We start from the raw sequence: 55197 nt of genomic DNA, 5'->3' as shown, positions 1-55197 counted from the left end.
CTGGGCGGTGGAGCCCAGCAGGAGGCGCAGGGACTGGGCGCGGCGCAGGTAGAAGCCCGCGTCGTGCTCCCAGGTGAAGCCGATGCCGCCGAGGGTCTGGATGCAGTCCTTGGCGGCGGAGAAGGCGTTCTCCACGCTGGTGGCGCCGGCGACGGCCGCGGCCAGCGAGGCCTCGGCGGCGCTGCCGTCGGCCTGGGCGCGGGCGGCGTCCCAGGCGCAGGCGCGGGCCTGCTCGGCCCTGGCCAGCATCCGGGCGCAGCGGTGCTTGACGCCCTGGAACTGGCCGATGGGGCGGCCGAACTGCTCGCGGACCTTGGCGTACTCGGCGGAGGTGGCCGTCGCCCAGTCCGCCAGGCCCGAGGCCTCGGCGGAGAACAGCACGGCGGCCAGGTCCAGCACGTCCCGGGTGTCCAGGCCGGTGAGGACGGCGTCCTCGGCGACGGCCACGCCCTCGGCCCTGACGGCGGCCAGGCGCCGGGTCGGGTCGTGGCTGGGCAGGTCCGAGGGCTCGACGGCGTCGCGCGGCAGCACGACCCAGACGGTCTCCTCGCCGTCGCGGGCGGGGAGCACGAACAGGTCGGCGACCTGGCCTCCGAGCACCGGCTCGGACTCCCCGTCCAGGGTGATCCCGCCGTCACGGCGGGTCAGCGTCAGACCTCCGGGACGCAGCGCGACCGCGCCGATGGCGCCGCCCTCGGCCAGCGACTCCAGGTGCGCCCCGTGCCCGGCGCGGTGCAGCACCGCGCCCGCCAGCGTCGTGGGCAGGAACGGGCCGGGGGTGAGGGCGCGGCCCAGCTCCTCCAGCACGACGGCCAGCTCGACCAGCCCGTAGCCGGCGCCGCCCGCGCTCTCGGGCAGGTGCAGGCCGAGCAGACCCTGCTCGGCCAGGTCCTTCCAGAACGGGGGGACCTCGTCGCGTTCGGCCTCCACGGCCGCGCGCAGGACCTGCGGGGTCACCTCGCGGGAGGTGAAGGTCCGCACGGCGTCGCGCAGGTCCCGGTGTTCCTCGGTCAGTCCGATGGTCATGGTGGTTCTCAGATCCGTTCGATGATGGTGCCCGTGGCGTGCGCGCCGCCCGCGCACATGGTGATCAGCGCGGTGGACTTGTCGGTCCGCTCCAGCTCGTAGAGGGCCTGGGTGATCAGGCGGGAGCCGGTGGAGCCGACGGCGTGGCCCAGCGCGATCGCGCCGCCGTTGACGTTGACCTTGTCCATGTCGGCGTCGTGGGCCTGCGCCCAGGACAGGACGACGGACGCGAAAGCCTCGTTGATCTCGACGAGGTCGATGTCCGACAGCTTCATCCCGGCCTTGCCCAGCACGTGGCTGGTCGCCTCGATCGGGCCGTCCAGGTGGTAGTACGGGTCGGAGCCGACCATGCCGGAGGCCACGATCCGGGCTCGGGGACGCAGGCCCAGCTCGGCGGCCTTCTCGGCGCTCATCAGCAGCACCGCCGCGGCGCCGTCGCTGATCTGCGAGGAGTTGCCCGCGGTGTGGATGCCGTCGGGGTAGACCGGCTTGAGCTTGGCCAGGCCCTCCATGGTGGTCTCGCGCAGACCCTGGTCACGGGTGACGACGGCGGTCTCGCCGGTCGGCCCCTCCGGGCCGATCACCGGGGCCTCGACCGGCAGGATCTGCCCGGCGAAGCGGTCCTCGGCCCAGGCGCGGGCCGCCTTCTGCTGGGAGGCCAGACCGAGCGCGTCCGCCATCTCGCGGGTGATGCCCTTCTTCTGGGCGATGCGCTCGGCGGCGAGGAACTGGTCGGGCATGTCGATCGTGAAGCTCGCCGGGAACGGGCTGCCGCCCTCGGGGGTGACGGCCGCGCCCAGGAAGACCCGGCTCATGGCCTCCACGCCGCAGCCGATGCCGGCGTCGATGGCGCCGGAGGCGATCAGGCCGGCGATCACGTGCACGGCCTGCTGGCCGGAGCCGCACGCGCAGTCGATGCTGGTGCAGGCGGTCTGGTAGGGCAGGCCGGCGGTCAGCCACGCGTTGCGGGTGATGTTGTTGGCCTGCTCGCCCGCCTGGGTGACGCAGCCGCCGGCGACCTGGCCGATCTGGCGCGGGTCGACGCCGGCCTTCTCCAGCAGACCCTTCTGGGTCAGGCCGAGCAGCTCGGCCGGGTGCAGGCCCGCCAGCACTCCGTTGCGCTTGCCGACCGGGGTGCGGACGGCGTCGACGATGACGGCTTCAGACATGGTGGTTCCTCTTCTCTAGGCTTCGCTGGTCAGGACCTGCTTGGCCCAGCGGTAGTCGGCCTTGCCGCTGGGTGAACGCATGACGGACGGGGTGAACGTGATCAGGGCCGGGACCTTGTAGCCGGCCAGGTGCTCGCGGCAGTGGGTGCGCAGCTCCTCGACGCCGGGTACCGGTGCCTCGGGACGCAGTTCCACGACGGCGGCGACCCGCTCCCCGAACCGTTCGTCGGGGACGCCCGCCACCAGCACGTCCAGCACGGCGGGGTGGGCCTTGAGGGCCTGCTCGACCTCTTCGGGGAAGACCTTCTCACCGCCGGTGTTGATGCAGCCCGAGCCGCGGCCGAGCACGACGATGGTGCCGTCGGCCTCCACCCGGGCCATGTCGCCGAGGATCGCCCAGCGGGTGCCGTCGATGACGGGGAAGGTGCGGGCGGTCTTCTCCGGGTCGTTGTAGTAGCCCAGCGGGACGTGCCCGCCGCGGGCGACGGTGCCGAGCTCGTCCGAGCCGGGCTGGACGGGCTTGAAGCCGGTGTCGATGACGGTGACCTGCGGGCTGGGCGACAGCCTCATCAGGCCGTCCTCGCCGACCTGGATGGCCCCGTCGACGCCCGACTCCGAGGCGCCGAAGCTGTTGTTGATGAAGAGGTTCTCCCCCAGCAACTCCCGGAACTCCGCCTGGATGCTGCGCGAGAGGATCGCCCCGCCCGAGCCCAGCACGAACAACGAGCCGAGGTCGAGTTCCGAGCGGTGCTCGCGCAGCGCGTCGGCCAGCGGCCTGGCGATGGCGTCGCCGACGATGGCGATGATGTTGACCTTCTCCCGGTCGATGAGCCGCAGCGTCTCCAGCGCGTCGAAGCGGCGCGTCAGGACCACCTTGGAACCGGAGAAGAGCGCGGAGAACAGCGTGTAGGACGCGGCTCCGTGCATCAGCGGCGCGGAGATCAGGTAGATCATCCCGGCGCCGTTCTTCACCGCCTCCACCAGCGCCTCGACGGTCAGGTACGGGTCCCCGTAGTGGTTCCCGCCCTTGAGGGCCGCCATGTAGAAGTCCTCGTGCCGCCACATCACGCCCTTGGGCATGCCCGTGGTGCCGCCCGTGTACAGGATGTAGAGGTCGTCGGAGGTGCGCTCGTCGGCCAGGGGCGGCGTCGTCGGCCGTCCCTCGATGAGCTGCTCGTACTCGGTGACGCTCACCTGGGACGGCCAGGCCGGCGGCTCCTCGGGCCCTCCGCCCGAGCGGACCACTACGGCGTGACGAAGCCCGGGGCAGTCGGCCGCCACCCGCGCGGCGGAGGGGAGGAACTCCTCGTCGAGGATGAGCCCCACCAGGTCCGCGTTGGTGTAGAGGTACTGGAGCTCCCGGTCGGTGTACCGGTAGTTGATGTTGATCGGCACCGCCCTGATCTTCAGGCAGGCCAGCAACGCCTCCACGTACTCCACTCCGTTGAGCATGTGGAGCCCCACGTGCTCGCCCGGCCTGATCCCGGCCGCGTGCAGCCCGTGCGCCAGAGCGCCGGCCCGCTCGTCCAGCTCGGCGAAGGTCAGCCTGCGTTCGCCGCAGACCACGGCTTCGCGCTGAGGCACCGCCGCGGCCACCGCCTCGAAGAGGCTCGCCAGATTCAGCGTCGTCATGCGCGAAATCTAGAATTGATTCTCGTTTCAGGGGGAGCGAAGTCCCACTCAGTGGTGATTCCCGTAAAGCGGTCGGCTGCCCGCTCAGCGAGACCGCCCACGGCGAAAAAACTAGAATTCGTACTAGTCTCCTCGAGTCCTTCGACCTGTAGAGCGGGAGCAACCGATGAACGAAGACCTCTCCCTGGCGGGCCGCACCGCCCTCGTCACCGGCGCGGGCGCCGGACTGGGCCGCGCCGAGGCCCTGGCCCTGGCCGCCCAGGGCGCGAACATCGTCGTCAACGACATGGGGCCGGCGGCCGAGGAGGTCGTCGCCGAGATCAAGGCCGGCGGCGGGCAGGCCATCGCGGTCACCGGCGACGTCGGCGACTGGTCGCTGGGCGAGACACTGGTGTCGGCGGCCGTCGACTCGTTCGGCTCGCTGGACATCGTGGTCAACAACGCGGGCGTGCTGCGCGACAAGATGATCTTCAACCTGACCGAGTCCGACTGGGACGACGTCATCCGCGTCCACCTCAAGGGCCACGCGTCCGTCTCCCGCGCCGCCGCCGTGTACTGGCGCAGCGCCAGCAAGGCCGCCGGAGGCCCCGTCTACGGCCGGGTCATCAACACCTCCTCCGAGGCGTTCCTGTTCGGCAGCGCCGGGCAGCCCAACTACTCCGCGGCCAAGGCCGGCATCGTCGCGCTCACCCTGTCCACCGCCCAGGGCCTGGCCCGCTACGGCGTGAAGGCCAACGCCATCTGCCCGCGCGCCCGCACCGCGATGACCGCCGACTCCTTCGCCGAGGGCACCGCCCCCGGCGGCCTGGACGTCATGGCCCCCGAGCGGGTCGGCACCTTCGTCGGCTACCTGGCCTCCCCCGCCTCCGAGGGCATCAGCGGCCAGGTCTTCGTCGTCTACGGCGACATGGTCGCCCTGATGGCCGCCCCGACCGTGGAGAAGAAGTTCACCGCCGCCGACGGCATCTTCTCCGTCGAGGAGATCAGCTCCCAGATCACCCCGCACTTCGAGGGCCGCGACCCCTACCAGACCTACGCCGCCTACAGCGTGGCCTCGCTCGACGACACCGGGACCACCAAGTTCGGCGGCTGAACGAGCCGCGCGAAGCCCGAGGGCCGTCCCTTCCTCCCAGGAAGGGACGGCCCTCGCGTCCGTGCGGCGTCAGAACACCTCGGGGCCCCGCAGGGTCGCCTCGGCTCCGCCGTCCACGTAGATGATCTGCCCCGCCATGTGGGAGTTCTCCGGGGAGACCAGCCAGCACAGCGCCGCGGCGATCACCTCGGGGTCGGCGTACCCGTTCAACGGCATCGGGACCGCCTCGTCCATGACCTTGACCATCGCCTCGTCCGCGAACAGCGCCTCGGTCATCGCGGTGCGCACGACGCCCGGCGCGATCGCGTTGAGGGCGATGCCCTCGCCCGCCCACTGGGGGCCGACCGCCACCCGGCGCATCCACTGGGCCAGCGCCGACTTCGACGACGGGTAGAGCCGCAGGCCCGCACCCTTCTCCATCGCCGCGTCGGCCGCCGCCAGCGCGGCCTCCTCATCGCCGTCCAGGCAGGCCCGCAGGACCGCCTCGTCCAGCGGCTGGGTGCCGGAGATCGAGCCGACCACGGCCACCCGCGGCTTCCCGGCCCGCGCCAGCGCCGGACGCAGCCCCTCCAGCATCGCGACCAGGCCGAAGAAGTTGACCTTCACCGTGAGGGTGGTGGCCCCGGCGACCCCGGCACAGGCCACGACGCCGTCCAGCGTCCCGCCGGAACGTTCCAGCACTCCCTCCACCGCACGGGCGCGGCCCTCGGGAGTGCTCAGGTCCGCGAGGACGTCGGCGTCGCGCAGGTCGACCCCGATCACCTCGTCGCCCCGCTCGCGCAGCAGCGCGGCCACCGCCCGGCCGATGCCCGACGCCGATCCGCTCACCGCGATGGTGCGTCCCATGTTCGACTCCTCTTTCTCAGGTGTGGGAACCGCCGTCGACCCGCAGGTCGAGGCCGGTCACGTAACTCGCGTCGGACGAGGCCGCGAACGCGATCACCGCGGCGATCTGCTCGGGCGTCGCCGCGCCGAACGGCGCGCGGACCTTGTCGAAGTAGCTGTAGTCCAGGCCCGGGGGCAGCATGTCGGGCCGCCGGATCAGCGGGGTGTCGGTGCTGCCGGGAGAGATCGGCACCACCCGGATGAGACGGGAACTCAGCTCGGCGGCCAGGCTCAGCGAGAAGGACAGCACCGCGCCCTTGGACGCCGAGTAGGCGCTCATGTAGGGGTTGCCCTGGGTGGCCGACAGCGAGGCCACGTTGACGATCACGCCGGAGCCGTCGGGCAGGTGCCGCTGCGCCTCCCGGCAGAACAGCGCGGTCCCCACGACGTTGACCGAGAACAGGAAGGTCAGGTCCTCGACCGTCAGCCGGTCGATCGGGGTGGTCCGGTGCACGCCCGCCACGTTGACCAGGACGTCGATGCCTCCGAGCGCCCCCACCGCCGCTTCCACGGCGGCGATCACCGCGGGCTCGTCGGTGACGTCGACGACCCTGGTGGTGATCTTTCCGGGTCCGGTCGCCGCCTCGGCGGTGCCGGCCAGCCCCTCCTCGGACAGGTCGACGGCGAAGATCTCCGCGCCCTCGGCGACGAGCCGGACGGCCGTGGCCCTGCCGATCCCCGACGCCGCACCGGTGAGCAGCACTTTCACACCGTCAAAACGATTCATGCCGGGACCGTACCGGCCTGTGACCGGCATCTTTCCGGAGGTCCCGTTCATCGGGAACGCCCGGGTCACTCCCCCTTGGGGGCGTTGGAGCGGGAGGCCAGCAGCAGCCTGCTGGCCAGCCGGATGTCGTTCTCGACATCCGCCATGGAGCTGCGCCCGTTCAGGCTGGACTGCAGCACGCCGTACCAGCACTGCATCAGCAGCCGGATCAGCGTGACGTCCTGGACGGTCGGCGTCTCGATGCCCAGGGCCTCCAGCACGATCGACCGGAAGGTGGCGTCGATCTTCATCGCGTCGCCGACGGTCGCCACGTTCGCCGTGTTCGACGACTGGAGCATGGACGTCGCCAGCACCGGACGGCGCAGCAGCTGCCGGCTGGCCTCCACCAGCAGGAGGCTCACCTCGTCCTCGGGCTCGATGCCCGGCTCGGGCGGGGTGATGCCCTCCTTGAAGCGGTCCACCTGCGCGGCCATGACCGCGGTGAACAGATGGAGTTTGGAGGGGAAGTAGCGGTAGAGGGTGCCGATGGCCACTCCGGCGGCCTTGGCCACCTCGTGCATCTGGACGCGCTCCAGCGACTTCTCGGCGCCGATGCGCACGGCGGCACGGAGAATGCGCTCACGCCTGTCGTGCTGCTCGGGCGAGCTGGGCTCGGCCGGCGGCCGGGCGGACGCGATCCTCGGCACGGTCTCTCCCATTTTCGCCTGCGGTGATGACCAGACAATACATAGGCCTGGACACGCCGCAACCGCTCGACGCGTACCGGTGAGTGGGATGGGAGGTTCGCCGCCTCGTACGGTGCGCTTGCCTTGGACGGGCCGCAACGTGAAAGGACATCTTAATGGGGACTGCCGGGGATTCTTGGGACGACCACTTCGACGTGATCGTGGCCGGATCTGGCGCCGGGGCCATGGCCGGAGCGCTGACGGCGGCGGCGAGCGGGCTGCGGACCGCCGTCCTGGAGAAGACGCCTCTGCTCGGAGGCACGTCCGCCTATTCGGGAGCCGCCATCTGGCTGCCCGGGAGCCGGGTGCAGGAGCGGGACGGGGCCGGCGACTCCACCGAGTCGGCGCGCGCCTACCTGAAGGCCCTGCTGGGCGAGGAGAACGCCGAGCACCGCGAGGCCTTCCTGGCCACCGCCCCCGAGGTCGTCGAGTTCCTGGAGAGCGACCCGGCCATCGAGTTCAAGTGGCAGCCGTTCCCCGACTACTTCAACGCCCCCGGTCGGCTGGACATGGGCCGCTCCTTCATCCCGCGCGTCCTGCCCCACGAGCGGATCGGCGAGTCGGCGGCCCTGGTGCGTCCGCCGGTCGACCGGGACCGGGCCGGGCTGGGCCACGACCCCGACGCGCCGCTGGTCCAGGGCCGGGCGCTGATCGCACGGCTGCTGCTGGCCTTCACCGCCACCGGCAACGGCACCGTCCGCACCGGCGCCGCGGTGACCCGGCTGGTCGTCGAGGACGGCCGGGTCGTGGGAGTGGAGGCCGAGACCGCGGACGGGACCGTGCGGATCCGCGCCGAACGCGGTGTGCTGCTGGCCGCCGGCGGCTTCGAGCGGGACCCGGCGCTGCGCGAGGAGCACGGTCTGCCCGGCTCCGCCGAGTGGACCATGGCCCCGGCCGGCTCCAACACCGGCGCGGCGATCACCGCCGCGACCGAGGTCGGCGCGGCTCTGGGCTCGATGGACCAGGGCTGGTGGTGCCCGGGCCTGGCCTGCCCCGGCGGCGGCGCCGCCTTCACCCTGGGCTTCCGCGGCGGCCTGATCGTCGACGCCTCCGGCGCCAGGTTCGCCAACGAGTCCCTGCCGTATGACCAGATGGGCCGCAAGATGGCCGAGGCCCCCGGCCGGGTGCCCGCCCATCTGATCTTCGACTCGCGGTCGGGCGGCCTGCCCGCCATCTCCATCCCCCCCGCCGTGCCCGAGGAGCACCTGGCCGCCGGCACCTGGGTGCAGGCCGACACCCTCCCCGAGCTGGCGGAGAAGCTGGGCCTGCCCGCCGACGCCCTCGTCGCCTCCGTCGAGCGCTTCAACGCCTTCGCCGAGAAGGGCGTGGACGAGGACTTCCACCGCGGGGAGGACCCCTACGACCGGTTCTTCTCCGTCGGCAAGGGCCCCAACCCCTCCCTCGTCCCCGTCGACCGGCCGCCCTACTACGCGGCGAAGATCGTCCTCAGCGACCTGGGCACCAAGGGCGGACTGCGCACCGACACCGACGGACGCGTCCTGGACACCGAGGGCGCGCCCATCCCCGGCCTGTACGCCGCGGGCAACAGCAGCGCCTCCTTCACCGGCCCCTACTACCCCGGGCCGGGCATCCCGATCGGCACCGCGATGGTCTTCGCCTACCGCGCCGTCCACCACATGAAGGAAGAGCAGTCTTGAGATCCGCAGGCAAGCGCACGTCCGTGATCGCCGCGACGGCGGCCGTGTTCACCGGGGTGACGGCCGCCGTCTCCGTCCCCGCGTCCGCCGGGCCGAAGGACGTCCCGCCGGGCCAGCGCGGCCGGATCCTGTCCGACCGTCCGCTCACCACCTCGGCGGCGCTGCCCAGCGCCGCCGCCAACCGGCTGGTCACCTACACCTCCCAGGGAGTGGGCGGCAAGAAGATCAAGGTGTCGGGCACCGTGTCCGTCCCCGAGGGCCGGGCCCCGCGCGGAGGCTGGCCGGTGATCAGCTGGGCGCACGGCACGACCGGCACCGCCGACGTGTGCGCCCCCTCCGCCGACACCCCCGGCGGGCCGGTCCACGACTACGTCTCCATCACCGCCGCCTACCTGGACAGGTGGGTGGCACGCGGCTACGCCGTCGTCCAGACCGACTACGAGGGCCTGGGCACCGAGGGCGGCCACCCGTACATGAACGGGGAGAGCGCCGCGAACACCGTCGTGGACATGGTGCACGCCGCCCGCGCGCTGGACCACCGAATCGGGCGGGACTGGTTCGCGATCGGCCACAGCCAGGGCGGCCAGGCCGCCCTTTTCTCCGCCGCCGCCCAGCCGCGGACGGGTCAGCTGAACCTGAAGGGCGCCGTCGCGCTGGCTCCCGGCGGCTACGGCCTCAGCCAGACCGTCGACTACATCCAGTCGCGGCTGCCCGGCGCCCAGTACGCGCTGGCGTTCCTGCCGACCCTCATCACCGGCGCCGAGGCCGCCGATCCCTCGATCGTGCCCGAGGAGCTGCTGACCGAGGCGGCGTCCGACACGCTGCTGAAGGCCGGCCGCACCGAGTGCACCGCCAAGCACCGCGAGATCGCCCTGACCTTCCCGCTGGACCAGGTCTTCCGGCCCGGCGCCGACCTCACCGGCCTGACCTCCTACCTGCGCTCCCAGGAGCCGGTCGGCCTCGACCTGCGGGTCCCCACCCAGGTCCCGCAGGGCACCGCGGACGTGCTGGTCGGCAAGCCGACCACCGACCTGCTGGTCGACGACCTGTGCGAGCTCGGCGAGGTCGCCTACGACGTCTACGAGGGTGCCGACCACCGCGGTGTCCTGAACGCCTCCTTCGAGGACTCCTTCTCGTTCGTCGAGGATCTGCGCGCCGGCCGCGCCCCGCGCAACACCTGCTGACCGGAGCCGCCGCAACAAAAGGCCCGCGCCCCACGGCGCGGGCCTCGGCTTTTTAATCCTTCGACGGCCTTGAACCGTCGCATTAGGCTGGCGCGATTCGCGAGGCGGACACGCCTCGTCACGACTTCTGAAGGAGGTAATGCTGATGACCGCGACGTCGGCTGCCGTCCGCAGCATCCGATCCGTCCACATATTCCGGGCCCCCGGCTGACCTGTTCAGCCGGCCCCTCACAGCAAGGATCCTCACAGTTGTCCTCTCTGTCCTCCGCCTCTCCCTCCTGGACCGCCCGGCCCGAGACCGAACGGGACCGGACCGCCGTCCGCGAGATCGTGCTCGGCGCCTTCCCCACCCCGCATGAGGCCGACCTGGTCGACGCGCTGCGCGCCGACCCGGCCTGGATCCCCGGCCTGTCCATCGTGGCCGAGGGCCCCGACGGCGTCCTCGCCGGATACGCCCTGCTCACCCGCTGCCGTGTCGGCGACGCCCCGGCCCTGGCACTGGGCCCCTGCGCGGTCCTGCCGTCCCGCCAGCGGCAGGGGGCGGGAGCCGCCGCGATCCGCGCCGGGCTCGAAGCCGCCCGGAACCTGGGCGAGAACCTCGTCCTCGTGCTGGGCCATCCCGAGTACTACCCGCGGTTCGGCTTCACCCCGGCCTCCGATCGCGGCATCCGTCCGTCCTTCGACGTCCCCGACGAGGCGATGATGGCGCTGGTGTTCGACGAGACCCTCCCGGTCCCGAGCGGCACCATCGCCTACCCCGCCCCGTTCGGCGTCTGACGGCGCGCCCCTCCTGCCGCCCGGCTCAGTCGCGCAGGCGCAGGAGGGGCTTCAGCGCCTCCAGGACGGCGGGGTCCTCGATGGTCGGGGGGACCGACTCCTCACGGCCCTCGGCCAGGCCCCGCATGGTCTTGCGGAGGATCTTGCCGGACCTGGTCTTGGGCAGGGCGGGGACCACGGAGACGTCACGGAAGGCGGCGACGGGGCCGACGTCGCGGCGGACCGCGGCGATCAGCTCGGTGCGCAGCTCGTCCTCGTCCCTGTCCTCGCCGGCCTTGAGGACCACCAGGCCGTAGGGGATCTGGCCCTTGACCGTGTCGGGGACGCCGATCACGGCGCATTCGGCGACGGCGGGGTGGGAGGCCAGGGCCGCCTCGATCGCGCCGGTCGACAGGCGGTGGCCCGCCACGTTGATCACATCGTCGACGCGGCCCATGACGACGAGGTAGCCGTCCTCGTCGAGGTAACCGGAGTCGCCGGTGGTGTAGTAGCCCTCGTGGCGGCTGAGGTAGGAGTCGACGAACCGGTCGTCGTCGCCCCACAGGGTGGCCAGCGCGCCCGGAGGCAGCGGCAGCTTGATGACGATCTCGCCCTCCCGCCCTGCGGGCAGCGGGTCTCCGGCGGCGTCCACGATCCGCACGTCCCAGCCGGGCATCGGGACCGTGGCCGACCCCGGCTTGATCGGCATCGGCTCCAGCCCGCGCGGGTTGGCGGCGATGGCCCAGCCCGTCTCGGTCTGCCACCAGTGGTCGACCACGGGCACGCCGAGCACGTCGGTGGCCCACTGGTAGGTCTCCGGGTCCAGGCGCTCACCCGCCATGAACAGCCCGGTCAGCGAGCCTATGTCGTACTTGGAGAGCTCCGCCGCCTTCGGATCGACCTTCTTGATCACCCGCAGGGCCGTGGGGGCGGAGAACAGCTTCTTCACCCCGTACTCGGAGACCACCCGCCAGAACGCGCCCGCGTCCGGGGTGCCGATGGGCTTGCCCTCGTAGACGACGGTCGTCGCGCCGACGAGCAGCGGCCCGTACACGATGTAGCTGTGGCCGACGACCCAGCCGACGTCGGAGCTCGTCCACCAGACGTCGCCCTCGCCGATGTCGTAGACCGCGCCCATCGACCAGGCCAGCGCGACGGCGTGGTCGCCCGCGGTGCGCAGCACGCCCTTGGGCTTCCCGGTCGTCCCGGATGTGTAGAGGATGTAGAGCGGGTCGGTGGAGGCGACCGGCACCGGGTCGACGGGGGCCGCGTTCGGGACGACGTCCTGCCAGTCGAGGTCGCCGGGGCCGAGGTCGGCGCGCTGGGCGTCGCGCTGCAGCACCAGGACGTGGTCCGGGCGGTGCGAGCTCATGCCCAGCGCCTGGTCGAGGATCGGCTTGTAGGACACGACGCGGTTCGGCTCGAGGCCGCACGAGGCGGCGACGATCACCTTGGGGCGGGCGTCGTCGATGCGCACCGCCAGTTCCTTGGCCGCGAACCCGCCGAACACCACCGAGTGCACGGCGCCGATCCGCGAGCAGGCCAGCATGGTGATGACGGCCTCGGGCACCATCGGCATGTAGACGATGACGCGGTCGCCCTTGCCGACGCCGAGCCCGGCGAGCGCGCCCGCGGCCTTCGCGACCTCGTCGCGCAGCTCGCGGTAGGTGTAGCGGCGCTTGGCCGGCACCATCGCCGAGTCCCAGATCAGCGCGTCCCGGTCGCCGTGACCGCGTTCGACGTGCCGGTCGAGGGCGTTGTAGGAGGTGTTCAGCTCCCCGTCGGGGAACCAGCGGTAGAAAGGCGCGGCCGAGTCGTCCAGCGCGCGGGTCGGGGACACGTTCCAGTCGATGAGACGCGCGGCGTCCAGCCAGAACCCTTCCGGATCGGTCAGGCTCCGTCTGTAGGCATCGGCGTAGGCTCCCACCTGCAACACTCCTTCTCGTACATCCAACGCGCCCTTAGTCACCATACGCGAGGCCTCTGAGCAGGAGTGTTCCAGGTCACCGTGGCCGCGCTCGGCCGCGCTCGGCCGCGCTCGTCAACGGGGCCGACGGTCAGACGAGGTTGTCCTCGACCTTCAGCCCGAACTCCCCCCGGCCGTACATGGAAAGGGCGCGGTCGGGGTCGTTGGCCACGTGGACGCCGCCGGCGTGGGCGTCGCGCCAGGCCCGTTCGATGACGTTGCCGCGCCGCAGGGAGTTGCCTCCGGCGGTCTTGAACAGCAGGTCGACCGCCTCGATGGCCCGTTCGGCACCGCGCACCTGGTCCCGCCGGGAGCGCAGGCGCAGCTCCATCGGGATCTGCGTGTTCCTGGCCGTGTGCTCGTGGATCTCGTTCAGGTTGCGTTCGATCTGCAGGACGGCGGCGTCGATCTCCGAGGCCGCGCGGGCGACGGCGACCTGGGCGAACTGGTCCTCCACGAACCGGCCTCCGCCCAGGCTGAGGCGGATGCGGTCGCGCATGGACGACACGTAGGAGTCGTAGCAGCCCTCCACCACGCCGATCACGGCGGAGGCGACGGTGGTGGTGAAGACCGTGCCGAACGGGATCCGGTACAGCGAGCCGGTGTTGGCCTTCATTCCGGGTGCCCGCAGCTGGGCCTGGTCGTAGTTGCGCATCGCCCGGTGGTCGGGGATGAAGGCCCGCTCCACCACGATGTCGTCGCTGGCGGTGCCGCGCAGGCCCGTCGTGTCCCAGACCCGGTCGATCGTGTAGTCGGTCTTGGGCACCAGCACCGTCATGAAGTCGATGGGCCTGCCCTGGGCGCCCACGACCAGCCCGCCCAGCAGCATCCAGGAGGCGAACTCGCAGCCGGAGGCGAACCCCCACCGGCCGGACAGCTCGTAGCCGCCTTCCACCGGGGTCAGCCGTCCGATCGGGGCGTAGGAGGAGGCCAGCAGCGTGTCGCGGTTCGCGCTCCAGACCTCGCGCTGCACCGACTCGGGGAACAGCGCCAGATGCCAGGAGTGCACGCCCAGCACTCCCGAGACCCAGCCGGTGGAGCCGCAGGCGCCGGAGATCTCCCGCACCACCCGGTAGAAGGAGACCAGGTCGCTCTCCATGCCGTCGTACCGGGCGGGCTGGAGCATCCGGAAGACTCCGGCCTCGGTCAGTTCCCGGATCGTCGCCGCGGGGATCCGCCCCTTCTCGTCCACGGATCTGGCCCGTTCGGCGATCTTCGGCAGCAGCGCGCGTACCGCCTCCAGGACCTCGTTGCTCATGCGGACGTTCTCCTCTTGCCGTACGTACTCTCAAAGCAGCAGACCACGTGCTCGAGATCGCCCAAGCAGGACGTCCCGGCCAATGAGACTGGGCGGTTCCGGTGCGTGACCTGCGACATAGCGTGCGTTTTGCATCAAACCCGCCCCTCGAAAGGGATGATCATCGTGGCTGCAGCCGAGACCGAAGCCATCCGCGCCATCGAAGTGGAGGCGATCCCCAACCGTTTCGCCCGGGGATGGCACTGCCTGGGACTCGCCGAGTCCTTCAAGGACGGCAAGCCGCACACCGTCAACGCCTTCGGCCAGAAGCTGGTCGTCTTCCAGGGCGAGAACGGCAAGATCAACGTCCTGGACGCCTACTGCCGGCACATGGGCGGCGACCTCTCCCAGGGCACCATCAAGGGCGACACCATCGCCTGCCCGTTCCACGACTGGCGCTGGGGCGGCGACGGCCGCTGCAAGCAGATCCCCTACTCCCGCCGCGTGCCGCTGCGAGCCCGCACCGCCGCCTGGCCGACGATGGAGCAGGACCACCTCCTGTTCATCTGGAACGACCCGGAGGGCAAGCAGCCCCCCGCGGACGTCACCATCCCGCGTATCGAAGGCGCCACCAGCGACAGCTGGACCGACTGGCGCTGGACCTCGACGATCGTCGAGACCAACTGCCGCGAGGTCATGGACAACATCGTCGACATGGCCCACTTCTTCTACATCCACTACTCCTTCCCCACCTACTTCAAGAACATCTTCGAGGGCCACACCGCCACCCAGATCATGAAGGGCAGGACCCGCCCGGACATCGCCCGCCCCGACGCCGAGGGCAACACGATGCTCGGCAACACCTCGGTGGCGACCTACCACGGCCCCTCCTTCATGATCGACGAGCTGACGTACCACTACGAGGGCTTCGACCTGCACTCGGTCCTCATCAACTCCCACTACCCGATCGACGAGAACCGCTTCGTCCTGCACTCGGGCATCATCGCCAAGCACAGCGAGCAGCTGCCCAAGGAGGCGGCCGAGGTCCTCGCCGGCAAGCTGTCGAGCTTCATCCTCAACGGCTTCCAGCAGGACATCGACATCTGGAAGAACAAGGCCCGTATCGACAACCCGCTGCTGTGCGAGGAGGACGGCCCGGTCTACCAGCTGCGCCGCTGGTACGAGCAGTTCTACGTGAACGCCGCGGACGTCAAGCCGGAGATGACCGAACGCTTCGAGTTCGAGATCGACACCACCCGGCCGGTCGAGTCCTGGACCAAGGAGTGCCAGGACAACCTCGCCCGGGCTGCGGAAGGGCAGTCATGACGGTTCGTCCCGACAACCGCCTGGCCGACGCGCCGATGCAGCCCGTGCAGTGCGGGCGGTGCGCCGGCCGGGTGCTGGTGCGCAAGTCCAGTTGGGAGCAGACCAGCATCCAGTGGTCGGAGGAGGCCATGGACGCCTGCCCCAACCTGGTCACCGACCGGTACGAGACCTGCCCCGACCTGCGTGCCTCGATCCAACAGGCCACGCTCGACGGCCTGGTGAAGGTCGTCGATGAATGATGGCGCGCTGGCCGGTCGGACGGCCATCGTGACGGGCGCGGGCGACGGCATCGGACGCGGCGTCGCCCGCCGCTTCGCCGCCGAGGGCGCCAGGGTCCTGGTCGCGGAGCTGAACACCGAGACCGGGGCCCGCACGGCCGAGGAGCTGGTACGGGAGTTCGGCGCCGAAGCCCGGTTCGTCCCCACCGACGTCACCGACAAGGCCCAGGTCCACGCGATGGTCGACCTGGCCGTCGCGACCTGGGGCAGCGTGGACGTCCTGGTCAACAACGCCTGGGGGGCGGGCAGCGTCAGCCGCGTCGAGACCAAGACCGACGCGCAGCTCCAGCGCGGTTTCGCCATGGGTTACTACGGCCCGCTGTGGGCGATGCAGGCGGCCTTCCCGCACATGAAGGCCAACGGCTGGGGCCGGGTCGTCAACATGTGCTCGTTGAACGGCGTCAACGCCCACATGGGGACCCTGGAGTACAACTCCGCCAAGGAGGCCCTGCGGACCCTCACCCGCACTGCCGCCCGCGAATGGGCGCCCACCGGCGTCGTCGTCAACGCGGTCTGCCCCGGCGCCAAGAGCGCGGCCTTCCACCGCATGGCCGCCGAACACCCGGAGATCGAGGCGGCCGCCGACCGCGCCAACCCCATGGGTCGCCTCGGCGATCCCGAAACCGACATCGCCCCCGTGGTGGTCTTCCTCGCCGGTGAGGGAGCCCGCTACCTGACTGGAAACACCCTGTTCGTGGACGGCGGCTCCCATATCAACGGAGTCGCCTGGATCCCGGACCTGGACGGAGAACAATGATCGACAAGGACCGCTACGGCCCCTGGGCCGTCATCGCCGGAGGCTCTGAGGGCGTCGGCTCGGCCTTCGCCCACCGGCTCGCGGACGCGGGTGTCAACCTGGTGCTCATCGCCCGCAAGCCCGGCCCCCTGGAGGAGACCGCCGAGCAGGTCCGCGCCAAGGGCGTGGAGGTCCGCACCCTGCAGCTCGACCTGGTGGCGCCCGACCCGCTCAAGGCGGTCCGCGAGGTCACCGACGGCCTCGAGGTCGGCCTGCTCGTCTTCAACGCGGGCGCCAACACCTACGGGCACGAGTTCGTCACCGGCGACCTGGACCGCTTCCAGGGCGTCATCGACCTCAACATCACCGCCCAGCTGGCCCTGACCCACCACTTCGGCGGGTTCATGAAGGAGCGCGGCCGCGGCGGCATCATCCTCGTCGGCTCGATGGCGGGCTACATGGGCCAGGCCCAGATCAGCATCTACTCCGCCGTCAAGTCCTTCGGACGCGTCTTCGCCGAGGGCCTGTGGCTGGAGATGCGCGAGTACGACGTGGACGTGCTGGAGCTGGTGCTCGGAGTCACCCGCACCCCCGCCATGGAACGCGCCGGCCTCAACATGGACATGCCGGGCCTGAACGTCGCCGACCCCGACGACGTCGCCCGCGAGGGCCTGGAACACCTCTCCGACGGCCCCATCTGGGTCGCAGGCGGCAACTACGAGGCAGTCCAGAAGCGGGCGGGCTTCCCCCGCTCCGAGCTGGTCTCCAAGGCCCATGCCGCCATGAAGCGCATGCTTCCCCCGGCGAGCTGAGCCGGTTCACACCCCGAGGAGGAGGACGGCCCTGGCCGTCCTCCTCCTCGTTTCTCACCCGTCCGAAGACGAAGTCACCGTCATCCGCCCGGGCCGGACGGGTGGACGGGCGCGCCGTCGCCGATCGTCGGGAGGTCGCCCCGCGGCGCCGGGGTGGTCGGCGTCGGATCGTTGAGACGCACGGGCGGCGGAGTGCCGAAACGTGCCTTGGAGCCGAACCGGTCCTCAGCTTCGGCGAGCGCCCGACCGAGGACGTCACGGTCCGGATCGTCCAGGGGGGCGTTCAGGCTGAGCCGGTGGTCGCCGGAGAAGGCGACGTACTCGTGACGGCCGTTCGAGGTGCGGTACCAACCGGTGTCGTCGCGGACGCAGGTGACGGGGGCGTCGGGCGGGGCGTCCAGGAGCGGCCCGGCGCAGACCTCATCGGCAGAGGCGGCACGCTCGACGCGCAGATGAGCGACCTTGCCGCCGGCGCCCGTGTACGAGGCGCCGAAGCCGTCCTCGCCGATGACGCCGAGTGACTGTTCGGCGAGGGTGTAGCCGGGGAGCTCCACGAGATAGACCAGCACGAGATCCACCCCGTCCCGCTCGAGCCGCTCCATCTGGGCGGTGCTGAGCACCTGAGATCCGCAGGCGGACAGGGCGAGCAGCCCCAGGGCCGCGAACACCGCACGCATTCTCATCCGGCGACCGTACCCGTCTCGGCGCAAAAGGGCCCCAACCGCTGCTCCGGGTTCCCCGACCCCGAGCTTCGACATCACGATCTCATGGTGCTCTGTCATGTCAGAGAGTGATGGCCAGGGCCGCGGCGATGACGAGTTCCGCTCCGACGGCGGCCCAGGTGGGGAAGATGCCTTGGGGGCGGTCGACGGGGTAGCTGAGCAGGCGGGTGACGGCCATCGCCGTGAGGGCACAGGCGGCGGTGAGGGTGATGCCGTCACCGGTGGCGGAGTCGGTGAGCGCGGCGTAGGTGAGGAGGGCGGCCATCACCACGCCATAGCCGCCGTAGACCGCTCTCACCTCCGTACGGGCGTCGCCGGAGGTCAGCACGATGCCGAGGGGCTTGCCGAGCCGCTGGGGAGAGAGCAGGCCCAGCGAGCCCATGGCGAGAAAGAACATCGCGGCGGTGATGATCAGAATGTCGGACACGAGAACCTCCTAGAACGGGCCGTCCTGAGAGGATGCGTGACACCGTGACCCGTGCACTTTCACAAACGTGCTCACCTGAGGTGAGTGGGGCCACACTCTGGATTTGGCCGGGCCAGGCACTCTATGCCGGACCCTCGCTCAGGATCGGTATGCATTCCGGTTCGGTGGCCTGCCTCGCGGTCGGGGTCGACGCCCCGTTCACCGTCGCGACGCCGGGAGCCGAGCCGGTCAGCGCCCGTACCGCGCTCATCCCCGCCCGGCTGCGGCACCAGCTGGTCGCGGGCGGCGACCGGATGGTGTTCTGCTATCTCGACCCCGCCTCGTCCCGCGCCAAGGCATGCCGCGCCCAGATGGCCCGGCAGGATGCCCGCGGCATCGGGTTCGACCACGTCGCCGAGGCCAGGCTGATCCGGCTCGACGATCCCGAGCAGTGGCTCCGGCAGGCGGCTCCCACCGCACCGGCTCCGATCGACGACCGGATCCGCGAGGCCGCGCGCCTGCTCCTCGCATCGCCCGGCTCCGAAGTATCCGCCCAGATGCTCGCGGTTCGGTGCGGCCTGTCCGTCTCCAGATTCCAACACCTGTTCAGCGCCCAGACCGGCACGAGTTTCCGCCGCTACCGGCTGTGGGCCCGGATGCTCCGCGCCGCCGACCTCATCTCCCAGGGGCACGACCTCACCACCATCGCCGCCGAAGCCGGTTTCTCCAGCCCCTCCCATGCCACGAGCACCTTCCACGCCATGTTCGGCCTTCCCCCCTCCCGCCTTCTGGACCTACCGCTGATCGTCACCCGTCCCGACGGACACCATGGCGGATCGTGAATCGCCCGATCGCGCCGGGATTCAGTCCCACCCGGCAAAGGTCACAGGGCGGCTTTGAGGGACGGGCCGTGGGTCTCCATCCAGGAGGCGAGGTCGGCGAAGACGAGGCGGGCAGGGCCGTGGTCCTCGTCGCGGGTGCGGCGGAAGCGGGCGGCGAGTTCGTCGAGGACGGCCCTGGGGTCGTCCCAGCCGTAGGCGGCGCAGAAGAGAGCCGTGCGGCGGGACTGCTCGGGGATGTCGAAGACGGGTTCGGAGACGGCGGCGAAGCACCAGACCGCGTGGGCGAGGTCGGCCAGGCGGGAGCCGGGGCGCAGCTCGTCGTCCCAGTCGATGAGGCCGACGGCGTCCTCGCCGGAGAAGACGGTGTTGTGGGGGCCCAGGTCGCCGTGGCAGACGACCTCGCCGCCGTCGGCGACCGGGGAGCCCTCGGTGGCGTCGTGGAAGGCGCGGATGAGGCGTGCGGCCGAGGCCAGCCGGGTGTCGGTCAGCTTCGCGGGGTCCTCCACGACCTCGCCTGGGCAGTAGGTGAGGATCTCCCGGTCGTGCTCGTCCACGCCGAGGAAGCGGGGGGCTCCCGTGAAACCGGCCTTCTCCAGGTGCAGCAGCACCTCCTGCACGTAGGGGCTGCTCTCGTGGGCGGGACGGCGCACCGTGTCCCCGACCCGCACCAGGCCCAGCGTGTTGCCCCCGCGCATCATCTGCTCATCCACCTGCGAAAGCCAACACTCTTCCGAGGCCTCGGCACAAGCAAAGTGATGCAAGGGTGATCATCTTGAGCGGCCCTCGCTACGCGCGCCACCGGAGGTAGGCCTCGCCCTCCCTCCGGTAGAGGGGGTCAGCGGTGTGCCAGGCCTCGTCGCGCAGCGGACGTTTGACCACTTTGCTGGTGGCCGTTCGAGGGAGTTCTTCGATGAGCCGTACATACCGGGGAGCCCATTTCGTTCCTAGGTCAGGCTGGGCGTCCAGGAAAGTAGCGAAAGCCGTGGGATCGAAGGAACGGCCTGGTTCGAGCACCACCGCCGCCATCACCTGGTCACCCACGTGCTCGTCGGGGACTGCGTAGACGGCCACGTCCGCGAAGTCCTCGAAACGGGACAGGAGGCGTTCGACGGGGGCTGCGGCGAAGTTCTCCCCGTCCACGCGCAGCCAGTCGCTGTCGCGGCCGGCGAAGTACCAGAAGCCCTCGGCGTCCCGGTAGGCCAGGTCACCGGACCAGGACCAGCCGTGGCGGATCCGCTTCGCCGACGCCTCCGGGTTGTTGTAGTAGCCCTCGAAGACGGCGGCCCCGGCCTTGTTGACGATCTCTCCGATCGCGTCCTCGGCGTTGAGCAGGGCGCCGTGCTCGTCGAAGCGGGCGCGGGGGCATTCCTCCAGGGTCTCCGGGTTCACCACGACCGTGCCCTCCTCGGCCACGCCCAGGGAGCCGGGTGGGGTGCCGGGCACGCGCACGATGCGGATCTCGCCCTCGCTGGAGCCATAGGAGTCGAACACCGCGCAGCCGAAGCGACGGGAGAACTCCTCGATGTCGCGTTGGGCCGCCTCGTTGCCGAAGGCGATCCGCAGCGGGTTGTCGGCGTCGTCCGGGCCTTCGGGGGTGGCCAGGATGTAGTTCAGCGGCTTGCCGACGTAGTTGAAGAAGGTGACGCCGTAGCGGCGGACATCCGGCAGGAAGCCCGAGGCCGAGAACTTCCGCCGCAGCACCACGCACCCTCCGGTACTGACGGCCGGAGCGATGCCCGCCATGAGCGCGTTCGAGTGGAACATGGGCATCACGACGTAGAAGACGTCCTCTGAGGTGAGGTTCCGGCGCTTCTGCTGCTGGACCGCGATCCGGCCGAGCCTGCCCTGGGTGCAGATCACCGCCTTGGGCGCGGACGTCGTCCCCGAGGTGAACACCAGCGAGAAGAACGTCTCCGGCTTCACCGCCGAGGCTTCGCAGGCGGACGGCTCGGCCTTCCCCAACGTCCCGGTGTAGTCCTCGGTGTCCACGACCAGCCGCGGAACGTCCGGTACGAGCCCTTCGAGCAGCGACGCCCGGCTCGTCTCGGTGATCAGCGCCCCGCAGTCGGTGAACGTGATGTCCCGCGCCAGTTCCGCGCCCCGCCGCGTCGGGTTCAACTCGACGACCGGCAGCCCCGCCAGGGCCGCGCCCAGCAGCCAGAACAGATGCTCGGGCCCGTTCTCCAGGAAGAGCCCCGCGTGCCAGGCCCCCGGCCGCCGCATTCCTTCGGCGAGACCCGCGCGCAACCGCGCCTCGGCGACGACCTCCCGCCAGGTCCAGCACCGCTCCTCGAACCACAGCCCGATCCGGTCGTCCTCGGCCCTGGCCTCGATCAACCCGGCGAAGGTCACGTCCCCGGCAGGCCGGTCATCGGCCAGCGCCCCACCCGAACCCCTGTCCTGCGGCATACCACTCCTCCCGAGACGTCCCCGCCCAGAGAACCGGGAGAGAGCGGCCCGCCGCCGCCACCGGTCCTACTGAGCGGGACCGGCCGGGCCGGGTTCGCGCAGAGCGGCTTCGACACCGTCGAGGATGACGGTGAGGCCGGTCGTGAAGGTCTCGCGGGCCTCCTGTTCCAGATAGGGGACGGTCTCGTCCTCCATCCGGAAGCCGCCTTCGCCTTCCATCCAGGCGAGGGTGGGATAGCGGGAGGCGAAGTCGGGGGCCACCTCTTCCAGGACGGCGGAGCGGGCGTGCCACCACTCCTCGTCGGAGACGCCGGTGGCCGCGGCCGCCTGCCTGACCTCCGCGACGGTCTGGGCGGCGCCGCGTACGAAGTGGTACAGCACCGAGATGGTGCGGCGCAGCATGGGCGCGGGCAGGCCCGTCTCGCGCAGGAGTCGCAGGGACGTCTCGAACGCCGTGTACTCGTACGGGCCCAGGACGGGGCGGGCCTGCGACACCTGGAGCGTCCACGGGTGGCGCAGGTGGAACTCCCACAGGTCGCTCGCGCGGGCCGTCACGGCGGCGCGCCAGCCGTCCCGCAGGTCGTATTCGACGGGCAGTTCGGCGTGGGCGCGGTCGTACATGAGGTCGACCAGTTCGTTCTTGCCGGGCACGTAGGTGTACAGGGCCATGGCCGTCCTGCCGAGCCGTTCCCCGACGGCGCGCATGGAGAGCGCCGCCATGCCGTCCGCGTCGGCGACGGCGATCGCGGTCTCCACGATGAGGTCGACGCTCAGGCCCTGCTTGGGACCGGGTCTCCTGCCGGGGTCGGCGACGCCCCACAGCAGGGCCATCGACCGCTTCGGGTCGCCCTGCGCCGCGTAGACCACCAAAGAAAACTCCTTATGGCATAAAGTGTCGCACCTCTCCGGTACTGTGCCGCCCTGAGAACTCTATACGGCTTAAAGTATTCGGAGGCGTACCGGTATGACCCAGCTCGGCAGCACGCCCGCCGACAGCCACGACCTGATCGAGGTCCGCGGTGCCCGCGAGAACAACCTCGCCGACGTCTCACTCGACCTGCCCAAACGGCGACTCACCGTCTTCACCGGAGTGTCCGGATCCGGCAAGTCGTCGCTGGTGTTCGGCACGATCGCCGCCGAGTCCCAGCGGCTGATCAACGAGACCTACACCGCGTTCGTCCAGTCGTTCATGCCGAGCCTCGGCCGCCCCGACGTGGACGCGCTGCGCAACCTGAGCGCCGCGATCATCGTCGACCAGGAGCGGATGGGCGCCAACTCCCGTTCCACCGTCGGCACCGCCACCGACGCGCACACCATGCTGCGCATCGTCTTCAGCAGGCTCGGCGAGCCGCGCGCGGGCACGTCCAGCGCGTTCAGCTTCAACAACGCCGAGGGCATGTGCCTGGAGTGCGAAGGGCTGGGACGCGTCTCCCAGATCGACGTGGACGAACTCGTCGACAAGGACAAGTCGCTCAACGAGGGCGCCGTCACCGTCCCGAACTTCGCGGTCGACTCCTGGTACTGGAAGACCATCGTGGACTCCGGCCTGTTCGACCCGGACGTCAAACTCCGCGACTACACGCCCGAACAGTGGCAGGACTTCCTCCACAAACCCGCCACGAAGATCAAGCAGATGGGCATGAACGTCACCTACGAGGGCCTCGTGGTGAAGGTGCAGCGCCTGTACCTGTCGAAGGACCGGGAGTCCACGCAGGGGCACATCAGGGCGTTCGTCGACCGCGCGGTGAAGTTCGCGCGCTGCCCGTCCTGCGGCGGGGCCCGGCTCAACGAGGCGGCGCTGGCGTCCCGGATCGACGGCCGCAACATCGCCGAGTGCTCGGCCATGCAGATCACCGACCTCGCCGAATTCGTCCGCAAGATCGAGGACCCGTCGGTCGGGCCCGTGCTCGCCACGCTCCGCGGCACCCTCGACTCCCTCGTCGAGGTCGGCCTCGGCTACCTCAGCCTGGACCGCGAGTCCGGCACCCTGTCCGGAGGAGAGGCCCAGCGGGTCAAGATGGTCCGGCACCTGGGCTCCAGCCTCACCGACATCACCTATGTGTTCGACGAGCCGACCGTCGGCCTGCACCCGCACGACATCCGGCGGATGAACGGCCTGCTGCTGCGCCTGCGCGACAAGGGCAACACCGTGCTGGTCGTCGAGCACAAGCCCGAGGTCATCGAGATCGCCGACCACGTGGTGGACCTCGGCCCCGGAGCGGGCACCGAGGGCGGGCACATCTGCTACACCGGCGACGTCGCCGGGCTCCGCGCGTCCGGGACGCTGACCGGACGGCACCTAGGCCACCGGGCCCGCCTGCGCGAGCGGGTGCGCCTGCACCAGGGCGTCCTGCCGATCACCGGCGCGAGCCTGCACAACCTGAAGGACGTCAGCGTCGACCTCCCGCTGGGCGTGCTGACCGTCGTCACCGGCGTCGCGGGTTCCGGCAAGAGCTCGCTGATCCACGGTTCGCTCGGCGGCCGGGACGACGTCGTCACCGTCGACCAGTCGCCGATCCGCGGCTCGCGGCGCAGCAACCCCGCCACCTACACCGGCCTGCTCGACCCGATCCGCACCGCGTTCGCCAAGGCCAACAAGGTGAAGGCGTCGCTGTTCAGCGCCAACTCCGAGGGAGCCTGCCCGAACTGCAAGGGCATCGGCCTCGTCTACACCGACCTGGCGATGATGGCGGGCGTCGCCTCGGTGTGCGAGCAGTGCGAGGGCCGCCGCTTCACCCCCGAGGTCCTGACGTACAAGCTGCGCGGCAAGGACATCAGCGAGGTCCTGGCCATGCGGATCTCCGAGGCCCGCGACTTCTTCCCCTCCGGCCAGAGCCGCGCCATCCTCGACCGCCTCAACGACGTCGGCCTGGGCTACCTGAGCCTCGGCCAGCCCCTCACCACCCTGTCGGGCGGCGAACGCCAGCGCCTCAAGCTCGCCATCCGCATGGCCGAACAGGGCCGCACCTACGTCCTGGACGAGCCGACGACCGGCCTGCACCTGGCCGACGTGGACAAACTCCTGGCCCTCCTGGACCGCCTCGTCGACGCCGGCAACACCGTGATCGTCATCGAGCACCACCAGGCCGTCATGGCCCACGCCGACTGGATCATCGACCTGGGCCCCGGCGCAGGCCACGACGGCGGCCGGATCGTCTTCACCGGAACCCCCGCCGACCTGGTGGGCACCGCCGACACCCTCACCGCCCGCCACCTGCGCGAATACGTCTCGACGGCTCCCTGACCGTCACCGGTTCCCGGCCGGTCGCCCCCACGCACCCGGCCGGGAACCGCGCGGTCAGTCGACGGCCGCGGGGACGAAGAGGAGTCATCCGATCACTCGTTTCACAATAATCGATCTTACTTTTCTTATAACGTCCGTGTTATGACTTAGGGAGAGGTAGAGCTGGAACCTGAGGTCGACGAATGGTTCGACTCGCTCAGCCAAGAGGACCAGGAGACGGTCGCCTTCTATGTGGACCTGTTGGCCGAGCGGGGCGTCCTACTGGACGAGCCGTACACCAGACAGCTGTACGGCAAGCTCCGGGAGCTGCGTTTCCATCTCTCGCGTGAGGCGGTGCGCATCATTTACTGGATCGCCTCAGGGAGACGCATCATTCTGCTCACGGTGTTCAGGAAGCAGCGGATGCGAGAGGTACAAGAGATCGAACGGGCGGTGCGGGCCATGAAGCGATGCGTTGCGGAGGCCCACACGGTGATCGAGGAGTGAAGAACATGGGCGAGCGCAAGACGTGGTCCGACAAGCGTGCCGAGCTCATGAGTCGTCCGGGAGCCGGTGCGGCCTATGAAGCGGCTCGCATCCGCTTCGAGCTCGGTGAGGCGGTGCGGCTCCGGCGCGAGGAACTGGGCCTGACCCAGGCGGAACTCGCCGAACGGGCGGGGCTCAAGCAGCCGGCGGTCGCACGGTTCGAAGCCGGAGGCACCATGCCCACCATCCCCATGCTGGAACGGCTCGCGGAAGCGCTGGAACTACGGCTCAGCGTCCAGTTCCAACCGCTCCGCGAGGCGGGTTGAGCCACGACGGAGACCGAGACCCGGACCGGGCGGCCTCGCAAAGAGACGACGCGGGCCCGGCCGCGCCCGACGCGCCCGGCCGGGAACCGCGCGGTCAGTCGAGGAAGATCTCGGGTTTGCAGTCGCAGTACCAGTCGCCCGACAGGTGGTTGAACCGGTCTCCGGACTTCTTCCGCTGGGCTTCGTCCAGCCGGATCAGGATGCAGTCGTCGCCGAACAGGGAATCAGCGCCGCCGAGGAGGCCGAGGACGCCGTCCGCGTCCGGGTCGAACAGGTCCGCGCTCAGGCGCGTGCCGTCCTCGTCCTTGGAAGTCCAGGTGATCTGGTAGAGCCCCGCCCTGACGTTCGTGTCGTGCTCTCCCGCGGGCGCGGAGGCCGCGATCTCCTCCAACTGGGTGCGGGAGACCGAGAGCGCCGCGCGCGAGGCCAGGTCGGTGGAAGCCACCGTCAGCACGACCACGAGCAGGACGGGCGCGATGACGGCGAGCACGGGCGTCTCCACCTCCGCCTTCTGCAGGGCGTAGCGGAGCGCGAGGATCATCCAGCAGACGGCCGCCACGGCCCACATGCCCAGCGCCGCCAGAGCCAGGGACACATCCCAGAACATCGCGTCGGCGAACAAGGTCAGAAGAGCCGCAGGCACGCTGAACCCGACCGAAAGCAGAAGATCGACTTTAAACACCCGCCGATGTTAGACGGGGCTTCATGAGCCCATGACCATAGGCCCACCGGATGCTCCTTCTACGACCCTGCGGACGGAGAGACGAACTCGGGCTGGTCGAGGAGTCGGAGCCAGCTGCCGTCGGGCTGGCGGCGGACGACCTGGGCGCGGGCGCCGCTGCCGTCCCGGGGCGGGGTGGAGGTCAGGGCGATGTCGCCGCTGATCAGCGTCGGGAGGGGTTCTTCCTGCTCGAAGCGGGGGTTGTGGGACAGGACCTTCTCCCACAGTTCGCGGATCGCCTCGCGGCCCGTCGTCCGGCCGCCGGGCGGGTAGGCCATCACGGCGTCCTCCTCGTAGAGGGCGGCGACTCCGGCGGCGTCGCCGGCGTTGGAGCGCTCGACGAACAGGCGGGTGATGTCCTCCGGGCGCATGGCCTTCTCGTACTCGTCGTATTCCGACACGGGTCTTCCCTTCGATCTTCGGAACGGATCTTGCGCTCTTCAGCTTCGTCGAGAGCAATCCAGAAGTCCAACAGATAGTTCTTCTAGAAGCTAGAATCCATAGTCATGGAACTGAGGCAGCTGGAGTATTTCGTCGCGGTCGCCGAGGAGCGGAACTTCACCCGGGCCGCCGAACGCGTGCGCATCAGCCAGTCCGGGGTCAGCGCCCAGATCCGGCAGCTGGAGCGGGAGCTCGGGGCCGAGCTGTTCGACCGCTCCGCGCGCACCGCCACCCTGACCGTCGCGGGGAAGGCGGCGCTCGAGCACGCCCGGGCCGCGCTCGCCGCCGCCGAGGCGGTCGGGCAGGCGGTGGGCGAGGTGAGCGACCTGATCCGGGGGCGGCTCACCGTCGGGATGGTCATCGGCTGCACCGTCACGCCGCTCTTCGACGCCCTGGCCGCGTTCCACCGGGCGCACCCGGGCGTCGAGCTCTCGCTGCTGGAGGACAACTCCGACCGGCTCGTCGAGGAGGTCCGCGCCGGAACCGTCGACCTGGCCCTCATCGGCGCCGCGGCCGCCCCCGAGGGGCTGGAGTCGCTGACGATCGTCAGCGAGCGGCTCGTCGCCGCCGTCCCGCCCTCGCATCCCCTGGCGGAGCGGCGGCAGGTCACCCTGGACGACCTGTGCGCCCACCCGCTCATCTGCATGCCGCCCGGCACCGGCCTGCGCACGGTCTTCGACCGGGCCTGCGCCGCGCGGAGCGTCAGGCCGCGGATGGCGCTGCAGGCCAGTGCCGCCGACGCCATCGCCGACCTCGCCTCCCGCGGCCTCGGCGTCGCCGTCCTCAGCGAGTCGATGGCCGCGCACCACCGCGACCGCCTCACTCCGCTGCCCATCGACGACGCCCGGTCCCCCGCCCTGCTCGCCCTGGTCTGGCGGGACACCCGCGGTCCCGCGCTCCGCGCGCTCCTGGCGCACGGCCGCCGGGCGTTCGCCGAGCCCGGCGGCGCCTGATCCCGACGGAGCCTCCCGGAGACGGGACCCCAGATCAAGATCTGGTAATTCGTATGACTAATATCCGAACCAGCCCGGAGAAAGTGGCGTCTTACCACGCGTTCCCCACCAGAGGAACGAAGAGCGCAGGAGCAGGACATGGGGCTGTTCAACAGAATCGGCAAGGCTCTGAACGAGATCGTCGGCGGCGTCGACTCCGAGGTCGTGCGCATCGGACGCCCGGCACGCGCGGAGCTCCTCCGAATCACGCCGCAGACCACGGCCGTGCGGGTCGCCCCCGGCGTGGTCGAGCGCGTCTGCGAACTCCTCGTGGAGATCACCCTGGAAGACGGCGCCTCCTACCGGACCCTGGTCCGCCAGCGCATCCCCGAGCTCTACCTCGAGCACCCCGACGGCCTGGCCCTGCTCTCCGCCAAGGTCCACCCGCACGACCCCCGCCGCGTCGTCCTCGACCTCGACACCCCGCTCCCCCTCTCCGCACCGCTCCTCCCCCGGCACGGCCGCTCCGGCCTGGCCCCGGCCGCCTGACCCGCGCATGACTCCCCCGAGAAGACGGTTTCAGCGAAGACACTGTCTGACTCAATAGTTTCTTCGGCGAAACCATCTTGGGGAGCCGGGGGAAGGTCAGGCGCGGCGGGGGCGGTTGGTCCAGCCGAGGCCGTCGGCTCGGGCGAACCAGCCGGAGGCGGCCAGGGTGCCGCCGTCCACGGGGATGGTGTGGCCGGTGACGAAGGCGGCGGCGTCTGAGGCGAGGAAGGCGATGACCGAGGCGTAGTCCTCCGGCTCGCCGAAGCGGGCCAGGGGGACCCAGGTGTGCATGAGGCCCGGGTCGTAGTCGCGGAGCATCCAGGCGGCCGGGGTCTGCTCGGTGTCGGCCAGGTCGGGTGCGATGGCGTTGACGCGGACACCCTGGTTGCCGACGGCCACCGCCAGGCTCTTGGTGAAGGCGGAGACGCCCGCGTTGAACGCCGAGTAGACGGCGTGGGCGGGGATGCCGCGGAACGCCTCGACGGTGGAGTTGTTGACGATGCTGCCGCCGCGCTGCTCCAGCATCGTGGGGAGGATCGCGTAGGTGAGCTTGAAGACGTGCAGCAGGTTCAGCTCGTAGAGGCGCTGCCAATGCTCGGGAGTGCTCTCCAGGAACGTCCTGGCGGCGGGACGGAAGTCGCCGACGTTGTTGACCAGGACGTCCACGCGGCCGTTCCCGGCTTCGAGGGCCGTCTCGGTGACGCGCCTGACGGTCTCGTCCTCGACGATGTCGCCGACGACGGTGACGCAGCGTCCGCCGGCGGCCTCGATCTTTGAACGGGTCCGTTCGGCGGCCTCGGCGTCGATGTCGTTGAGGACGACCAGGTCTCCGTCTGCGGCGAGGCGGCGGCTGGTGGCGCCGCCGATGCCCAGCGCGCCGCCGGTGACGACGCTGACGCGGGGAGAGGGGGACGGGGTGCTCATGGAACGTTCCTCACCGGCCGGGTCAGCCGCGCACGCGGCGGACGGACCCGGTCTCGATCCAGTCGATGTGCAGGGCGCGGCCGGTGAAACGCCAGGCGCCCTCTTCCTTCCGGTAGGAGTCGGCGTAGCGGACGTGCCACACCAGGTCGGCGGGTGTGCCGTCCTCCCGCACCGAGATGTGGTGGGCGGCGCAGTTCACCCAGCCCTCGGCCGTGTCGGCTTCGGGGCCCGGATCGAACACCTGCCCGCCGAGGAAGTGCGAGGTGACGGCGAAGAACTCGACCCGCCCTATCGCCTCCTGGATCTCTCCCCGCCCGGAGTACTCCAGGACGGGTGCGAGCGCCTTGGGCGGGTCGGGCAGCGCGAGTACCGCGTCGGAGGTGAACAGCCCGGCCAGGGCGGAGAACTCCCGCCGATCCACGTACAGCGCGTACCGGGCGACCAGGTCGGCGAGTTCGACCCGGTCGCCCGCGGACAGCGTCATGCCCCGCCCAGGCCGAGCCGCTCGGCGCACGCCGACAGCTCGTCCTTCGCCTCGGAGAGGTCCTTGGTGGGGGTGGCGCGCAGCACGAGCCGGTCGGCGCCCATCTCCGCCAGCTTCCCGGCCTTCTCCGGGGTGACGACCGAGAGCGAGTGGCCCAGCGTCAGCTCCAGCGCCTCGGGGTCGCGGCCCGCCTTCTCGGCCTCCGAGCGCATCAGCTTCAGCACGCCCTGCAGCTCCTCGCCGACCAGGCCGAGCGGCTGGATGCCGTCGCCGTACCGGCCGGCGCGGCGCGCGGCGGCCTTGGTGTGCCCGCCGATGTGGATCGGGACGCCGCCCTCCTGGACGGGCTTGGGGTAGCTCATCAGGTTCTGGAAGCCGAAGAACTCCCCGTCGAACGAGGCGCCCTGGGGAGCGGTGTCGGCCCACAGCGCCCGCAGGATCCGCAGCTGCTCGTCGGCGCGGCGGCCGCGGGTCTCGAAGTCGGCGCCGCAGGCCTCGATCTCCTCACGCATCCAGCCCATGCCGACGGTCAGCCGGACCCGGCCGCCCGACAGCGCGTCCAGGGTGGCGACCCGCTTGGCCAGCACCACCGGGTGGTGGTTGGGCAGGACGAGGACGCCGGTGGCGAGCCGGATCCGGCTGGTGCGGCCGGCCAGGTAGGCCAGCAGGTCCAGCGGGTCCGGGATGTCCAGGTCGTCGGCCAGTTCCATCTTCCCGGACTTGTCGTACGGGTAGACGCTGGAGTAGCCGCTGGCCACCACCACGTGCTCGACGACGACGATCGACTCGAACCCGCAGGCCTCGGCGTGCTCGGTGTAGGGGCCGATCCAGGAGGGGTCGGCGGTGACGCCCGCCGCGACGGGCGCCAGAACCGCGTACTTCACGTGCTATTCCTTCCGTGCGGCTGCCTTGCCCGCGCGGCGGCCGAAGAACGTGCCGTCGCCCAGGGAGGTACCGCTGATGTAGCCCTCGCCGTGCATGCCGGACGAGGCCCGGCCCGCCGCGTAGAGGCCGGATACCGGCTCGCCGGAGTTGTTGAGGACCTCGCCGTCCACGGTGGTGTGCAGGCCGCCGAGGGTGAACCCGGCCGCGCCGCTGCCTTTGCCGGCGCCGGAACCGAAGAACCCGTCGCGCGGGTCGACCGCGGCGAACGGGGCCTTCAGCGGGCGCAGCCAGCGCGGGTCCTTGTGGAAGTAGGGGTCCTCGCCGTTCTCGGCGTACCGGTTGTAGACCTCGACGGTGTGCTCCAGCGAACCGGGCACCATGCCCAGGGACTCCTCGAGTTCGGCGAGGGTCTCGGTCACGTACTTGGGCCGCACCTGCCACAGGTCGCCCGGAGGGATGTCCTCGAAGCCCTCCTCGTCGATGATCCCCCAGTACGGGCCGGGCTCGTCGAGGATGGCGTGGGTGCTGTAGATGCCCGGGTAGACGTCCTCGTTGACGAACCGCCTGCCCAGACCGTTCACCAGCATGCCGCGGGCGACCAGGGCGGGCAGCGCGGTCATGGAGATCTCCACGACGCCCATGCGCCGGGTCGCCGCGCCGATCGCGGTCGCCATGCGGATGCCGGAGCCGTCGTCGAGGCCGTCGCTGACCTTGCCGTGCCCGAGCAGCACCGGGGCGTGGTCGGCCAGCATCTCCTCGTTGTCGACGAACCCGCCGGTGGTCAGGACGACGGCCCTGCGCGCCCGGTAGGTGACCCGCTCGCCGAACTTGCGCGCCACCAGCCCGGCGACCCGCTTGCCGTCCAGCACGAGGTTGGTGGCGACGGTGTCGGTGTGGGTGACGGCACCGGCGGCGGTGGCCGCTCCCTCGAGCTTCTCCATGAGGACCTTCCCGGCGAAGCCGGGTGCGGCCGGGCGGTGCCCGCGCGCGGCGGGCTTGGCGAGCGTGTTGTACGGCCAGGCGCCCTCGCCGAGCCACATCAGCCCGTCGTCGGTGAACGGCATCCAGGCGTGGCCGGTGAAGAGCGTCGGCTTGAACTCCACGCCGCGGGCGACGAACCACTCGAAGTGCTCGACGTTCTCGTCGCAGTACAGGCGCAGCTTCTCGGTGTCGGCGTGGGGGCCGAGCGCCGCCTCCAGGAAGGCGTACATGTCCTCGGGCGTGTCGTCGAAGCCGCACGCCTTCTGGACGGAGGTGCCGCCGCCGAGGTAGAGCTCGCCGCCGGACTGGGCGGAGGAGCCGCCCGCGCCGCTGGCCCGCTCCAGCACGATCACGTCCGCGCCGGCGGCCGCGGCCTCGTAGGCGGCGGCCGCGCCCGCGGCGCCGAAGCCGACGACGAGGACGTCGCACTCGTGGTCGAAGGAGTCGATCTCGCCGAGGTCGAAGGGTTCCACTGAGGACATGGGCGTCACTTCCCGGGAGGGGTGAACGCGGCCAGCGGCTCGGAGCCGGACCAGTCGTGGCCCCAGTAGCTGTCCTTGGTGATCTCCTCGGCGGTGTAGTACGTCTCGTCGACGAGCATGCCGTCGCAGCCGTACTCGATGTCCCAGCCTCCGGGGGCCCGGACGTAGAAGGAGACCATCTTGTCGTTGGTGTGGCGGCCCAGCGTCGAGGAGAGCGAGAAGCCGCGCTTGTTGATGTTGTCCAGCGCCCGTCCGACGGTGTCGAGGTCCTCGGCCTCCACCATCAGGTGCACCAGGCCGGGGTCGCCGTCGTGCGGGGCGGGGCAGATCGCCAGGCTGTGGTGGCGCTGGTTGACGCCGAGGAACCGCACCCGCATCGGGCCGCCGCCGACCTTCATGGCGCCGCGCGGCAGGAAGCCCAGGACCTCGCAGTAGAAGGCGAGGGTCTCCTTGAAACGCGGGGTGGGCAGCACGATGTGGCCCATGCCCTGCGCGCCGGTGACGAACTTGTTCGCCATGGAGGTGACCAGCGGGCTGTGGTCCAGGACGGGGGCGTAGAACACCTCGACGGGGGTTCCGGCCGGGTCCTTGAAGGTGATGGCGGCTTCCACGTCCAGCGCGGCGGCCTCCTTGGCGGACAGGTCGGCGACCTCGATGCCGGCCTTCTCCACGGCCTCGCGGACGGCGGCCAGCGCGTACTGGTCGCGCACCTCCCAGCCGACGGCAAGCACGCGGTCGGCGTCGCCGGGAAGCACCGCCAGGCGGCACTTGCGTTCGTCCATGCGCAGGTACAGGCCTTCGGGATCCGGCCCGGATCCCTCGGCGAACCCCAGCGCCTCGATCGTCAGCTCACGCCAGCGCTCGATGTGGCGTGTCTGGACCCTCAGATAGCCGAGTCCTCGGATCTGCGTCATGTAACGTCCTCGATCCCATCCTTAGCGATTCGCGGCCGAACCTCCGCCCGCCAGGATCAAGCTGTCAAAGCACACGGTTCTCCGTGTGGGCTTTCCCGCTCAGTGAGAGTCCTCACTCCTCCCCGCCTTCCCGGCGATGTCATCGACGGCGTCGGCGAACATGCGCGAGAAGAGGAAGTGAGATCCGTTGATGTCATCGACCAGCGACTCCCGGCCGGTCGCCCTGGTGACCGGGGCCAGCCGCGGCATCGGCAGGCCGGTGGCACTGGCGCTGGCCCGGGCGGGTTACGACGTGGCCTTCACCGCGCGTACCGTCGCGGAAGGCCAGGGCCGCATACCCCCGCGTTACGGGAGCGGAGAGAACGAGGGGTTCGCCGTGCCCGGCAGCCTGGAGACGACCGGGGCGGAGATAGAGGCGCTCGGGGCCCGCGCCCTGCCCGTCCGGATGGACCTGCTCGACCTGGAGAGCGTGCGGGCGGCGGCCCGGACCGTGCTGGCGCAGTGGGGGCGTATCGACCTGCTGGTGAACAACGCCGTGGCGCACCTGCCGGGCAACCACGACCGGATTCTGGACCTGGATCTGGAGGTCGCCGCCCGCACGATGACCGGCAACTACCTGCACCAGCTCGCTTTGATCCAGTCCGTGGTCCCCGCCATGCTGGAGCAGGGCGGCGGCACTATCGTCAACCTGTGCTCGGGCTCGGCCACCACCGACCCGCCCGCACCGCCCGGCGAGGGCGGCTGGGGAGTGGCTTACTCGGCGTCCAAGGCGGCGTTCGGGCGGCTGGCGGGCGCGGTCAACGCCGAGTACCTCGGCCGCGGCGTCCGCGCCTTCAACCTCGATCCCGGCTTCGTCGTCACCGAGGCGGGGGCGGCCCGGGGCGGCACCGCCGCCATCGCGGCGAGCGGTTTCGAGCCCACCCCGGAGGACGCCCCGGCCCGTGCCGTGGTGTGGCTGGCTTCCTCCCCCGAGGCCGAGCGCTTCCTCGGCAGGGTCGTCTGGACCCCGAAGCTCGTCGCGAAGCTCGACGGGCCGTCCGCCTGACGCCGAGTACGCGAAGGCCCCGTTCCCCCCGGATCGGGAACGGGGCCTTCGCGGGCTCGGGACTCAGATCATGGAGCGCAGCGGGCCCTGCGGGGGCTCGATGTCCATCTGGGTGAGGGCGGAGACGTGGTAGACGGCGCCGGGCACGTGGATGGCGTGGGCCAGGCCCATGTGCGCGTCGCGCCAGAACCGCTGGATCGGGTTGTCCTTGCGCAGGCCGTTGCCGCCGGAGCGCACCACGATCTCGGTCATCGCGTGCACCGCCCGCCAGGTCGAGCGGACCTGGGTGCGGCGGGCCGCGGCACGGTCGGCGAAGGTGATCTCCTTGCCCGCGGCGGCCTTGTCGTACATACGCGAGATGTAGTCCAGCAGCATGACGCGGGAGGCCTTGATCTCCTCGGCGGCCTCGCTGATCGCGTACAGGACGTACGGGTCGTCCTTGATCTTGGTGCCGGTGATCTGGACCCGGCCGCGCTGGTAGGCCAGGTGCGCGGCCAGGGCGCCCTCGGCGATGCCGATCACCGCGGAGGAGATGCCGAGCGGGAAGATCGAGGTGTAGGGCACGTGGTAGAGCGGGTTGGTCAGCCCGGCCCTGCGCACCGCGGTCCCGTCGATGACCTCGGTGTACTTCAGCACCCGGTACTCGGGGATGAAGGCGTCCTTGACGATGATGTCCTTGGAGCCGGTGCCCTCGAGGCCGACGACGTTCCAGGAGTCCTCGACGATCTCGTAGTCCGAGCGGGGCAGGATCACGTGCAGCGCGGTCGGCGGCTGCGCGACCTTGCCCTCGGAGTCGCCGAGCATGCCGCCCAGGAAGATCCAGTCGCAGTGGTCGGTGCCGGAGGAGAACTGCCAGCGGCCGTTGAAGACGTAGCCGCCGTCGACGGGGCGGGCCACGCCCAGCGGGGCGTAGGGGGAGGCGATCCAGGTGTCCTGGTTCTCGCCCCAGATCTCCTCCTGCACCTTCGGGTCGGCGAACGCCATCTCCCACGGGTGGAGGCCGACGATGCCGGCGACCCAGCCGGTGGAGCCGTCGAGGGAGGCGATCCCCATGACCGTCTCGGCGAACTCCCGGGGGTGCACCTCCAGCCCGCCGTGGATCTTGGGCTGCAGCATCCGCATCACCCCGGAGTCGCGCAGCACCTTGGCCGCCTTGTCATCGAGCCTGCCGAGGGACTCGTTGACGGGGCCGAGCTCGCGGATCTCCTCCGCGTGTTCCATGATCTTGTCGAGCACGCTGTCGCTCATCGCCTGATCTCCCGTGAGAATTCTTTACGTATCAGCCGTCGTAGCTGATCTTGAGTCTGTCGCTGAGGGGCCTCGCCTGGCAGGCGAGGATGAGGCCGTCCGCGAGGTCCTGGTCGTCCAGGACCGTGTTGGCGTCCAAGGAGACCTCTCCTTCCAGCACCACGCAGGCGCAGGCCGAGCAGGAGCCTTCGCGGCAGGAGTAGGGCGCCTCCAGACCGGCGCGCAGCAGCGCGTCGAGCAGGTGACCGGACCCCGTCCAGGTGACGGTGCTGGTCTGCCCGTCGAGGTCGACCTCGACCTTGACGGCGTTCTCCGCGCCGTTCGCGTCCTCGGCTTCCGCCTCGGGTTCGGATCCGGCGAACGGGTCGCCGCCGAGGGAGAAGAACTTCTCCACGTGCACACGGGCCGAGGGCATGCCGAGGCCGGTGAGCGCCCGGGTCACCAGGTCCATGAAGGGCCCCGGGCCGCAGATGAAGGCCTCGCGGTCGGTGTAGGGCGCTGCCAGGTCGCCGAAGGCCTCCGCGGTGGGCAGCCCCTGCACCGATGTCAGCCAGTGCACCACCGACAATCTGCCGGGGTGCGCCGCGACGAGCTCGCGCAGCTCCTCCGCGAAGATCACCGACTGCTCGTCCTGGTTGGCGTAGAGCAGGGTGGTCTTCCCGTTCCCCTGGGCCAGGGCCGACTTCAGGATCGACATCACCGGGGTGATACCGCTTCCCGCCGCGACGAGCAGGAAGTCCCCGTCCAGGGAGGAGGGCGTGAACGTCCCGGCGGGACGCAGCACCTCCAGCACGTCGCCTTCGGTGACGTGGTCGCAGATCCAGTTGGATCCGAGGCCTCCCGCCACCCGCTTGACCGTCACCTTCAGCCTGTCGTCGACGGCCGGCGAGCTGCACAGCGAGTAGCAGCGGGCTGCCCAGCCGTCGCCGGCGGGCACCCGGATGGTCAGGAACTGTCCGGGCTTGTAGGAGAAACGATCCTCCTGGCCGTCCGCGGGCTCCAGAACGAGCGAATGCGCGTCCCGGATCTCGCGGACGACCTGGACGACCCGGACCTTGAGGGATCCCGTCATGCCGGTTCTGCCTTGCGCTTGTCCGCGGCGTGCTTGGCCGCGATGTATCCGAAGACCATCGAGGGGCCGATGGTCGCCCCCGGACCCGCGTACTCGTTGGCCATCACCGACGCCGAGGTGTTGCCCGTGGCGTACAGGCCCTCGATCGCCGAACCGTCGGTGCGCAGCACCCGGCTGTGCTCGTCGCAGACCAGGCCGCCCTTGGTGCCCAGGTCGCCGACCTCCAGGCGGAAGGCGTAGAAGGGGGCGGTCTCGAGGACGTCGAGGTTGGGGTTCTTCAGCGTGGGGTCGCCGTAGTAGTGGTCGTAGGCGCTCTCGCCCCGGCCGAACTCGGGGTCCTTGCCGTCCCGGGCGTACCCGTTGAACTTGCGGACGGTCTCGGTCAGCGCGTCCGCCGGGACGTCGATCTGCTCCGCGAGCTCTTCCAGCGTGTCGGCCTTGTAGGCGATCCCGGCCTCGAAGAACTTCTTGTGGATCGGGGCACCCGGCAGGATCTGCGCGAACGGGTACCGGGCCCGGGTCTTGGCGTCCATGATGAACCAGGCCGGGACGTGGTCGCCCTCGAGCTGGTCGTGGACGAAGTTGACGTACGGCGCGGCCTCGTTGGTGAAGCGCTTGCCGGTCTTGTCGACGATCACCTGCCGGGGAATGGCGCGCTCGGACACCAGCGGGATCACCGCGCCGAGCGGGTGGCGCACGGCCGGCATCCACCAGGCGTCGTCCATGAACTCCAGGGCGGCGCCGAGCTTCTCGCCCAGCGTGATGCCGTCGCCGGTGAGCTCGCGCGCACCCATGGCGAAGTCGTCCTGGCCGCCCTCGGGCAGGTACTTCTTGCGCATCTCCAGGTTGTGGTCGAACCCGCCCGTGGCCAGCAGCACGCCGTAGCGGCCGCGCAGCCGGTGCGTCTTCCCGTCGCGCTCGGTGGCCACGACACCGGTGACGGCGCCGTTCTCGTCGGTGACGATGTCCGTCATCGTGGTGCGGACCCACAGCGGGACGTTCGCGTCCTTCAACGCCATCCGCAGGCGGGCGACCAGCGCCCGGCCGCCCGTGGACATGTGGCGGCGCAGGACCATGTTCGACGCCACCCGCCAGGCGGCGACCAGCGAGGCCCGGCGGCCCGCCCACGTGCGCTTGACCATCGCCAGGTCGTGGTAGTCCTTGGCGGTGATCCACAGGCCCAGCGGGCCCTTCATGTTGTTGGGCCGCTGGTGCTTCTCGTCCTCGCCGAGCTTGCGGGTGTCGAACGGCTTGGCCTCGATGGACCGGCCCAGCGGCCGGCCGCCCTCCAGCTCGGGGTGGTAGTCGGCGTAGCCCTTGGTCCAGAAGAACTTGACCCACTTGCTCTTGCCGATGAGCTCCATCATGGGCGGGCCCTGGTCGACGTAGGCGTCGAGCCGCGCCGCGGGCACCTTGCCCTCGGTGAGCAGGTCGAGGTAGCGGCGGATGGACTCACGGCTGTCGTCGTGGCCCTTGGCGCGCAGCGTCGGGTTGTTGGGGATCCAGATGCCGCCCCCGGAGATGGCGGTGCTGCCCCCGAACTTCGAGCCCTTCTCGATGATCAGGACGCTCAGCCCGGCGTCGGCGGCGGTCAGCGCGGCGACCATGCCGCCGCCGCCGCTGCCCACCACGACCAGGTCGTACTCGGCGTCCCAGTTCTGCGTGTCCGTCATGCTTTCTGCTCCTCACGGGCCAGAAAGGCCAGGACGACGCTCTCCCACGCCTCCTTCTGCTCGATCATCACCCAGTGACCGCAGTTGGGGAAGATGTGCACCTCGACGTCGCGGATGGTGCGCATGGGGAGAAGAGCCATGTCGACCGGGCTGACCCGGTCGTCGCGGCCCCAGGTGATCAGCGTCTTGGCCTTGAGCTTGTGCAACATCGCCCAGTAGGGCGGGATGTCGGCGGCGGCCATCGCCTTGGCGCGGGCCGCCATGGCCTTGCTCCCGTACATGCGACGGGCGCTGGCCAGGGTCTCGGGGTCGGTGGCCTGGGCCCAGCGCTCCTCGATCAGCTCCTCGGTGACGAGGGCGGGGTTGTAGACCATGGAGCTGAGCCAGCGGACGAGCTTCTCGCGGCTGGGGTCGTCGGTGAACTCCATCAGCAGCTTGATGCCCTCGCCCGGCGCGGAGCTGAAGATGTTGGTGCCCAGACCGCCGATGGTCACCAGCCTGCCGACCCGGTCGGGGTTTGCCAGCGCGAACTGGGCGCCGACGATGCCGCCCATGGAGTTGCCGATGACGTCGACCTTCTGCAGGCCGAGGCCGTCCAGGAAGCGCGTGATCGACCCGGAGGCGGCGACCATCGGGTGCTCCTCCGTCGGGTCGCTCACGCCGAAGCCGGGGAACTCCAGGACCAGGCAGCGGAAGTGCTTCGCGAACCGGGCGAGGTTGCCCCGGTAGTTGCGCCAGCCGGTGACGCCGGGACCCGAGCCGTGCAGCATCAGCAGGGGCGGTCCCTCACCGGCCTCGTGGTAGCGCAGCACACCCTGGTCTGTGGGGAGCTCGCGCAACGTGGATTCATAGGTCGGCTCTGTGGTCATCGTCCCTCGGTCCTCCGGTTCTCAGGCTGCTCGGAACGTAGATGAGCGGTCCGCCGTGGTGCCCGCACCGATCCCGATGAGCGGGATACGCGCCTTCCGCGGCCCTCGACGCGGCGGTTCCGGGGCTCCTTCCACTCATCGGGATCCCCCTCTCCCCGTGGCCCCGGACCCGTCCTACGTTCGGGGCACCGAGCCTTCACCGGTCCAGCCCCACGAAGACCCGAGGTGATTCCATGACAGCCGAGCCCTCGCTCGCCGCGACCACCGGCCACCGGCCGCCGGCCCCCGCCGACTTCCGGCACGCCATGGCGGAGTTCGCCACCGGCGTCACCGTGATCACCGGCATGGACGGCGAGGAGCCGGTGGGCTTCGCCTGCCAGTCGTTCGCGTCGGTGTCCCTGGAGCCGCCGCTGGTGCTGTTCTGCGCCGACCACCGTGGCCGTTCCTGGCCACGGATGCGGGATTCGGGGCGGTTCTGTGTGAACGTCCTGGGCGAGGACCAGCAGGACCTGTGCGCGAGGTTCGGGTCGAGCAGGGGCCTGCGGTACGAGGGACTGGACTGGGAGCTCTCCCCGTGGGACACGCCGTCCCTTCCCGGGGTGCTGGTGCGCGTCCACGCCGCGGTGCACGCCGTCCACACGGCGGGCGACCACGACGTGGTGCTCGGCCGGGTGCTCTCGCTGGAGCACGTGTCGCAGGGGCGTCCGATGGTCTTCTTCCGCAGCCGTTTCGGGCTGGACGAGCCGGCCCCGCCGCTCACGCCCGAACTGTGGTTCGGGAGCGGGCAGTGGGGCTGAGCTCACATCCAGTCGCCGCGGCCGTCCAGTGCCATCAGCCGGTTCATGGTCTCGGCGGACCAGGTGCCGCTGTCCTGGGCGGCCCGGCTCCGGGGGGTGCGCCCGGGGTCGCCGCGGCGTGGGGAGGCGGCGCTGGGGAAGAGGGTCTGGGAGATCTCGCGGGCGGCGGAGGCCACCAGTGGTGCCACCTTCTCCAGCGGGGTGTTGAGCGTACCGACCAGCGAGATGCCCGCGACCGGCCCCTCCGGGCCGCGGATCGCCGCCGCCACGCAGGCGATGCCGGGGAAGGTCTCGCCCCGCTCGAAGGCCAGGCCGCGGCGCTGGCGCACCCGGTAGAGCTCCTGGTGGAGGGTGCCCAGCTCGCCGATGGTGCGGTTGGTCAGCCGGTCGAGCCCTCCGCCGATCTTCTCGTCGACCTCCTCGGGCTCCAGCCAGGCCAGGATCGACTTGCCCAGGGCGGTGGAGTAGGCCGGGGCCCGGCCGCCGACCCGGGAGGGCACGGACGAGGCGAAACGGCCGCCGACCTTGTCCAGGTAGAAGATCTCCGAGCCGTCCAGGACCGCAAGATGGGCGACCAGGCCGGTGGTGACCTGCAGTTCGTGCAGCAGCGAAGCCGCGGCCTCGCGGAGCTTGCCGTGCCCGCGGTCCTGCCCGCCGAGGCCGAGCGCGCGCTGCCCCAGCGCGTAGCCGTAGGAGTTGTGCTCCAGCCAGCGCTGGCGGACGAGCTGGTCGAGGATCCGGTGGGCGGTGGAGCGCGGCAGCCTGGTGTGGCGGGCCACGTCCTCCAACGTCAGTCGGGCCGAGCGCCCGTTGAAGGCGTCGAGGATGAGGGTCATCCGCTCCACCATCGACGGCGGCGGGTCGTTGCGCACCATGGTCTCCGCGGTCTGCTCGCTCACCGCACCTCCAAAGCGACTGAAATGAATTCTTGTTAATCAGAATGTAGCAATCAGCCGGTTGCTTGGGAAGGGGGGCCGTCTCCCCTGCTCATCTTCGTGCCGGCACATTCCACTGAGCGGTTCAAGGCCGCGTTGTCGCACCTCAGGTCGACTAGAACGTTTTCTCATACCTGGCTTACAGAGCCCGGCTGACGAGGAAGGAATCCGGATGCGGATCGGCATCATCACCCCCGTGGTGGCCCAGCCACCCCTGGGCCACGGGACCTGGGAGGCCCGGGCCGGAGTCGAGGAGCTCGGCCTGATCGCCGAGACCGCCGACAGGCTGGGCTACCACCACCTCACCTGCAGCGAGCACGTCGCCGTGCCCGCCGAGGCCGCGGCCCAGCGCGGCGGCGTCTACTGGGACCCGCTGGCCACCTTCGGCTACCTGGCCGCCCGCACCCGGCGCATCCGCCTGGCCACCCAGGTCCTCGTGCTCGGCTACCACCACCCGCTGGAGATCGCCAAGCGCTACGGCACCCTGGACGTCGTCAGCGGCGGCCGGGTCGTCCTCGGCCTGGGAGTGGGCAGCCTGGAGGAGGAGTTCGACCTGCTCGGCGCCCCGTTCAAGGACCGCGGCGCCCGCGCCGACGACGCCCTCGCCGCCCTGCGCGCCGCCCTCTCCCGGCGGGAGCCCTCCTACCAGGGCGAGTACTACTCCTTCTCCGGCCTGGTCGTCGAACCCCACGCCGTCCAGAAGAAGGTCCCCCTGTGGATCGGGGGGCGCACCCTGCGCTCCCTGCGCCGTGCCGCCGAGGCCGACGGCTGGGTGCCCTTCGGCCTGCCCATGGACGCCCTCGCGGAGATGCTCGGCAAGGTCGAGCTGCCCGAGGACTTCGACGTGGTGCTCTCCCCCGCCCGCCCGCTGGACCCGTTGGCCTCCCCCGAGGCCGCCGGCTCCGCGCTGCGCGAACTGAGCGAGGCCGGCGCCACCGTCGCGGGCGTCCGCATCAAGGCCGACTCGGCCGACCACTACCGCGACCAGCTCGCCGCCCTGCGCGACCTGGCCGGCCGTTTCGACCTGACCTTCGGAGAGAGACTGTGAGCGACCTCGAACAGCGGCTCGCCTCCATGGAGACCCGCCTCCGGCGCCTGGAGGACGAGCAGGAGATCACCCGGCTGATCCTCTCCTACGCGCCCCTCGTCGACAGCGGCTGCGACCGGCAGGTCGCCGCCCTGTGGGAGGAGGACGGCGTCTACGACGTGGACGAGATCTTCATGCAAGGGCGCGAGCAGCTCTCCGCGATGGTGCGCTCGTCCGCGCACCAGGCGTGGATCAGCGGAGGCTGCGCCCACTTCGCCGGACCGCCGCACATCACGCTGGACGGGGACGAGGCGACCGCGGTCTGCTACACGCTGATGATCGTCAACACCCCGGACGGCTTCACCGTCCGCCGCGCCACCGCCAACCGCTGGGAGCTGCGCCGCACCCCCTCCGGCTGGAGGACCGTCAGGCGCACCAACCGGGTGCTGGACGGCCGCGAGGAGTCCCCCGACCTCCTGGCCTCCCACTTCCCCGAGGCGGTCCGCCACCGCCCCTGATCGTGATCGGACCGGCCGCGAAGACCTCTCCTCGCGGCCTCGTGGCCGGTCGGCTCTCACGGTCGAGCACCGCCCGCCCGTCCGGAACGGCCGCGCAGCCACAGTGCGCGCAACGCGGTCTCGGTGGCGAAGCGCTTGTCGGGATCGGTGAGCTCCTCCTGGAGGATCTCCTCCATCACGCGCATGCGGTAACGAACGGTCTGCACGTGCACGCCCAGGTCCTCGCTCATCCGGCCGGCCGGGCCACGGGTGCGCAGCCAGGCCCGGAGGGTGTCGACGAGCCATTGCCGCCGCCGCTCGTCCGCCCGCGTCAGGAAGGCGAGCCGCCGCCGGACGATCTGGTCCATCAACGGGCCGTCCGCCAGCAGCCACATGCTCACCAGGTGGTCCTCGCACAAGGTCAGCGTGCCGTCGTCGAGGATCCCCTCGGCGACCAGCGCGAGCACCCGCCTGGCCCAGCGCAGGGAGTCCGCGGCGCGTGCGGGCGGCACCGTGAGGCCGACCGCGGCCCGGCCGTCGGCCAGCGCCGCCTCGATCATCCTCCTGCGCGAGCCGGTCAGCGGACCGGGCATCAGAAGGTACGGCTCGGGGACATGAAGGTCGAGCAGCAGGTCGGGATCGAGCAGCGAGCGCACGACGGACGCGTTCGCCTGGAGGGCGACCAGGGTCACCTGGTCCGGGGTCGCCCACTCGGCGGCCGGGTGGAGCGCCGCCAGGGCGGCGCAGTCGGCGTCCGAACAGCGCACCAGGCCGCGCAGCAGGAGCAGCCTTGCCGCGTCCCGTTTCTCGTGTCCCTCTCCCTTGACCCGGTCGTACCCCTCGCGGGACAGCTCAGCCGCGTCGTCCATGTACCCGAACAGGGCGGCGGCGAGCGCGGACACCGCCACCGCCGACAGCTCGCGCCCGGTCAGCAGATCCCGGATACGGGCCCAGCCGAGCTGCGCCCCGATCCGGTACGCGGACTGCAGCACCGCCAGCGGGCGCCCCTCCATCGCCTCGAACGCGCCCATTTTGCGGCAGAGCTCGTCGCGCTGGTCGAGCGGTTGCTCCGGGTCGGCGAGCCATGCGACGAAGCTGAGGACGTTCCGCTCCACTCCAGAACGGATCACCTCGTTGTACGGGCTGCCCTGCGGCCGGTCGTAGTCGGGGATGGCGGCGCGGATGCCGTCGATGATCTCACCGACGAGCCCGGGCGTGAGCTCGATCAGGTCGGGGAGAAGGTCGGAAAACAGTCTCTGCGCGCCCATCGTCCCTCTGCGAAGAAGGGTCTCCTGGCAGACCTTCCAGGGGGCCTTCCAGAAAGCTCTCTACATCACTGTGATTCGCGCCACGTTGACGTTAAATCACGGATCCCGTCCCGGCAATACCCGGAATCCCAGCGGTCAGGAGACCAGGCGCCGACCGCCCGGGCCGGACGCGGTACGCCCGCGGTCGCGCAGCCGCAGGGCGCGCAGCGCGGCCTCCAGCCCGAACCTCGCCTCGGGGTCGTCCAACTGGTCGCCGATCCGCTCCTTGATCTGGTGCAGCCGATAGCGCACCGTCTGCGGGTGGACGTGCAGCCGCCCTCCAACGTCCGCCGCGGTGCTCCAGCTCTCCAGCCACACCCTCAGCGTCTCGATGAGCGCGGCCCGCTTGGCCTCGGGCAGGTTCATGAGGCCGCCCAGCCGCCGCTCGACTATCTCGTCCAGCAGGGCCGGGTCACAGGTCAGCCAGAGGTCGAGCAGATGGTCCTCGCCGAGCAGCACGGGCGACGCGCCGATCACCCCGTTCTCCGCGAGCGCCAGCACCCGGCGGGCCCACCGCAGCGAGTCCGGGAGCTGCTCCAGCGGCACCGCCAGCCCGACCGACAGCCGGGTCCCGGCCAGTGCGGACAGCGCCGTCCGCCGGTCGCCGTCGAAGGGACCGGGGAACAGCAGCCAAGGCTCGGCGTCGTCGAGATCGAAGAGCACGTCCCCGGCCATCGCGGCGCGCGGCCATCTGGCACCGGGCCGCACGGCGACGGGCGTGGCCACGGCCGGCAGGGGCCAGCCGGCCCGGTCGGCCAGCTCGGCGACGTCGCCGGAGCCCCCTCCCCCTTCGGCCAGCCGGTGCAGCAGACGCCGCCGTAGCTGCGCCCGTTCCTCCTGCGGCCGGCGTTCCGCCTCCAGGTAGCCCTGCACGACCGGGCCGATGAGCTCATCCATGTACACCATGTGGCACTCGGCGAGCTCGGCGAGCACATCACCGGAGAACCGGTGGCGGGTGCACACCTCGGCGATGCGCTGCCAGGACGCGCGGAAGGCGATGTGGAACGCGGTGTGCAGGGGGTCCAGGCTCCGGCCGCTGTTCAGCTCCCTGCGCCCGAGCGCGCGGAGCAGCCCGACGAGCCTGTCCGTGGGGACCGCCGGACCGGCGATACGGGCCATGAAGACGGTGAACGCCTCGCGCACGACGACCGGTATCGCGGGCGGGCTGGAATCAGCGATCGCATAGTCGGGAATGGACGCGTCGATCTCGGCATAGATCTCTTCCACGATCCCCGACAGTCCGGCTCGCAATACCTCCGCGAGCTGCGGAGACTGCAGTCTCCCGTGCTCTCGCCGCACGCTCCGTCCTTTCCCTCCCTGCCGGCCGGTGGCCATCCCGCGGGTTCGAGTTCCGGTCCTCCCAAAAGCTGCACGAAGCGTCCCGTCGAGCGTCCGCCGATGGCTCCCGACAGGAGGGTAACCGCAACCGCGATCAGATTCAGCAATCCCCCGAGGCCAGAAAAGGGCAGGGCTCTGGATCATCACCGTGATACGAAGACCACACGGGTATTACTCATCCGTTGACAGACTTCCAACGGAGCCCTGCTGACGTCTTGTCGCACTGAAATCCCGGACCTAATCTCATCCCCAGGTAGTCGATTACTCCCCCGGTGAGCTGCTCTTTACTCGGCCAGTAATGGGTCGCTCACGATCCCACCCCGAATGGAAGGCCCACCCCCCATGCTGCGCAAGATCGCCGTGTCCGCCGCCAGTGCGGGCGCCCTCACCCTCCTCCTCGGCAGCCCCGCCTCCGCGTCCGGGAACTTCCACCCCAGCCCCCTCCCCACCAACACCGCGTGGACGGTTTCGACCACCGGTGCGGTCTCCGCCACCTCCTCCAGCATCACCTTCTCGACTCCCAGCGTCACCGCCAACTGCACCTCCGGCACCGCCACCGGCAACATCCCGAACGCCTCCGGTGGACAGCATGACCCGGTCGCCACCCTCGCCGTCGCGACGAGCGGCTGCACCGGTGCCGGCCTCAGCTTCACCCTGACGCCGAACACGTCCAAGGGAGCGTGGGAGCTCTACGCCACCGCCCCCACCGCCGGCGGCATCACGCCGGGCGCGATCACCGGGGTCTCCGTCAAGGGGACCGCGCTGGGAGGCGCATGCACCGTCCAGGCCGACGGCCCCGGCGGCGCCAACTCCCAGACCGGCCAGATCGAGGGCAGCTACGACAACAGCACCGGCATCATCCACGCCACCGGCTCCAGCAACATCAAGATCAAGAGCGTCAGCTGGGGCTGCTTCGGGGTCATCAGCGTGGGTCAGAGCGCCTCGCTGAGCGGTGACTTCACCATCAGCGGCACCGCCCCGGTCATCAACGCGACCTGATCCACCGAGATCGACCGCAGAACAAGGGCCGTACAGCCGTTCCCGGCCGTGCGGCCCTTCCTTCCTTTACCGATCGAGGACAAGACGCTCACCATCTTGACCAATGTGCCGTGACAAAATACATCCGGCTCGCGACATCCGAAAAGAGTCGGTGTCGACGCCTCCCCATACGGTGAGCCTTTTCATCCTCCGCCCGGGTGCGCCGATCACAGCATGATCATGACCCGGCTTTTCGTTCCCGAAGACGGGGAACATCCTGGTAGACGGGTCGATCATCACAATGACGTCCTCCGCACCGAGAACTTCCGGGCATCGTCTCCGCCAGAGGAATCTCTCGGACGCCCCGACACGATCGAACCGCGCCGCCCCCTTGCAGGGCCGCAGATCCTCGGCCGACGGAATCGCCCTTCTCGCTAGATGACACCAGAACGAACAGAAAGCGAACATCTCGCTGATCGACCGGATACGACTTCGTCATCATTTATGTTTTTTGCCCCTAGCCGCTTCAGGGGGGCCGGAATGGACGAATCGATCGCCACGATCATCGCCAGTGTGCTCGGCGTGCTGTTCACAGGGGGACTGTGGCTGGCCGACCGCATGTTCCTGCGGAGGCGGCGGCTCACCTACCGGGTCGTCTCCGACGGTCCCGTCGACCTCACGCCGAGCGTGCGGGACTTCGCCGACCTGAAGGTGACCCTCCATCTGGGCGAGGAGGAGATCCCGGAGCCCTCGCTCGCGCTGCTGCGCATCAGGAACACCGGGATCGAGGCCCTGGAGTCCCGGCACTTCGACCACCGGGTGCGGTTCCGGTTCAACGGCCGCGCCGTGGTCGGCCACGCGGTGAGCGAACCGGGCGAACCGGCTCTGGCGGACGCCCTCAACGGCACCGGCGACGGCAACGACAGGATCACCGTCAGCGACGACGCCAAGGAGCTGATCCTGCCCCGGTTCCTGTTCAACCGGGGGCAGCAGTTCGCCCTGCAGGTCCTGCTGTCGGGCCCGTCCGACGGGAGCCCTGGCGTCACCCACCGGGGTGCCGTCGAAAGCGGCGCCATAGTCCGCGACCTGACCAAGGCCGGGCGTCCCAGCAGGCGCATGCTGCTCTACAGCGGGCTCGCGCTGCTGACCGCGGTGGCCACGACCTCGGTCTGGATCCTCTTCCCCGGGAAAGCGGGCACCCCGTGCGTCGCCGGCGAGATCGAGATCGCCGGGTCCAGCGCCTTCGCCCCCGTGGTGCGCACGGTCGCCGACGCCTACGAGAAGGAATGCGGCAAGGCGTCCATCGAGGTGCGCGGGATAGGCAGCTTCGCCGGGATCAGCCGCCTGAACAGCGACCCCCGGCAGGCGAGGTCACGGCTGGCGATGTCCGACGACAAGCAGGCCGCCGGAACCTACCCGACGCTGAACCCTTGGCCGGTCGGCACCACCGTCTTCGTCGTCGTGGTCCACAAGAGCACCGGGGTCAAGAACCTCACCCGGCAGCAGCTCCAGCAGATCTACTCCGGCGCGTTCACGAACTGGAGCGAGGTGGGAGGCGAGAACAAGTCCATCAAGCTCATCGGCCGGAACTCCCAGTCAGGCACCCGCCGGATCTTCGAGCAAGAGGTCCTGGGCGCCGAGGAGCCGCCCTACACCTCCGACGACTGCCACACCAAGCGCAGGGCCGAGAGTCCCGTCGTCCGCTGCGAACAGGTGGACACCAAAGCCCTGCTGGAAGCCGTCGACCAGACCGAGGGCGCCATCGGCTACGCCGAACTCGCCGGCCTCCAGGGCAACACCGACCTCCTCAACGTGGGCTACGTCGACCTCGACGGCTACGGCCCGGACGCCAAATACATCGCCCAGCAGAAGTACAGGTTCTGGGCCGTCGCCTACTTCTACACCTACGGCCTCCCCGAGAAGGGGACCCTGGCCGAGTTCTTCATCCGCCACATGACGTCCGAGCCCACCAGGCGGCTGCTCGCCCAGAAGGGCTACTCCACCCTCTGCGGCCCCACCCCCTGCGTTTAGCGGTGTCCACCGCGAGGTCAGGCCGAGTGCTTCAGCGAGAGGAGCGTCTCGGTGATGAGGTCGTGGACGGAGCGGGGCTCACCCGGCAGGAGAGCGGTCAGGTCCGTTCCGTGTGCTTCGAGGACGCCCGCGCCGATGTTGGAGAGCAGCGAGAGCGTGTGGGTGACCTGGTAGGGCTCCAGACCGATGCCCGTCAGGGCCTCGCGGGTGTCGGCGAGGGAGGCGGGCCGGTACTCGACCTTGTGGCCGGACACGCCGGTGATGGCGTCGGCGAGGTCCTGTCCGCCTAGCGCGGTGACGCCTTCGAGGTCGTACGTCTTGCCCGCGTGGCGGCTCCGGCCTCCTGCCGAAAGGTCGCGCCAGGTCTCGGCCGCCACCCGGACCGCCGCATCCGCGAGGTCCTGCCTGGCCACGGCCGAGACCCTGCCCGTACCGAGAGAAGCGGTGAAGACTCCGGTGGCCGCGGCCTGTTCGGCGGCCATGGCGGCGAAGCCCGCCAGCAGTTCGGCGTACAGGCCGTTGCGCAGAACCGTCACGTCGAAGGGCGCGGCGGCCAGACGGGCCTCGGTCCAGCGATGCGGGAGCGCGATGGACATCAGGTCACCGGAGCCCGCCAGGCTGGTGTAGATCACATGCCGTACGCCCGCGGCGGAGGCCGCCTCGACGACCGCTCCGTGACGGGCGAGCACCACGTCGTCCTCGGCGTATCCGGCCGAGACGAACACCAGGACGTCCGCGCCCTGGAAGCCCGTCGCCAGCGTCGCCGGGTCGTCGAAGTCGATCCGCCGCGCGGCCTCGCCGTCACCGGAACGGGTGCCGGGCACCACTTCCAGGCCGTCGATCGCGGACAGGCCCGCCAGGACCAGGCCGCCCAGCGCTCCAGAAACGCCTGTTACCAGAATCATCGGGGTCCTCCTCGTGTTGGTCTGATGGGCGACGAGTCCGAGGATTCCCGGGGATCGCCGGGAGCATAAGGAGGCACTTTCATGTCAGCGACGAACACGGCTGTAACCCCCCAGGCCAGCGCGCCCGCCCCCGCCGGGCCGTGCGGCGATGACGACTGCGGCATCCGGGATGTGCTCGACCGGCTCGGCGACCGGTGGACCGTGCTGGTGATCGTCGAGCTGTCCAAGGGAGTACGCCGGTTCCGCGAGCTGGAGCGGGCGATCCCGGGGATCTCCCAGCGGATGCTGACGCTGACCACCAAGCGGCTCTGCCGGGACGGGCTCGTCGAGAGGAACGCCTACCCGACCATCCCTCCGCAGGTCGACTACCGCCTCACCGAGACCGGACGCAGCCTCGCCGGCGCCGTCTCCGCCCTCGCCGACTGGTCCCGGGCCCACAAGGACCCCATCGCCGCCGCCCGCGCCCGCTGGGACGCCGAGCACTCCGGAGAGCTGTAGAGACCCCCCGCACGCGGCGGCCCGGCTCCGTGAGACGGAGCCGGGCCGCTGTGCACGGGATCGCGGGCGCGGGTCAGGCGGCCGGCTCCCCCTTCTCGACGGCGGGACGCCCGCCGGTGGCGATGGCGACGCGGTGCGGTTCGGTCTCGGCGAAGGCGCCCGCGACCCGGACGTGCAGCACGCCCGCGTCGTAGTCGGCGCTGACCGCGTCGGGGGTCACGTGGTCGGGCAGCGCGAACTCGCGCCGGAACGAGCCGTAACGCAGCTCGCGGCGGCCGCGCCCGCCGGTCCGCTCGTCACGGCGCTCGCCGCGCACGATCAGCCGTCCCGCGTCGACCTCGACGGCCACGTCCTTCTCGACGTCCAGGCCGGGCAGTTCGACGCTGACCACGGCGTCGTGCCCTTCACGGGTCACCTCGGCCGCGGGCACGAACCCGCGCTCCCGGGCCTCCGCCCGGTACGGCGCGCGCGTCTGCCGGACCAGGCTCTCGAACTCGGCGAACGGGTCCCACCGCCACAGCGACACAGTGCTCATGATCTTCTCCTTGTCCCTCGACCCCGCCTTGCGGGTCTCGACTGAGAAAACGTGAGTCGAGTGGACTCAATTCCCGTTCGGCCAAGATTTTTTCGACTCAGGCCGGGCAGGGATCCTCGTCCTTGAGTGGCTGGAGTGCCCGCGCGGCGGCGGACGGATCGTCCGCGAAGAAGCGGAGGGTCGTCGCCTGCCCCCGGCCGCCCAGGGGTCGGGTGACGGCGACGGGTCCGTCCAGCTCGACGATCACATTGGTCTGGGAGCCGACGGCCAAGGCCAGCAGCCCGTCCTCCAGCGTCACCAGGCGCTTCTCGTCGTAGTCGCGGGCCACGCGGACGGACGAGACCAGCTCTCGCGGGACGCGCAGATCGAAGAAGACCCCGTAGCGCAGGCGCAGCTCGCCCGGAGAGACGAGATGGGGGCGGGTGACGCAGGCCGCGATCACCGCGAGCACGATGAGGATCGAGTAGAGGTCGATGACGAAGACCAGCGCGCGCAGGGGCTCAGGCCACTCCAGGGCCCGCAGCAGGAACTCGACGCCGACCAGTTCCACCACCATCGCGAACAGGAACATCAGCATGGTCGTCGTCTGCTCCGCCGAGTACCCGACCGGGACGGCCCCCGCCGGCACGTCGCGGCGGCGGGCCGCCCACAGCACGAGACTCGCCAGCCCCTTCAGGTCGAAGCCCATGATCCGGCGGACCCGCACGGGCACCAGCCCCTCGTAGACGGCCCGCGCCGCCGCCCGCCGTCCCGCCCCCTCGCGGCGTGCCGCCCGGTAGAGCCGAACGGCGGCGGTGGCCTCGACGGCGAGGGCGAGGAGCACCAGGACCTCGGCCGCCACGAGCGCCGGCGCGGGAAGCCGAACCCCCGAGACGAGCAGGACCGCCAGCAGCGCCTCGGCTGGGACGACGGCGTAGAGCACGGTACGGGCGATCCGGAGCATCATCTCTTCTCCCTCAGCAGGGCCACGAGCAGCCGGAACACCTCGGCCTGCGCGGGGCTCACCTCGACGGCCATCTCTTCCAGCCACTGCCAGGACCGTTCGGGCGGGTCCGTGTTCGCGGCCATCGCCGCCGCCATCTCCTCCGGCAGGTGCGCGGCCAGGTCCGCCGCCAGCACGGCGACCCTCGGATCGCCGGGTTCGGCCTCGTCCAGTTCGTCGAGCCGCCGGTACAGCTCATGGCTGCGGGCCAGCGCCTCGGGGGTGGTGAGCGGCCTCATCATCTCCGCCCACTGCGCCCGCTGCCTCTCGTCGGCGGCCGTGTCGACCAGCGCCAGCATCTCCCGGTCGAACGCGGCGAACTTCGATCCTCCGGCGGGAAGGCCCCGCAGAACCGCCCCCATCTCCGGGGACACCGCGGAGTCGGGGTGCGGTTCGGCCTCGGCCAGCAGCAGCGCCAGCCGCTCCCTCCGCGCGGCGATGGCCTCCTGCTGACGCGCCAGGTCGGCGTCCAGCTCCAGCAGCACCTCGCGCAGTTCCCGCCCGCGGTCCCCGGCCGTCACCTCGCGGATCTCCTCCAGGGGCACCCCCAGCTCCGCCAGCCTCCTGATCCGGGCCAGCAGCACGGCGTCCCGCAACCGGTACTCCCGGTACCCGTTGTGCCGCCGCTCGGGCTCGGGCAGCAGCCCCAGCCCGTGATAGTGCCGCACGGTCCGGGTCGACACCCCGACCAGCGCGGCGAGCTCACCGATCCGCATGCCCCCATGAGAAACGTTGACGCCGCGTCAATGTCAACTCCCCTGGTCGGAGGGGACGGTGCGGTGCTGCAGGAGCGCCACCGCCGCCGAGACCAGGGGCGCCGCCAGGAAGGCGCCCGCGATGCCGGCGAGGGTGCTGCCGAGGGCGATCGCGATGAGGATGACGGCCGCGGGCAGGTCGAGGGCGCGACCGTAGATCTGCGGGGCCAGGATGTGCCCTTCGAGCTGCTGGATCGCGATGGTGACGGCGACGACGATCAGAGCGACGAGCCAGCCCTTGGCGACGAAGGCCACGATCGCGGCCAGCAGCCCGGCGAGGAACGCCCCGACGATCGGCAGGAAGGCGCCGATCCAGGTCAGGACGGCCAGCGGTATCGCCAGCGGGACGTCGAGGATCCACAGGGCGAGGCCGATGAAGAAGCCGTCGACGAAACCGACGACCGCCACACCGCGCACGTATCTGCCGATGACATGGAAGACGACGGACGCCCCCGAGCGGAGCGGCGCGCGGGCCGCGACGGGGGCCAGGTCGACGAGCCAGCCGAAGAGGTGCGACCCGCCGTGGGTGAAGTAGACGCCCAGCACGAGCGCGAGCACCGCCCCGATGGCGATCTCACCGGTGGTGCGGACGCCCGTGAGCGCCTCCCCTGCGAGCCGTCCGGACTCGTCCGACAGCCACTGCTTGGCCTGCGCGGTGAGGTCGGCGACGCGTCTCTCGCCCAGGCCGACCTTGGCCGCGGCCTCCTGCAGGTAGACGGTGAACTGGTCGAGGTTGGTGCGCAGTTCCCCGATGCCGTCCGCGGTGACGGGGACGAGCAGCAGCACCAGGAGCGAGATCACCGCGAGCATCCCGAGCCAGACGACGGTCGTCGCGAGCGACCGGCTCATTCCCTGCCGGACCAGCCTGTTCGCCGGGGGAATCGTGATGGAGGCGATGAAGACGCCCAGCAGGATCGGGATCGCCACGGTCCGCACCTGCCAGACCGCCCAGATCACGATGGCCGTCAGCACCACCACGAGCAGCCGGTGCCCGGCCCTCAGCGTCTTGCGCCGCAGTGCCCCCTCGAGATCCACGAAGCTCAGCCTCCCCGGCCCGCGACCGCCCTAACCGGTCCCGGTGTCCGTGGCGAGACCTACGTCCCTCGAACATGGTGACCTCCGTCCGCAGCGCTCCGGCTCCGGAAAGTGGATCGTCGTAATGGAGACGAACCACGCCGTATAGGAGCAGAAATGACCTTCAGCTCATCTCACGACGTCGACCCCCGCAGCACGTCCGCCGCCCGCCCCGGACCCTTCACCGAGTCCCCCGCGGCGCGCCTCGTCTGGGCGCTGACCAGGCTCTCCATCGGCTGGGTCTTCCTCTGGGCGTTCCTCGACAAGACCTTCGGCCTCGGCCACGAGACCCCCGAGGCGAACGCCTGGCTCGAAGGAGGACACCCCACCGAGGGATTCCTCAGCAAAGCGGCCAAGGGCCCGTTCCAGAGCTTCTACAACAGCCTGGCGGGTTACACGATCATCGACTGGATCTTCATGGTGGGACTGCTCGGCATCGGCGTGGCGCTGATCCTCGGCATCGCCATGCGGGTGGCGGCCGGAGCCGGCGCGCTGATGCTGGTCATGATGTGGAGCGCCGTCCTGCCCCCGGAGAACAACATCTTCATGGACGACCACCTCGTCTACGCGCTCGTCCTCATCGGCCTGGCGCTGGTCCACGCCGGCGACACCCTCGGCCTGGGCGCCTGGTGGAGCCGACTCGGCCTCGTCCGGAAGTTCCCGGTCCTGCGGTGAACGCCCCTGCGCCCGGCATCCGGCGAGCCGCCCCGCGGCCGCCGCATGCCGGTCCTTCGCATACTTGATCTAGTTTCAGAAATGTTGTCCGTCCTCGTCGTTTCGTAGCTTCTTTGTGCGGTTTACTGCCGCTGGGGTGACTGGACCCGCACATCTTCGTGCGACTGAGACTGGGATACGGATGGACCTTGCGGTGGGTTGGCGGGTCCCGGGCTACCGGGATCTGCGTGAACTGGGGGCGGGGGCCTTCGGACACGTCGTGATGGCGGTGGACGAGGACGGCGACTCCCTGGTGGCGGTGAGGTACCTGCCGGAAGGGCTGGTGCGCGACGAACGGTTCCGGGAGGAGTTCCGGAACGAGGCGCCGCTGCTCGCCGGGCTCCGGTCCGAGCATGTCGTCCGGGTGAGGGAGTACGTCGAGGCCTCCGACGGCGCCGCCGTCGTGATGGACCTGGTCGACGGGGTCTCGTTGCGGGAGGTGCTCGCGGCACGCGGCCCGCTGGAGCCCGAGTCGGCGCTGGCCGTGTTGAAGGGCTCGCTGCTCGGTTTGTCCGCCGCGCATGAGGCGGGAGTGGTGCACCGGAACCACAGGCCCGAGAACGTCCTGATCACCGCCGAGGGTGTGACCACCCTGGTGGACTTCGGGATCGCGGTCCGCTCCGGTGCTCGGATCGAGGACGGCGGCACACCCGCTTACACGCCGCCCGAACGATGGCAGCACGGCCTCGTCCTGCCCGCGGGCGACATATACGCGGCCGCGGCCGTGTTCTTCGAGTGCCTGACCGGACGGACGCCGTACCAGGCGGACTCGGTCCCCGCACTGGCGGAGCTGCATCTTCAGGCGCCCATCCCGCTGGAGGACGTACCCGAGGCGGTGCGTGGTCTGCTCCGGCGGGGGCTCGCGAAGGACTTCGCCGAAAGCCGTGCGAGCGGGGCGGAGTTCGCCGCGGAACTCGAAGCCGCCGCGGCTGCCTCATACGGGGAGGACTGGGAGCAGCGCGGGCTGAGACTCCTCGCCATGGCCGTGGCCGAAATCGCCGTGCTCGCGCTGTCGGAGGGCGAAGCGCCGGTGGCCGAGGTCTCGGCGAACGAAGATCCTCCAGAGGACGAATCCGTCCAGGACGACGAGGAATCCGCCGCCGTCGCCACTGCCGCCGAGGCGAACCGGCCGGGGAGACACCGGTTGCCGTCGGCCAAGAGCAGGAGGACCGTTCTCGCCTGTGCGGCCCTCGTCCTCGTCCTGATCGCCTGCTTGATCGCGGTGGTGACGCGGTCGTCCGATGATCGGGAGAACGGAAGGACGCCCGCCGTGAAGCCGGGGGCGATCCTCTCCGCGGAAGCGGCGACGGTCACCGTCCCGGACGTCGTCGGGGCCGCGCACGCCGATGCGGAGAACAAGGTCCGGGCCGCGGGGCTCGTCCCGTACATCTTGTTCAAGCAGTCCCTGAAGCACGAGCCGGGGACGGTGATCGAGACCGATCCTGCGGCGGGTACGAGCATCGGCCGTGACACGCTGGTGGGGCTGGTCGTCGCGCAGAGGACACCGGTCTACGCAGTGGTCGTCCCCGATGTCCGGGGAAGCTCCTACACCGAAGCCGAGATCGCCATCCGGGGCGTCGGATTGGTTCCTCACCGGGTGGATCAGGAGATCTCGGACGAGCAGCGGATGACGCCGGGAGAAGTCGTCTCCACTTCCCCAGAGGCCGGCGCTGAGGTCGAAAGAGGCTCACGGGTGACGGTCTACGTGGCGAAGGCGTCGGCGAACAAGACGGTTCCGGTCCCGAACGTGGCGCTTCTGCCTCAGGACCGAGCCGTACAAGCCCTGCTTGACGCGGGTCTGAAGCCGGTGATCGCTACTCGCCGGACCGGTGATGTTCCTCCGGGGCAGATCGTCTCGACCGATCCGAAGGCCGGGGTACGGGTCGCGGCGGGGACCTCCGTGACGTTGTATGTCGCGCAGGCGCCGCCGGTGCGGGACGTCGCCGTCCCGAACGTCGCGGGTTCGTCCTACGACGCCGC

Annotated in this window: 55 protein-coding genes (2 of these 55 only partly in view); 23 read left to right on the top strand and 32 right to left on the bottom strand. The window is 70.5% G+C overall.

The features are described from left to right. The 3 genes in view from ABGB12_RS15455 to ABGB12_RS15445 are tightly spaced (at most 15 nt apart) and all read right to left on the bottom strand, a layout consistent with a single transcriptional unit that may run on beyond the window. On the bottom strand, positions 1–1026 hold the beginning of the coding sequence (locus ABGB12_RS15455; RefSeq protein WP_347678343.1) for an acyl-CoA dehydrogenase. It extends 1182 nt beyond the left edge of the window; 1026 of the gene's 2208 nt are visible here — the first part of the coding sequence; the start codon lies at positions 1024–1026; its stop codon lies off the left edge, out of view. A gap of 8 nt (positions 1027–1034) precedes the next feature. Next, positions 1035–2195, bottom strand: coding sequence for a steroid 3-ketoacyl-CoA thiolase (locus ABGB12_RS15450; RefSeq protein WP_347678341.1), 1161 nt, complete (start codon positions 2193–2195; stop codon positions 1035–1037). Between the two features lie 15 nt (positions 2196–2210). Beyond that, positions 2211–3827, bottom strand: a complete 1617-nt coding sequence (locus ABGB12_RS15445; protein ID WP_347678339.1) for an acyl-CoA synthetase — start codon at positions 3825–3827, stop codon at positions 2211–2213. A gap of 166 nt (positions 3828–3993) precedes the next feature. Here ABGB12_RS15445 and ABGB12_RS15440 point away from each other — a divergent pair, with 166 nt between their 5' ends. Beyond that, a complete protein-coding gene (locus ABGB12_RS15440; protein WP_347678337.1) occupies positions 3994–4920 on the top strand; it encodes a 3-oxoacyl-ACP reductase in 927 nt (308 codons plus the stop codon). Between the two features lie 69 nt (positions 4921–4989). On the opposite strand, the gene ABGB12_RS15435 is transcribed toward ABGB12_RS15440, so the two are convergent. From ABGB12_RS15435 to ABGB12_RS15425, 3 genes are all read right to left on the bottom strand, one after another. Beyond that, positions 4990–5766, bottom strand: a complete 777-nt coding sequence (locus ABGB12_RS15435) for an SDR family oxidoreductase (protein WP_347678335.1) — start codon at positions 5764–5766, stop codon at positions 4990–4992. Between the two features lie 16 nt (positions 5767–5782). Then, complete coding sequence (locus ABGB12_RS15430; protein WP_347678333.1) at positions 5783–6532, bottom strand: SDR family oxidoreductase; 750 nt, start codon at positions 6530–6532, stop codon at positions 5783–5785. A 65-nt stretch (positions 6533–6597) separates the two neighbouring features. Continuing rightward, entirely contained in the window at positions 6598–7218 is a 621-nt protein-coding gene (locus tag ABGB12_RS15425) for a TetR family transcriptional regulator (protein WP_347678331.1), read from the bottom strand. 155 nt (positions 7219–7373) lie between these two features. Between ABGB12_RS15425 and ABGB12_RS15420 the strand changes: the two genes are divergently transcribed. From ABGB12_RS15420 to ABGB12_RS15410, 3 genes are all read left to right on the top strand, one after another. Continuing rightward, positions 7374–8915, top strand: coding sequence for an FAD-dependent oxidoreductase (locus ABGB12_RS15420; protein WP_347678329.1), 1542 nt, complete (start codon positions 7374–7376; stop codon positions 8913–8915). Then, entirely contained in the window at positions 8912–10099 is a 1188-nt protein-coding gene (locus ABGB12_RS15415) for an alpha/beta hydrolase (RefSeq protein WP_347678327.1), read from the top strand. The genes ABGB12_RS15420 and ABGB12_RS15415 overlap by 4 nt, the downstream gene beginning before the upstream one ends. A 258-nt stretch (positions 10100–10357) precedes the next feature. Next, positions 10358–10876 carry an N-acetyltransferase gene (locus ABGB12_RS15410; protein WP_347679181.1) on the top strand — a complete coding sequence of 173 codons (519 nt, stop codon included), beginning with the start codon at positions 10358–10360 and terminating at the stop codon, positions 10874–10876. Positions 10877–10901: 25 nt separating this feature from the next. Here the strand turns inward: ABGB12_RS15410 and ABGB12_RS15405 are convergent, their stop codons facing one another. Beyond that, positions 10902–12782, bottom strand: a complete 1881-nt coding sequence (locus ABGB12_RS15405) for a propionyl-CoA synthetase (RefSeq protein ID WP_347678325.1) — start codon at positions 12780–12782, stop codon at positions 10902–10904. A 130-nt stretch (positions 12783–12912) separates the two neighbouring features. Next, on the bottom strand, positions 12913–14079 hold the full coding sequence (hsaA, locus tag ABGB12_RS15400) for a 3-hydroxy-9,10-secoandrosta-1,3,5(10)-triene-9,17-dione monooxygenase oxygenase subunit (RefSeq protein ID WP_347678323.1): 1167 nt from the start codon (positions 14077–14079) through the stop codon (positions 12913–12915). Between the two features lie 156 nt (positions 14080–14235). On the opposite strand from hsaA, the gene ABGB12_RS15395 reads away from it, so the two are divergent. From ABGB12_RS15395 to ABGB12_RS15380, 4 genes are read left to right on the top strand one after another with little or no spacing between them, the layout of a single operon-like run. Further along, positions 14236–15384, top strand: coding sequence for a Rieske 2Fe-2S domain-containing protein (locus tag ABGB12_RS15395; RefSeq protein WP_347678321.1), 1149 nt, complete (start codon positions 14236–14238; stop codon positions 15382–15384). Next, on the top strand, positions 15381–15623 hold the full coding sequence (locus ABGB12_RS15390; protein WP_347678319.1) for a ferredoxin: 243 nt from the start codon (positions 15381–15383) through the stop codon (positions 15621–15623). Before ABGB12_RS15395 ends, ABGB12_RS15390 begins: the two co-directional genes overlap by 4 nt. Further along, on the top strand, positions 15616–16419 hold the full coding sequence (locus ABGB12_RS15385; RefSeq protein ID WP_347678318.1) for a glucose 1-dehydrogenase: 804 nt from the start codon (positions 15616–15618) through the stop codon (positions 16417–16419). The genes ABGB12_RS15390 and ABGB12_RS15385 overlap by 8 nt, the downstream gene beginning before the upstream one ends. Further along, a complete protein-coding gene (locus tag ABGB12_RS15380; protein WP_347678316.1) occupies positions 16416–17210 on the top strand; it encodes an SDR family NAD(P)-dependent oxidoreductase in 795 nt (264 codons plus the stop codon). Before ABGB12_RS15385 ends, ABGB12_RS15380 begins: the two co-directional genes overlap by 4 nt. Positions 17211–17290: 80 nt before the next feature. On the opposite strand, the gene ABGB12_RS15375 is transcribed toward ABGB12_RS15380, so the two are convergent. Together ABGB12_RS15375 and ABGB12_RS15370 are read right to left on the bottom strand one after the other, a co-directional pair. Further along, entirely contained in the window at positions 17291–17893 is a 603-nt protein-coding gene (locus tag ABGB12_RS15375; RefSeq protein WP_347678314.1) for a hypothetical protein, read from the bottom strand. Between the two features lie 100 nt (positions 17894–17993). Then, positions 17994–18359, bottom strand: a complete 366-nt coding sequence (locus tag ABGB12_RS15370) for a DUF4345 family protein (protein ID WP_347678312.1) — start codon at positions 18357–18359, stop codon at positions 17994–17996. A gap of 149 nt (positions 18360–18508) precedes the next feature. Between ABGB12_RS15370 and ABGB12_RS15365 the strand changes: the two genes are divergently transcribed. Further along, on the top strand, positions 18509–19180 hold the full coding sequence (locus ABGB12_RS15365; RefSeq protein WP_347678310.1) for an AraC family transcriptional regulator: 672 nt from the start codon (positions 18509–18511) through the stop codon (positions 19178–19180). A 41-nt stretch (positions 19181–19221) separates the two neighbouring features. Here ABGB12_RS15365 and ABGB12_RS15360 read toward each other — a convergent pair whose 3' ends face one another. The 3 genes from ABGB12_RS15360 to ABGB12_RS15350 form a co-directional block, all read right to left on the bottom strand. After that, positions 19222–19890 carry a phosphotransferase gene (locus ABGB12_RS15360; RefSeq protein WP_347678308.1) on the bottom strand — a complete coding sequence of 223 codons (669 nt, stop codon included), beginning with the start codon at positions 19888–19890 and terminating at the stop codon, positions 19222–19224. A 76-nt stretch (positions 19891–19966) separates the two neighbouring features. Beyond that, positions 19967–21589, bottom strand: a complete 1623-nt coding sequence (locus ABGB12_RS15355; RefSeq protein WP_347678306.1) for an AMP-binding protein — start codon at positions 21587–21589, stop codon at positions 19967–19969. Between the two features lie 66 nt (positions 21590–21655). Continuing rightward, positions 21656–22459: a TetR/AcrR family transcriptional regulator C-terminal domain-containing protein gene (locus ABGB12_RS15350; RefSeq protein ID WP_347678304.1), complete on the bottom strand. Its 804-nt coding sequence runs from the start codon at positions 22457–22459 to the stop codon at positions 21656–21658. 94 nt (positions 22460–22553) lie between these two features. Between ABGB12_RS15350 and ABGB12_RS15345 the strand changes: the two genes are divergently transcribed. The 3 genes from ABGB12_RS15345 to ABGB12_RS15335 all read left to right on the top strand — a co-directional run bounded on the left by ABGB12_RS15345 (position 22554) and on the right by ABGB12_RS15335 (position 25624). Next, complete coding sequence (locus ABGB12_RS15345) at positions 22554–24833, top strand: excinuclease ABC subunit UvrA (RefSeq protein ID WP_347678302.1); 2280 nt, start codon at positions 22554–22556, stop codon at positions 24831–24833. 162 nt (positions 24834–24995) lie between these two features. After that, positions 24996–25319, top strand: a complete 324-nt coding sequence (locus tag ABGB12_RS15340; protein WP_347679179.1) for a type II toxin-antitoxin system RelE/ParE family toxin — start codon at positions 24996–24998, stop codon at positions 25317–25319. Positions 25320–25324: 5 nt separating this feature from the next. Further along, positions 25325–25624 (top strand): helix-turn-helix transcriptional regulator, encoded by a 300-nt coding sequence (locus ABGB12_RS15335; RefSeq protein ID WP_347678300.1) that lies wholly within the window; start codon positions 25325–25327, stop codon positions 25622–25624. 94 nt (positions 25625–25718) lie between these two features. On the opposite strand, the gene ABGB12_RS15330 is transcribed toward ABGB12_RS15335, so the two are convergent. Both ABGB12_RS15330 and ABGB12_RS15325 read right to left on the bottom strand, forming a co-directional pair. Continuing rightward, the gene (locus ABGB12_RS15330; RefSeq protein ID WP_347678298.1) at positions 25719–26267 is read right to left on the bottom strand and encodes a hypothetical protein; all 549 of its coding nucleotides are present in this window, start codon (positions 26265–26267) and stop codon (positions 25719–25721) included. A gap of 98 nt (positions 26268–26365) precedes the next feature. Continuing rightward, positions 26366–26746, bottom strand: coding sequence for a nuclear transport factor 2 family protein (locus ABGB12_RS15325; RefSeq protein WP_347678296.1), 381 nt, complete (start codon positions 26744–26746; stop codon positions 26366–26368). Between the two features lie 105 nt (positions 26747–26851). Here ABGB12_RS15325 and ABGB12_RS15320 point away from each other — a divergent pair, with 105 nt between their 5' ends. Then, entirely contained in the window at positions 26852–27739 is an 888-nt protein-coding gene (locus ABGB12_RS15320) for a LysR substrate-binding domain-containing protein (RefSeq protein WP_347678294.1), read from the top strand. 138 nt (positions 27740–27877) lie between these two features. Further along, positions 27878–28267, top strand: a complete 390-nt coding sequence (locus tag ABGB12_RS15315; RefSeq protein WP_347678292.1) for a hypothetical protein — start codon at positions 27878–27880, stop codon at positions 28265–28267. Positions 28268–28363: 96 nt separating this feature from the next. Here the strand turns inward: ABGB12_RS15315 and ABGB12_RS15310 are convergent, their stop codons facing one another. From ABGB12_RS15310 to ABGB12_RS15290, 5 genes are read right to left on the bottom strand one after another with little or no spacing between them, the layout of a single operon-like run. Beyond that, a complete protein-coding gene (locus ABGB12_RS15310; protein ID WP_347678290.1) occupies positions 28364–29191 on the bottom strand; it encodes an SDR family NAD(P)-dependent oxidoreductase in 828 nt (275 codons plus the stop codon). Positions 29192–29213: 22 nt separating this feature from the next. After that, positions 29214–29675, bottom strand: a complete 462-nt coding sequence (locus ABGB12_RS15305) for a nuclear transport factor 2 family protein (RefSeq protein WP_347678288.1) — start codon at positions 29673–29675, stop codon at positions 29214–29216. Next, the gene (locus tag ABGB12_RS15300) at positions 29672–30559 is read right to left on the bottom strand and encodes an LLM class F420-dependent oxidoreductase (protein WP_347678286.1); all 888 of its coding nucleotides are present in this window, start codon (positions 30557–30559) and stop codon (positions 29672–29674) included. The genes ABGB12_RS15305 and ABGB12_RS15300 overlap by 4 nt, the downstream gene beginning before the upstream one ends. A gap of 3 nt (positions 30560–30562) precedes the next feature. Next, positions 30563–32023 (bottom strand): FAD-dependent oxidoreductase, encoded by a 1461-nt coding sequence (locus ABGB12_RS15295; RefSeq protein ID WP_347678284.1) that lies wholly within the window; start codon positions 32021–32023, stop codon positions 30563–30565. Positions 32024–32028: 5 nt separating this feature from the next. Next, positions 32029–32937 carry a VOC family protein gene (locus ABGB12_RS15290; protein ID WP_347678282.1) on the bottom strand — a complete coding sequence of 303 codons (909 nt, stop codon included), beginning with the start codon at positions 32935–32937 and terminating at the stop codon, positions 32029–32031. 190 nt (positions 32938–33127) lie between these two features. Between ABGB12_RS15290 and ABGB12_RS15285 the strand changes: the two genes are divergently transcribed. Continuing rightward, positions 33128–33982: an SDR family oxidoreductase gene (locus ABGB12_RS15285; RefSeq protein ID WP_347678280.1), complete on the top strand. Its 855-nt coding sequence runs from the start codon at positions 33128–33130 to the stop codon at positions 33980–33982. A gap of 63 nt (positions 33983–34045) precedes the next feature. Here ABGB12_RS15285 and ABGB12_RS15280 read toward each other — a convergent pair whose 3' ends face one another. From ABGB12_RS15280 to ABGB12_RS15265, 4 genes are read right to left on the bottom strand one after another with little or no spacing between them, the layout of a single operon-like run. Continuing rightward, on the bottom strand, positions 34046–35230 hold the full coding sequence (locus ABGB12_RS15280) for an acyl-CoA dehydrogenase family protein (protein WP_347678278.1): 1185 nt from the start codon (positions 35228–35230) through the stop codon (positions 34046–34048). 31 nt (positions 35231–35261) lie between these two features. Then, positions 35262–36302, bottom strand: coding sequence for a ferredoxin--NADP reductase (locus ABGB12_RS15275; protein ID WP_347678276.1), 1041 nt, complete (start codon positions 36300–36302; stop codon positions 35262–35264). After that, on the bottom strand, positions 36299–37975 hold the full coding sequence (locus ABGB12_RS15270; RefSeq protein WP_347678274.1) for an FAD-binding protein: 1677 nt from the start codon (positions 37973–37975) through the stop codon (positions 36299–36301). The genes ABGB12_RS15275 and ABGB12_RS15270 overlap by 4 nt, the downstream gene beginning before the upstream one ends. Then, on the bottom strand, positions 37972–38844 hold the full coding sequence (locus ABGB12_RS15265) for an alpha/beta fold hydrolase (RefSeq protein WP_347678272.1): 873 nt from the start codon (positions 38842–38844) through the stop codon (positions 37972–37974). The genes ABGB12_RS15270 and ABGB12_RS15265 overlap by 4 nt, the downstream gene beginning before the upstream one ends. Before the next feature lie 233 nt (positions 38845–39077). Here ABGB12_RS15265 and ABGB12_RS15260 point away from each other — a divergent pair, with 233 nt between their 5' ends. Next, positions 39078–39641, top strand: coding sequence for a flavin reductase family protein (locus ABGB12_RS15260; protein WP_347678270.1), 564 nt, complete (start codon positions 39078–39080; stop codon positions 39639–39641). Between the two features lie 2 nt (positions 39642–39643). Here the strand turns inward: ABGB12_RS15260 and ABGB12_RS15255 are convergent, their stop codons facing one another. Then, positions 39644–40540 (bottom strand): IclR family transcriptional regulator, encoded by an 897-nt coding sequence (locus ABGB12_RS15255; RefSeq protein ID WP_347678268.1) that lies wholly within the window; start codon positions 40538–40540, stop codon positions 39644–39646. Positions 40541–40748: 208 nt separating this feature from the next. Between ABGB12_RS15255 and ABGB12_RS15250 the strand changes: the two genes are divergently transcribed. Both ABGB12_RS15250 and ABGB12_RS15245 read left to right on the top strand, forming a co-directional pair. Further along, positions 40749–41624: a TIGR03619 family F420-dependent LLM class oxidoreductase gene (locus ABGB12_RS15250; protein ID WP_347678266.1), complete on the top strand. Its 876-nt coding sequence runs from the start codon at positions 40749–40751 to the stop codon at positions 41622–41624. Then, positions 41621–42121, top strand: coding sequence for a nuclear transport factor 2 family protein (locus ABGB12_RS15245; RefSeq protein ID WP_347678264.1), 501 nt, complete (start codon positions 41621–41623; stop codon positions 42119–42121). The genes ABGB12_RS15250 and ABGB12_RS15245 overlap by 4 nt, the downstream gene beginning before the upstream one ends. 56 nt (positions 42122–42177) lie before the next feature. Here ABGB12_RS15245 and ABGB12_RS15240 read toward each other — a convergent pair whose 3' ends face one another. Together ABGB12_RS15240 and ABGB12_RS15235 are read right to left on the bottom strand one after the other, a co-directional pair. Further along, on the bottom strand, positions 42178–43368 hold the full coding sequence (locus ABGB12_RS15240) for a helix-turn-helix domain-containing protein (protein WP_347678262.1): 1191 nt from the start codon (positions 43366–43368) through the stop codon (positions 42178–42180). 135 nt (positions 43369–43503) lie between these two features. Continuing rightward, positions 43504–44634, bottom strand: a complete 1131-nt coding sequence (locus tag ABGB12_RS15235) for a helix-turn-helix domain-containing protein (protein ID WP_347678260.1) — start codon at positions 44632–44634, stop codon at positions 43504–43506. A gap of 453 nt (positions 44635–45087) precedes the next feature. Here ABGB12_RS15235 and ABGB12_RS15230 point away from each other — a divergent pair, with 453 nt between their 5' ends. Both ABGB12_RS15230 and ABGB12_RS15225 read left to right on the top strand, forming a co-directional pair. Continuing rightward, entirely contained in the window at positions 45088–45744 is a 657-nt protein-coding gene (locus ABGB12_RS15230; RefSeq protein ID WP_347678258.1) for a hypothetical protein, read from the top strand. A 519-nt stretch (positions 45745–46263) separates the two neighbouring features. Continuing rightward, positions 46264–47754 carry a substrate-binding domain-containing protein gene (locus ABGB12_RS15225; protein WP_347678256.1) on the top strand — a complete coding sequence of 497 codons (1491 nt, stop codon included), beginning with the start codon at positions 46264–46266 and terminating at the stop codon, positions 47752–47754. 17 nt (positions 47755–47771) lie between these two features. On the opposite strand, the gene ABGB12_RS15220 is transcribed toward ABGB12_RS15225, so the two are convergent. After that, complete coding sequence (locus ABGB12_RS15220) at positions 47772–48659, bottom strand: NmrA family NAD(P)-binding protein (RefSeq protein WP_347678254.1); 888 nt, start codon at positions 48657–48659, stop codon at positions 47772–47774. Between the two features lie 81 nt (positions 48660–48740). Between ABGB12_RS15220 and ABGB12_RS15215 the strand changes: the two genes are divergently transcribed. Further along, positions 48741–49157: a helix-turn-helix domain-containing protein gene (locus ABGB12_RS15215; RefSeq protein WP_347678252.1), complete on the top strand. Its 417-nt coding sequence runs from the start codon at positions 48741–48743 to the stop codon at positions 49155–49157. 73 nt (positions 49158–49230) lie between these two features. On the opposite strand, the gene ABGB12_RS15210 is transcribed toward ABGB12_RS15215, so the two are convergent. From ABGB12_RS15210 to ABGB12_RS15195, 4 genes are all read right to left on the bottom strand, one after another. Next, positions 49231–49692 (bottom strand): Hsp20/alpha crystallin family protein, encoded by a 462-nt coding sequence (locus ABGB12_RS15210; protein WP_347678250.1) that lies wholly within the window; start codon positions 49690–49692, stop codon positions 49231–49233. 97 nt (positions 49693–49789) lie between these two features. Next, positions 49790–50638, bottom strand: coding sequence for a hypothetical protein (locus tag ABGB12_RS15205; RefSeq protein ID WP_347678248.1), 849 nt, complete (start codon positions 50636–50638; stop codon positions 49790–49792). Beyond that, positions 50635–51390, bottom strand: coding sequence for a MerR family transcriptional regulator (locus ABGB12_RS15200; protein ID WP_347678246.1), 756 nt, complete (start codon positions 51388–51390; stop codon positions 50635–50637). The genes ABGB12_RS15205 and ABGB12_RS15200 overlap by 4 nt, the downstream gene beginning before the upstream one ends. Before the next feature lie 33 nt (positions 51391–51423). After that, positions 51424–52464 (bottom strand): AI-2E family transporter, encoded by a 1041-nt coding sequence (locus tag ABGB12_RS15195; protein ID WP_347678244.1) that lies wholly within the window; start codon positions 52462–52464, stop codon positions 51424–51426. A 156-nt stretch (positions 52465–52620) separates the two neighbouring features. Between ABGB12_RS15195 and ABGB12_RS15190 the strand changes: the two genes are divergently transcribed. Next, complete coding sequence (locus ABGB12_RS15190; RefSeq protein ID WP_347678242.1) at positions 52621–53178, top strand: hypothetical protein; 558 nt, start codon at positions 52621–52623, stop codon at positions 53176–53178. 181 nt (positions 53179–53359) lie between these two features. Beyond that, positions 53360–55197, top strand: the 5' portion of a protein-coding gene (locus ABGB12_RS15185) for a PASTA domain-containing protein (protein ID WP_347678240.1). 490 nt of this gene lie beyond the right edge of the window; only the first 1838 of its 2328 coding nucleotides appear in the window; its start codon is at positions 53360–53362; its stop codon lies off the right edge, out of view.

The sequence above is a fragment of the Actinocorallia sp. B10E7 genome (genome assembly GCF_039871655.1).
Classification (GTDB): Bacteria; Actinomycetota; Actinomycetes; order Streptosporangiales; family Streptosporangiaceae; genus Actinocorallia.
The sequence above is the reverse complement of the archived record's forward strand: the minus strand, read 5'-3'. Positions and strand labels throughout refer to the sequence as shown.

Bases quoted from the DNA above. Each gene is read 5' to 3' on its own strand.
- ABGB12_RS15450 (WP_347678341.1), bottom strand. From the start codon at position 2,195: ATGTCTGAAGCCGTCATCGTCGACGCCGTCCGCACCCCGGTCGGCAAG.
- ABGB12_RS15445 (WP_347678339.1), bottom strand. From the start codon at position 3,827: ATGACGACGCTGAATCTGGCGAGCCTCTTCGAGGCGGTGGCCGCGGCG.
- ABGB12_RS15440 (WP_347678337.1), top strand. From the start codon at position 3,994: ATGAACGAAGACCTCTCCCTGGCGGGCCGCACCGCCCTCGTCACCGGC.
- ABGB12_RS15435 (WP_347678335.1), bottom strand. From the start codon at position 5,766: ATGGGACGCACCATCGCGGTGAGCGGATCGGCGTCGGGCATCGGCCGG.
- ABGB12_RS15430 (WP_347678333.1), bottom strand. From the start codon at position 6,532: ATGAATCGTTTTGACGGTGTGAAAGTGCTGCTCACCGGTGCGGCGTCG.
- ABGB12_RS15420 (WP_347678329.1), top strand. From the start codon at position 7,374: ATGGGGACTGCCGGGGATTCTTGGGACGACCACTTCGACGTGATCGTG.
- hsaA (WP_347678323.1), bottom strand. From the start codon at position 14,079: ATGAGCAACGAGGTCCTGGAGGCGGTACGCGCGCTGCTGCCGAAGATC.
- ABGB12_RS15395 (WP_347678321.1), top strand. From the start codon at position 14,236: ATGATCATCGTGGCTGCAGCCGAGACCGAAGCCATCCGCGCCATCGAA.
- ABGB12_RS15390 (WP_347678319.1), top strand. From the start codon at position 15,381: ATGACGGTTCGTCCCGACAACCGCCTGGCCGACGCGCCGATGCAGCCC.
- ABGB12_RS15385 (WP_347678318.1), top strand. From the start codon at position 15,616: ATGAATGATGGCGCGCTGGCCGGTCGGACGGCCATCGTGACGGGCGCG.
- ABGB12_RS15380 (WP_347678316.1), top strand. From the start codon at position 16,416: ATGATCGACAAGGACCGCTACGGCCCCTGGGCCGTCATCGCCGGAGGC.
- ABGB12_RS15375 (WP_347678314.1), bottom strand. From the start codon at position 17,893: ATGAGAATGCGTGCGGTGTTCGCGGCCCTGGGGCTGCTCGCCCTGTCC.
- ABGB12_RS15365 (WP_347678310.1), top strand. From the start codon at position 18,509: ATGCATTCCGGTTCGGTGGCCTGCCTCGCGGTCGGGGTCGACGCCCCG.
- ABGB12_RS15355 (WP_347678306.1), bottom strand. From the start codon at position 21,589: ATGCCGCAGGACAGGGGTTCGGGTGGGGCGCTGGCCGATGACCGGCCT.
- ABGB12_RS15345 (WP_347678302.1), top strand. From the start codon at position 22,554: ATGACCCAGCTCGGCAGCACGCCCGCCGACAGCCACGACCTGATCGAG.
- ABGB12_RS15335 (WP_347678300.1), top strand. From the start codon at position 25,325: ATGGGCGAGCGCAAGACGTGGTCCGACAAGCGTGCCGAGCTCATGAGT.
- ABGB12_RS15320 (WP_347678294.1), top strand. From the start codon at position 26,852: ATGGAACTGAGGCAGCTGGAGTATTTCGTCGCGGTCGCCGAGGAGCGG.
- ABGB12_RS15315 (WP_347678292.1), top strand. From the start codon at position 27,878: ATGGGGCTGTTCAACAGAATCGGCAAGGCTCTGAACGAGATCGTCGGC.
- ABGB12_RS15310 (WP_347678290.1), bottom strand. From the start codon at position 29,191: ATGAGCACCCCGTCCCCCTCTCCCCGCGTCAGCGTCGTCACCGGCGGC.
- ABGB12_RS15305 (WP_347678288.1), bottom strand. From the start codon at position 29,675: ATGACGCTGTCCGCGGGCGACCGGGTCGAACTCGCCGACCTGGTCGCC.
- ABGB12_RS15295 (WP_347678284.1), bottom strand. From the start codon at position 32,023: ATGTCCTCAGTGGAACCCTTCGACCTCGGCGAGATCGACTCCTTCGAC.
- ABGB12_RS15290 (WP_347678282.1), bottom strand. From the start codon at position 32,937: ATGACGCAGATCCGAGGACTCGGCTATCTGAGGGTCCAGACACGCCAC.
- ABGB12_RS15285 (WP_347678280.1), top strand. From the start codon at position 33,128: ATGTCATCGACCAGCGACTCCCGGCCGGTCGCCCTGGTGACCGGGGCC.
- ABGB12_RS15280 (WP_347678278.1), bottom strand. From the start codon at position 35,230: ATGAGCGACAGCGTGCTCGACAAGATCATGGAACACGCGGAGGAGATC.
- ABGB12_RS15275 (WP_347678276.1), bottom strand. From the start codon at position 36,302: ATGACGGGATCCCTCAAGGTCCGGGTCGTCCAGGTCGTCCGCGAGATC.
- ABGB12_RS15270 (WP_347678274.1), bottom strand. From the start codon at position 37,975: ATGACGGACACGCAGAACTGGGACGCCGAGTACGACCTGGTCGTGGTG.
- ABGB12_RS15265 (WP_347678272.1), bottom strand. From the start codon at position 38,844: ATGACCACAGAGCCGACCTATGAATCCACGTTGCGCGAGCTCCCCACA.
- ABGB12_RS15260 (WP_347678270.1), top strand. From the start codon at position 39,078: ATGACAGCCGAGCCCTCGCTCGCCGCGACCACCGGCCACCGGCCGCCG.
- ABGB12_RS15250 (WP_347678266.1), top strand. From the start codon at position 40,749: ATGCGGATCGGCATCATCACCCCCGTGGTGGCCCAGCCACCCCTGGGC.
- ABGB12_RS15240 (WP_347678262.1), bottom strand. From the start codon at position 43,368: ATGGGCGCGCAGAGACTGTTTTCCGACCTTCTCCCCGACCTGATCGAG.
- ABGB12_RS15230 (WP_347678258.1), top strand. From the start codon at position 45,088: ATGCTGCGCAAGATCGCCGTGTCCGCCGCCAGTGCGGGCGCCCTCACC.
- ABGB12_RS15225 (WP_347678256.1), top strand. From the start codon at position 46,264: ATGGACGAATCGATCGCCACGATCATCGCCAGTGTGCTCGGCGTGCTG.
- ABGB12_RS15220 (WP_347678254.1), bottom strand. From the start codon at position 48,659: ATGATTCTGGTAACAGGCGTTTCTGGAGCGCTGGGCGGCCTGGTCCTG.
- ABGB12_RS15215 (WP_347678252.1), top strand. From the start codon at position 48,741: ATGTCAGCGACGAACACGGCTGTAACCCCCCAGGCCAGCGCGCCCGCC.
- ABGB12_RS15210 (WP_347678250.1), bottom strand. From the start codon at position 49,692: ATGAGCACTGTGTCGCTGTGGCGGTGGGACCCGTTCGCCGAGTTCGAG.
- ABGB12_RS15205 (WP_347678248.1), bottom strand. From the start codon at position 50,638: ATGATGCTCCGGATCGCCCGTACCGTGCTCTACGCCGTCGTCCCAGCC.
- ABGB12_RS15200 (WP_347678246.1), bottom strand. From the start codon at position 51,390: ATGCGGATCGGTGAGCTCGCCGCGCTGGTCGGGGTGTCGACCCGGACC.
- ABGB12_RS15190 (WP_347678242.1), top strand. From the start codon at position 52,621: ATGACCTTCAGCTCATCTCACGACGTCGACCCCCGCAGCACGTCCGCC.